This window comes from Pseudomonas sp. MHK4 (assembly GCF_054600775.1).
In genome coordinates this window covers 1-55725 of sequence record NZ_BAAIAK010000014.1, presented here as the reverse complement: position 1 = coordinate 55725, position 55725 = coordinate 1, and the positions used below count along the sequence as shown (strand labels likewise).

Genomic DNA, 55725 nt, shown 5'->3' with positions numbered 1-55725 from the left:
GCTTTCGAAGAGTTCTCTTCGCTGCCGAACAGGTGGAAGAACGGCACGACCTGCCAGGTACCTGGCGCCGGGTTGAACGCCCGCGGAACACTGGTGAACCAGTTCAGCGAGTCACCGTTGCTTTCGATCAGGCGGGTGCCCGGGTCGCCAGCACGGATGTGACCACCGACTTCGTCCTGGAACTTGTTCCAGGCCTGCGGCGAGTTCCAGCCCGGAGACCAGGCGAATGGCACTTGCTGACGCGGCTCGGCGGAACCCGAGTAACCTTCCATGGAGAAGGCGAACGCGGTGTCCTTGTCCTGCGGGGTACGCGGTTCGTGCACGCTGATGTCGGCGCGCATGGCGGTACGACCGGAGTAACGCAGCGGTTCACGGGCCAGTTTCATGCCCTTGATGCGGAACGCGGCGGACGGTGCTGCATCGACGATGCGATTGAGGATCGAGGTGCTGGATGCAACGGCGGCGGTGACGTGGTCCAGTTGGGTCCAGTCGATCGGCTGGTTCAGCAGGGTCGCGCGCAGGGCATGCAGCCAGCGCCAGCCTTCGTGAACCAGGATGCTCGCGTCCATGTACTTCGGATCGAAGACCTGGAAGAAGCGCTGGGCGCGGCCTTCCTGGCTGACCAGGGTGCCGTCGCCTTCAGCGAAGCTGGCGGCTGGCAGGACCAATTGCGCGCGATCGCTGGTAGCGGTCTTCTGATGGTCTGCGACGATCAGCACTTTGGTAGCGCTCAGGGCAGCATCGACACGGGCCTTGTCGGTACGGGTGTACAGATCGTTTTCCAGCACGACGATGGCGTCGGCACGGCCGTCGATTACTGCTTGCAGCGCGGCGTCGACCGATTCGCCACCGAGCATGGCCAGGCCGAGGCTGTTGGCCTCTGGCACGATCAGGCTGATGGAACCGTTCTTCTCGCGCAGCTTCAGGGCTTTGGCGATGTTCGCGGCGGCTTCGATCAAGGCTTTGGAGCCCAGGGAAGTACCGGCGATGATCAGTGGGCGCTTGGCCGCGAGCAGGGCGTCGGCGATGCGCTTGGCCAGTTCGAGGGCTTCAGCGTCCAGGCCTTCAACGGCTGGCGCGCTGGCGTCGAGGGCGTGAGCCACGGCGAAACCGATGCGGGCCAGGTCGTCTGGAGCGGCGTGTACGCACTCTTCAGCGATGTCGTCGAGCTTGGTTTCAGCCAGGCTGGCGATGAACAGCGGGTTCAGCGCGTGCTGGCCGATGTTCTTCACCGCGGCGTCGAGCCAAGGCTGGACGCGCATGGCGTCGGCCATGTCTTCGGCCTTGCCCTTGACCGATTGGCGCAGGGACAGGGCCATGCGGGCAGCGGTCTGGGTCAGGTCTTCACCGAGGACGAACACGGCGTCGTGGTCTTCGATGTCGCGCATATTCGGCACTGGCAGCGGGCTGTCTTTCAGCACTTGCAGAACCAGACGGATACGTTCCAGCTCGGCGGCTTCGATACCGGAGTAGAAGTGCTCGGCGCCGACCAGTTCGCGCAAGGCGTAGTTGCTTTCGAGGCTGGCGCGGGGCGAACCAATACCAACGATGTTGCGACCGCGCAGCAGGTCGGCAGCTTTATCCAGCGCTTCGTCGAGGCTCAGCTTGGTGCCACCCGCCAGCAGTGGCTGACGCGGGCGGTCTTCGCGGTTGACGTAGCCGTAGCCGAAACGGCCACGGTCGCACAGGAAGTACTGGTTTACCGAACCGTTGAAACGGTTTTCGATACGACGCAGTTCACCGTAGCGCTCGCCCGGGGAAATGTTGCAACCGCTGGAGCAGCCATGGCAGATGCTCGGTGAGAACTGCATGTCCCATTTACGGTTGTAGCGTTCGGAGTGAGTCTTGTCGGTGAACACACCGGTCGGGCAGACCTCGGTGAGGTTGCCGGAGAATTCGCTTTCCAGGGTGCCGTCTTCAACGCGACCGAAGTACACGTTGTCGTGGGCGCCGAATACGCCGAGGTCGGTGCCGCCGGCGTAGTCTTTATAGAAGCGCACGCAGCGGTAGCAAGCGATGCAGCGGTTCATCTCGTGGGAAATGAACGGGCCCAGTTGCTGGTTCTGGTGTGTACGCTTGGTGAAGCGGTAACGGCGCTCGTTGTGGCCGGTCATTACCGTCATGTCTTGCAGGTGGCAGTGACCGCCTTCTTCACAGACCGGGCAGTCGTGAGGGTGGTTGGTCATCAGCCATTCGACAACACTGGCGCGAAAGGCCTTGGATTCTTCATCTTCGATGGAGATCCAGGTGTTGTCGGTGGCAGGGGTCATGCAGGACATGACGATACGACCACGGGTGTCGTTCTCGTCGGTGTACTGCTTGACCGCGCACTGGCGGCAAGCGCCAACGCTGCCAAGGGCAGGGTGCCAGCAGAAATACGGAATATCGAGGCCCAGAGACAGACATGCCTGTAACAGGTTGTCTGCCCCATCGACTTCGAGCGCTTTGCCGTCTACGTGGATAGTGGCCATGGTTCAAAGTTCTTCGTTGGCCCGGTGTCAGCGGGCGTGGCTAATGGAATCTTGTTATCCGCGCGAATCAACACAGCCGGTAAAGGCGTCATCGCACGAAAAGCGAAGGGCACGGACCCTTCGCCTTTTTTAAGCGTTTACGCGCCGACTACGATCGGCCGTGCCAGAGGCGGGACGGCGGCGCTGACAGGCGCGATACCGGCTTCGAACTCATGGCGGAAGTATTTGATTGCGCTGCCCAATGGCTCCACGGCGCCCGGTGCGTGAGCACAGAAGGTCTTGCCTGGGCCGAGGAAGCCGACCAGACCCAGCAGGGTCTCGATGTCACCTGGCTGGCCTTCACCGTTCTCGATGGCCATCAGGAGCTTGACGCTCCATGGCAAGCCATCGCGGCACGGGGTGCAGAAACCACAGGATTCGCGGGCGAAGAACTGCTCCATGTTGCGCAGCAGGGACACCATGTTGACGCTGTCGTCCACCGCCATGGCCAGGCCCGTACCCATACGGGTGCCCACCTTGGCGATGCCGCCGGCGTACATTTGTGCGTCCAGGTGTTCCGGCAACAGGAAACCGGTACCGGCGCCGCCTGGCTGCCAGGCCTTGAGCTTGAAGCCGTCGCGCATGCCGCCGGCGTAGTCTTCGAACAGCTCGCGACCGGTAACACCGAATGGCAGTTCCCACAGGCCCGGGTTCTTGACCTTGCCGGAGAAGCCCATGAGCTTGGTGCCCATGTCTTCGCTGCCTTCGCGGGCCAACGATTTGTACCACTCCACGCCGTCGGCAATGATCGCCGGAACGTTGCACAGGGTCTCGACGTTGTTCACGCAGGTCGGTTTGCCCCACACGCCAACGGCGGCAGGGAAGGGTGGCTTGGAGCGCGGGTTGGCGCGGCGGCCTTCGAGGGAGTTGATCAACGCGGTTTCTTCACCGCAGATGTAACGCCCGGCACCGGTGTGGACAAACAGCTCGAAATCAAAGCCGCTGCCCAGGATGTTCTTACCCAAAAGCCCCGCTGCCTTGGCTTCTTCCACGGCACGGTTCAAGTGCTTGGCGGCGGTGGTGTATTCGCCACGCAGGAAGATGTAGCCACGGTAGGTTTTCAGTGCGCGGGCACTGATCAGCATGCCTTCGATCAGCAGATGGGGCAGTTGCTCCATCAGCATGCGGTCTTTCCAGGTGTTGGGCTCCATTTCATCCGCGTTGCACAGCAGGTAGCGGATGTTGATGGATTCGTCTTTTGGCATCAGGCCCCACTTCACGCCCGTGGGGAAGCCTGCACCGCCGCGACCTTTGAGGCCGGAGTCTTTCACGGTCTGGACGATGTCGTCCTGGGCCATGTCGGCGAAGGCCTTGCGCGCAGCGGCGTAACCGTTCTTGGCCTGGTATTCGTCGAGCCAGACGGCTTCGCCGTCGTCACGCAGACGCCAGGTGAGCGGGTGAGTCTCGGCCGAACGCTTGATGCGGTTGGCTGGACCGAAGGAAGTCAGGGTCATACGTAGCCCTCGAGCAATTTGGCAACGCCTGCAGGCTGCACATCCCCGAAAGTGTCGTCGTCGATCATCAACGCCGGCGCCTTGTCGCAGTTGCCGAGGCAGCAGACCGGCAGCAGGGTGAAACGACCATCGGTGGTGGTCTGACCCAGGCCGATGCCGAGCTTGCTCTGGATTTCGCTGACTACCGACTCGTGGCCGCCGATGTAGCAGACCATGCTGTCGCAGACGCGAATGATGTGACGGCCAACCGGCTGGCGGAAGATCTGGCTATAGAACGTCGCCACGCCTTCTACGTCGCTGGCCGGGATGCCGAGGATCTCGCCGATGGCGTACAGGGCGCCATCCGGCACCCAGCCACGTTCCTTCTGGACGATCTTCAGGGCTTCGATCGACGCCGCGCGCGGGTCTTCGTAGTGATGCAACTCGTGCTCGATGGCCGAGCGCTCGGTTTCACTCAAGGTGAAACGGTCTGTCTGGATAAGCGTGCTGTTCATGCTTAGCGGTCCACGTCGGCCATAACGAAATCGATACTACCCAGGTACGCGATCAAGTCCGCGACCATGCTGCCTTTGATCACCGAAGGGATCTGCTGCAGGTGCGGGAAGCTTGGGGTACGAATCCGGGTGCGGTAGCTCATGGTGCCGCCATCGCTCGTCAGGTAATAACTGTTGATGCCCTTGGTCGCTTCGATCATCTGGAAGGATTCGTTGGCCGGCATGACCGGGCCCCACGAAACTTGCAGGAAGTGTGTGATCAAGGTTTCGATGTGCTGCAGCGTGCGCTCTTTCGGTGGCGGCGTGGTCAGCGGGTGATCCGCCTTGTACGGGCCTTCCGGCATGTTGCGCATGCACTGGTCGATGATCCGGATGCTCTGGCGCATCTCCTCGACGCGCACGATGCAACGGTCGTAGGCATCGCCATTGGCCGCCAGCGGCACTTCGAATTCGAAGTTCTCGTAGCCCGAGTACGGGCGCGCCTTACGCAGGTCGAAGTCGCAACCGGTGGCACGCAGGCCGGCACCGGTGACGCCCCATTCCAGGGCTTGCTTGGTGTTGTAGTCGGCGACGCCGATGGTCCGGCCACGCAGGATGCTGTTGTCCAGTGCGGCTTTCTGGTATTCGTCCAGGCGCTTGGGCATCCACTCGACGAAATCCTTGACCAGTTTTTCCCAGCCGCGCGGCAGGTCGTGGGCGACACCACCGATGCGGTACCAGGCCGGGTGCAGGCGGAAACCGGTGATGGCTTCGATCACCGTGTACGCCTTCTGGCGGTCGGTGAAGGTGAAGAACACCGGGGTCATGGCGCCGACGTCCTGGATGTAGGTACCCAGGAACAGCAGGTGGCTGGTGATCCGGAAGAACTCGGCCATCATGATGCGGATGACGTCGACCTTCTCGGGCACCTTGATGCCGGCCAGCTTCTCGACCGAGAGCACGTACGGCAGGTTGTTCATCACGCCGCCGAGGTAGTCGATACGGTCGGTGTACGGGATGAAGCTGTGCCAGGACTGACGCTCGGCCATCTTCTCGGCGCCACGGTGGTGGTAACCGATGTCCGGAACGCAGTCGACGATCTCTTCACCGTCCAGCTGCAGGATGATGCGGAATGCACCGTGCGCCGAAGGGTGGTTAGGACCGAGGTTGAGGAACATGTAGTCCTCGTTCGGTCCGGAGCGCTTCATGCCCCAGTCTTCCGGCTTGAAGCGCGCGGACTCTTCCTCGAGCTGCTGCTTGGCCAGGTTCAGGGTGAACGGGTCGAACTCGGTGGCACGGGCCGGGAAGTCCTTGCGCAGCGGGTGACCTTCCCAGGTCGGCGGCATCATGATGCGCGTCAGGTGCGGGTGGCCTTTGAAGTCGATGCCGTACATGTCCCAGACTTCACGCTCGTACCAGTTGGCGTTCGGCCAGATGCTGGTGACGGTCGGCAGGCTGAGATCGCTTTCGGACAGGGCGACCTTGATCATGACGTCGCTGTTACGCTCGATCGACATCAAGTGGTAGAACACGGTGAAGTCGGCGCCGCTTGGCAGCCCTTGACGCTTGGTGCGCAAACGCTCGTCCACGCCGTGCAGGTCATAGAGCATGACGTACGGCTTGGGCAGGTTGCGCAGGAAGGTCAGGACTTCGACGAGTTTGGCACGGGCAACCCAAAGCACCGGCATGCCGGTGCGGGTTGGCTGGGCGGTGAACGCCTCCGGGCCAAAACGGTTGTTCAGTTCGACGACCACATCCTGGTCGTCTGCCTTGTAAGGCGGGATGTACAGAGCACTGCCTGTAGTCATGGTTATTTTATCGCTTTCGGTCAACGTAAAGAATGAAGCCAGTGTCTCGTTCTATTAAAGAAGCAGATCTGGATCAGACTTCGTCGGGGCTGCGCAGGTTGGTGACTGCGATTCGCTGTTCGCGGCGCTTTTCCTTCTCCGAAGGCATCTCGGCGCGGTATACGCCTTGATCACCAACGACCCAGGAAAGCGGACGACGCTCCTGTCCAATCGACTCCTGCAACAGCATCAGGCCTTGCAGGAAAGCTTCAGGGCGGGGCGGGCAGCCAGGCACGTAGACGTCCACGGGCAGGAACTTGTCCACCCCTTGAACGACGGAGTAGATGTCGTACATGCCACCGGAGTTGGCACACGAACCCATGGAGATGACCCATTTAGGTTCGAGCATTTGCTCGTAGAGACGCTGAATGATCGGCGCCATCTTGATGAAGCAGGTGCCGGCGATAACCATGAAATCCGCCTGGCGCGGCGATGCCCGGATAACCTCGGCGCCAAAGCGCGCGATGTCGTGGGGCGCCGTGAAGGCGGTGGTCATTTCCACGTAGCAGCACGAAAGACCGAAGTTATACGGCCACAGGGAGTTCTTGCGCCCCCAGTTGATCGTGCCGTTAAGCACGTCTTCGAGCTTGCCCATGAAGATGTTTTTGTGGACTTGATCTTCTAACGGATCGGAAACGGTTTCCCGCTGGCCAATCGGATACTGCTCGTTAGGAGCATCGGGGTCGATCCTGGTGAGATTGTATTGCATTGCCAAAGCCTCATTGTTTCAGCTTCGCTTGCCGCTTGCGCCGAGCTTCCGGAGCCCAGTCAAGGGCGCCCACTCGGAATAGGTAGACAAGACCTGCCAACAGAATTGCTATGAAAACGAGAGCTTCGACGAATCCGGTCCAGCCGCTTTCGCGGACGGACACAGACCATGCAAAGAGAAAGAGGGCTTCGATATCGAAGATCACGAACAGCATCGCGACCAGATAGAATTTGGCTGAGAGCCGCAAGCGGGCGCCACCTGTAGGTAGCATGCCGGACTCGAACGGTTCGTTTTTGCTGCGGCCCCAGGCTTTTGACCCGAGTAGGCTGGAGACACCGAGCATGAAGGCACAGAGGCCGCCGACGCCTAGAAGGAAAATGGCAAAGCCCCAGTTGTGGGCCATGAGTCCTGTCGCTTCGGGCATGCTGGTAATCCTTAACAGAGAGCAAAGGTCTCTGAGCTTGAAAAAGTAACAAAGCAGTGACGATATGTCGCAGCAATCAATCCCGCTGATTTTATGGCTAAACACCCAGCAAGTAAAATTCCTATAGCGAAATTATTTATAGGAATAAGGACATAGCTAGCGGCAAAAGCGCCGTAGCCCTTGCGTTGCGGGCATTAGCCGGCTTTTCGGGAAATATGTTTTGTAAGGAATGTAACGAACATAGTTTTCGCTAAATGATAATCAATATTGTTTGTGCTGGTTTTTAAACTGCGTAGTGGGTTTAGGGTGGGGAAGTTGTCTTATTTGCGCATTACTGCATGTAATGCCGGCGCTCCTTTTGGCGGATTTTTTTGACCCCGATGGCGCCCTGGATCAATGTTTTGCCTTGGGCGCCCGCTCCCACAAGGTTTTGTGGTGTTTGGTAGGTCCTGCAAAAAAAACGCCCCGAACCAGTCGGGGCGTCAGAGGTGCAGCGCTGCGGTTAGCTTTCTATAGGGCCCGCGGCGGCTGATGTCTCAAGCGAAGCAGATCAGTGGAACTGTTCTTCTTCGGTCGAACCGGTCAGCGCGGTTACCGAGGACGAGCCACCCTGGATCACGGTGGTCATGTCGTCGAAGTAGCCGGTGCCCACTTCCTGCTGGTGAGCCACGAAGGTGTAACCCTTGGCGGCGTCGGCGAATTCCTGCTCCTGCAGCTTCACGTAGGCGGTCATGTCGTTGCGGGCGTAGTCGTGCGCCAGGTTGAACATGCTGTGCCACATGTTGTGAATGCCGGCCAGGGTGATGAACTGGTGCTTGTAGCCCATGGCGGACAGTTCGCGCTGGAACTTGGCGATGGTCGCGTCGTCCAGGTTTTTCTTCCAGTTGAAGGAAGGCGAGCAGTTGTACGACAGCAGTTGGTCCGGGTATTCCTTCTTGATCGCTTCAGCGAAGCGACGAGCCTCGTCCAGGTCCGGCTTGGCGGTTTCGCACCAGATCAGGTCGGCGTACGGAGCGTAGGCCAGGCCACGGGCGATGGCCTGGTCCAGACCGGCGCGCACTTTGTAGAAGCCTTCCTGGGTACGTTCGCCAGTCACGAATGGCTGGTCGTACGGGTCGCAGTCGGACGTCAGCAGGTCAGCGGCGTTGGCGTCGGTACGGGCCAGGATGATGGTTGGAGTGCCGGCAACGTCGGCTGCCAGACGGGCAGCGGTCAGCTTCTGTACGGCTTCCTGGGTAGGAACCAGTACCTTGCCACCCATGTGGCCGCATTTTTTCACGGAAGCCAGTTGGTCTTCGAAGTGAACGCCGGCGGCGCCTGCTTCGATCATGCTCTTCATCAGCTCGTAGGCGTTCAGTACGCCACCGAAACCGGCTTCGGCGTCAGCCACGATTGGCGCGAAGTAGTCGATGTAGCCAGCGTCGCCCGGGTTCTTGCCGGCTTTCCACTGGATCTGGTCGGCGCGACGGAACGAGTTGTTGATGCGCTTGACCACGGTTGGAACCGAGTCAACCGGGTACAGCGACTGGTCCGGGTACATCGATTCGGCGGAGTTGTTGTCCGCAGCCACTTGCCAGCCCGACAGGTAGATTGCCTGGATACCGGCTTTGACTTGTTGTACAGCCTGGCCGCCGGTCAGGGCGCCCATGCAGTTGACGAAATCTTTCTCAGGACGGAAGGCTGGCTTGGCACCCTGGGTAACCAGGTTCCACAGCTTCTCGGCGCCCATTTTTGCAAAGGTGTGCTCAGGTTGAACCGAGCCACGCAGGCGGACGACGTCAGCAGCGGAGTAAGTGCGTGTCACGCCTTTCCAGCGCGGGTTCTCAGCCCAGTCTTTTTCGAGGGCTGCAATTTGCTGTTCGCGTGTCAGTGCCATGGGAGATAAACCTCGTCGCGTCTTTATGAAAAGTTGTTCTGCGGTGGAAAATTCCTGCGCTCGCTGACCAGAAGCTTAGGTGGTCAAGTCGGATTCGGCGGGGATGGCGACGGGATGAACGATGGGCTCGAGGGGAAGTGAGCAGGTAAGGGCTAACTGGCGGGCGCATTCGGGCGTCGTGGGCCTTGGTGCGAACTTCAGTGTGATGCCGGGTTTACCTAAATACGCTTCCGTCCCTCGGGACAACTTCGTTCCAGTCGGCAACCTCGTCAAACACACCTTGTGGGCGGTACAGACACGAAGCGGTTCGCGGGGTAGGTGCGAACATCGCCTCGAAGGCCCTTGCCAGGGCCCCTGATTAGCGGGAGCGAGGCCATCATGCCTTCGCTTTTTTGCCTCGTCAAACGTTTTGTAGTGCTTTTTTTCAAGCACTACATCTTTGGTCTAATACGACTCGTCAGTCAGTTTTCGAGGCTTTAGTCCAAAGTATCGACTTTCACCCGCAAGGTCATGTCATTGCGACTTTGGGTCGAGTAGCTGCGGGCTACGCCCTGTTTGTCCGCCTGGGTCTGGCCGTTTACCCCGGCCAGGAGGATCCACTCGCCCAGGCGGCCGGTGACGGTTGTGTCGGTGCTTTGCACGTTCACTACATCGGGACGTTCCTGGCTCATCCGGTCACGGTTTGTGCTGATCGACAGGTGAACGATCTCGCCGGTGACGTTGGCGGTGACGTAGAAGCCCTGGGTGACGTTACGGTATTCGGTCTGGCTTCGCAGGTCGCCGTAGGAGTCGGTCTGGCTGCTGGTCAGCGGCACGCTTTGGCCGACCTGGATCAACGCTGGCAGGCCATCCGTGGCCTGGACCTGCTGGATGCCACCGTCACGGCTGTCGGTGCTGTGGCTGATGATGCGGGTCTGGCCCGGTTTTGCGCCGTTGACCGAATAACCCTGATTACCCTGGAAGTTGTTCTCATTGGTATCGACGGTGATCAGCAGGCGTTTTGGTGCGGTGTCGAGTTGGCCGATCAAAGCCTTAAGTTCGTCGATCCTGCGCTGATCGGCGTTGACGATGAGCTGATTGCCATAGGCGCTGACCTGGCCTTCCTTGCCGATGAAATCCTGCGCTACCGGCAACACGTCGGCGCTGGTGTGGTAGTTCAGCGGCACGATTTCGGTGGCGGCCATGAGCGAAAAACTGCAGGTCACCAACAGGGTGGTGAGCAGGGTGCGTAGGGACATATCCGTTATCTCCGCATTCAAAGGCTTGATATTGCCAGTTTGTCGGCCTGGAGTGTCTGTAGGGGCGAGCGTGCTCGCGAAAAACTTGATCGCGACACGTTGCTTCAGGCAGCACGCGTCATCGTTCACCTCCATCGCGAGCAAGCTCGCTCCTACAGATTTGGGTGATAACAGTGTGTCGGCCTGGGAGGGGGCAAATTTAATGCTAGACAGCAAAACGCCCCGGCATCGTGCGATGTCGGGGCGTTTTGTTGTGCGCTTAATGGCCTCTTCACGAGCAGGCCGCGATTCGGTATCAAGCCGAGTGGCGGACCATGTCCACATGCGGAATCCCTGCTTCCAGGAACTCCTCGCTGACCATGTGAAAGCCCAGGCGCTCATAGAACGCCGTGGCTTGCACCTGGGCGCTGAGCATCTGCTGCTTCAGCCCGCGCTCCTCGGCTTCGCCGATCACCGCTTGCATCAGTGCGTCGCCGACTTTCAGGCCGCGCCAGTCCTTGAGTACCGAAACCCGGCCGACGTGACCGTCAGGCAACAGGCGGGCGGTGCCCACCGGAAAGTCGCCTTCGAGGGCAAGGAAATGCACGGCCGTCACATCGTCGGCATCCCATTCCAGCTCGGGCGGAACGGATTGTTCGGCGACGAACACCGCTTCACGAATGCGCCGGATCTCGGCGTTGTCTTTCTGCCAGTCTGCGACACGTACGTGAATCTTATTCATCGGCAAACCCCAGGCTTCCTTGCTTGACCAGTTCGCACAGCAGGCCGCGGCCATCTTCGTCCGCCAGCCAGTCACCCAGGTTGTCGACGTGCAGGGCGTCGGCAGCGCAGATCATCTTCAGTAGCTCGCGCAGTTTGCCCGGCAGGTAACGGCTCTGGCCGCTGGCGAACAGCAGCAGGTCGTCATCGACTTCCGACCAGGCCAGGCGCGCGCTCGGATTGCGGATCAGCACCGCGCCTTGTTCCAGTGCGCCGAGGACGTCGTCTTCTTCGAGGTCTTCCGGGCCAACCACCAGTTCCGGGTAGCGCGGCTCGGTCATGAACTGGCCGAACCAGGTCAGCAGCAGGCGCTCGTCGCTCATGTGCTCGGCCAGCAGGCCTTTGAGGCGATCGAGGGCGTCGTGCTGGATCTGATGCGGATCTGCCACCGGCAAGGCGTCGGCGTCGGTGTAGCGCTCTTCGTCCGGCAGGAACTGGCTGAGGAAGTCGGTGAAGTGGGTCAGCACTTCAGCGGCGCTCGGTGCGCGGAAACCGACCGAGTAGGTCAGGCAGTCGTCGACGGCCACGCCGCAATGGGCCAGGCGCGGCGGCAGGTAAAGCATGTCGCCCGGTTCCAGGACCCACTCATCGGTGGCTTCGAATTCGGCAAGAATGCGCAAGTCCGCGTGTTGCAGCAGCGGGCTTTCGGAGTCGCACATCTGGCCGATTTTCCAGTTGCGCTTGCCGTGGCCTTGCAGCAGGAACACATCGTAGTTGTCGAAGTGCGGACCGACGCTGCCACCAGGGGCGGCGAAGCTGATCATCACGTCGTCGATGCGCCAGCTCGGAAGGAAGCGGAAGTTTTCCAGCAGTTCGCTGACTTCCGGCACGAACTGATCCACGGCCTGCACCAGCAGGGTCCACTCGCGTTCCGGCAATTTGCTGAATTCGTCTTCGGCAAACGGGCCGCGACGCAATTCCCATGGGCGCTCGCCGTTCTCGATCACCAGGCGCGATTCAACTTCTTCTTCCAGCGCCAGGCCGGCCAGTTCGTCTGCGTCAATCGGGCTTTCGAAATCGGGAATCGCCTGACGGATCAGCAACGGTTTTTTCTGCCAGTAGTCGCGCAGGAATTCGCGTGCCGTGATGCCGCCCAGAAGTTGAAGAGGAATGTCAGGATTCATGTGTAACCTATTGAAAAAAAGCACTTTTCATACGGGAATAAAAACGCCCGGCGCGGCCGGGCGTCTTAAACGGTTCGAGCGGTGGATCAGATGCGCTTGGCTTGCGCTACAGCGTTGCCGATGTAGTTGGCCGGGGTGAGCAGTTTCAGCTCGGCCTTGGCCGCGGCTGGCATGTCCAGGCCGTCGATGAAAGTCTGCAACGCTTGCGGGCTGATGCCCTTGCCGCGGGTCAATTCTTTCAGCTTTTCGTACGGGTTTTCGATGTTGTAGCGACGCATCACGGTCTGGATCGGCTCGGCCAACACTTCCCAGCAGGCATCCAGGTCAGCGGCAATCTTCTGCTCGTTGAGCTCCAGCTTGCTGATACCTTTCAGGCTGGCTTCGTACGCGATCACGCTGTGGGCGAAGCCGACACCGAGGTTGCGCAGTACGGTGGAGTCGGTCAGGTCGCGCTGCCAGCGGGAGATCGGCAGCTTGCTCGCCAGGTGCTGGAACAGTGCGTTGGCGATGCCCAGGTTGCCTTCGGAGTTTTCGAAGTCGATCGGGTTGACCTTGTGCGGCATGGTCGACGAGCCGATTTCGCCAGCGATGGTGCGCTGCTTGAAATAACCCAGGGAGATGTAGCCCCAGATGTCGCGGTCGAAGTCGATCAGGATGGTGTTGAAGCGCGCGATCGCGTCGAACAGCTCGGCGATGTAGTCGTGCGGTTCGATCTGCGTGGTGTACGGGTTGAAGCCCAGGCCCAGCTCGTCTTCGATGAAGGCGCGGGCGTTGGCTTCCCAGTCGATCTCAGGGTAGGCCGACAGGTGTGCGTTGTAGTTGCCCACAGCGCCGTTGATCTTGCCCAGCAATGGCACGGCAGCAACTTGAGCGATCTGGCGCTCCAGACGGTAAACCACGTTCGCCAGCTCTTTGCCCAGGGTGGTCGGCGAAGCCGGTTGACCGTGGGTGCGCGACAGCATCGGCACGTCGGCGAAACGGATGGCCAGTTCGCGGATGGCGTTGGCGGTCTGGCGCATCAGCGGCAGCATCACGTCATCACGGCCTTCGCGCAGCATCAGGGCGTGGGACAGGTTGTTGATGTCCTCGCTGGTGCAGGCGAAGTGGATGAATTCGCTGACCTTGGCCAGTTCCGGCAGCTTGGCCGCCTGCTCTTTTAGCAGGTATTCGATGGCTTTGACGTCGTGGTTGGTGGTGCGCTCGATCTCTTTGACACGCTCGGCGTGCTCCAGAGAGAAGTTTTCCGCCAGGGTGTTCAGCACAGCGTTGGCTTCGGCGGAGAACGCCGGCACTTCGCTGATGGCAGGGTGAGCGGCCAGGCGCTGGAGCCAGCGCACTTCAACCAGGACGCGGGCACGGATCAAGCCGTACTCGCTGAAAATTGGGCGCAGGGCCTGGGTTTTGCCGGCGTAGCGGCCGTCAACAGGGGAAACCGCAGTGAGCGAAGAGAGCTGCATGGGGTGTTCTCGGACAGTCGGGCAACGAAATGGGGCGCGTATCATACATGAAAAAATCCGCCGGTCCGTCGCCAACTGACCGGCGTATTACGCGTATTGCTGAGTTCGGTGCTGTCGATGCGGGTTATTCGTTACGCATCAATGGGTAAAGCTCTTTGAGCAATTTGCGGCGGCTGATCACCAGCTGCCAGCGATGACCGCCCAATTGCCGCCACAGGCGTGCCGAACGGATGCCGGCCAGCAGCAGGGCGCGAATTTTCGAGGCGTTGCTCGGTTGCTGCAGGTTGCGCATGTCGCCATGCACCTGGATGCGTTGGCGCAGGGTGCTCAGGGTGTCCTGGTACAGCGCGCCGCAGGCTGCGATCACGTTTTCGTGGGCCGGGCCGAAGTGCTCGACCTGGGACTGAATCTGCGGCAGGCGTTTGCCGATCACGTCCAGCATGTCGCTGCGCTTGGCCAGCTGACGTTCAAGACCGAGCATCGCCAGGGCATAACGCAGCGGCTCGCGCTGCAGGGCGCTCGGGTCGCGTTCGAGGGCGCCGATCAATGCGCGATAGCCTTCGCGCAGGTTGATGTCGTCGCCGCCGTAGACTTCCAGGGTGTCCTTGGGGTCGCGGATCAGCAGGCTGCCGAGCATGCAGGTCAGGCCGGCTTCGTTGGTCTGGCCGGTCTTGGCGATCTTGTCCACCAGCACCGCGGCGAGGAATACCCCGCCGAGGGCTGTCAGTTGCTCCTGAGTGGGGGTCATTGAGCCTGGCCTTTGCTAGTCCAAGGCTCAGCCACTTCGATCACGCCGCCGCCGAGGCAAATCTCGCCATCGTAGAACACCACGGACTGGCCTGGGGTGACCGCGCGTTGCGGGTCATCGAAGGTCGCGCGGTAACCGCTGGCGGTCTTCTCCAGGGTGCAGGGCTGGTCGCTCTGGCGATAGCGGACCTTGGCGGTCAGCTTGCGCGGCTGGCTCAGGTCGATCGGGTTGACCCAATAGATATCAGAGGCGAGCAGGGCGCGGGAGAACAGCCACGGGTGGTCGTTGCCCTGGCCGACGATCAGCTCGTTGTGCTCCAGATCCTTGATCAGCACGTACCACGGCTCGTCGCTGGCGTCTTTCAGGCCGCCGATACCCAGGCCCTGGCGCTGGCCGATGGTGTGGTACATCAAGCCGTGGTGACGGCCGATGATCTCGCCTTCGGTGGTCTTGATCTCGCCCGGTTGTGCCGGCAGGTATTGCTTGAGGAAGTCGCTGAAGCGGCGTTCGCCGATAAAGCAGATACCGGTGGAATCCTTTTTCTTCGCGGTCGCCAGCTCGTATTTCTCGGCAATTGCCCGAACCTGCGGTTTTTCCAGTTCGCCGACCGGGAACAGGGTCTTGGCGATCTGTTCGCCGCCGACGGCGTGCAGGAAGTAGCTCTGGTCCTTGTTCGGGTCCAGGCCCTTGAGCAATTCGGTGCGGCCGTCGATGTCGCGGCGACGCACGTAGTGGCCGGTGGCGATCAGGTCGGCGCCGAGCATCATGGCGTAGTCGAGGAACGCCTTGAACTTGATCTCGCGGTTACACAGGATGTCCGGGTTCGGCGTACGGCCGGCCTTGTATTCGGCCAGGAAGTGTTCGAACACGTTGTCCCAGTACTCGGCGGCGAAGTTGGCGGTGTGCAGCTTGATGCCAATCTTGTCGCACACGGCCTGGGCGTCCGCCAGGTCATCCATGGCGGTGCAGTATTCGGTTCCGTCGTCTTCTTCCCAGTTCTTCATGAACAGGCCTTCCACCTCATAGCCCTGCTCGATCAGCAGGAGGGCGGAAACGGAAGAGTCCACGCCGCCGGACATGCCGACAATGACGCGCTTCTTTTGTGTGTCAGAAGGGGCTGGATCACGCATAGGGATTCAATGAGTGTCTTGAAAAAGGACGCGATTCTAACAGGCCCGGGCCCGCAAGGCTAAAGAGAAGGACGGATCAATTCGAGACCGAAGTGAATCCCGGCCCGATAGTCGTCGATGCAACGCATGATCAGCTCGCTGCGCCAGTTCTCGCGCTGCTCGATTAATTCCTCGCGGGTCAACCACTTGGCGCCGACGATGCCGTCGTCCAGTTGATATTCGGGGTGGTGTTTCAGCGCTTTGGCGATGAAGCAGACCCGCTGGTAGGTCACGCCGTTGCTCGGGGCGGTATATAGATAAATGCCCAGTACGCCGGTGGGTTCGACGTCCCAGCCGGTCTCCTCGAGGGTTTCGCGCACAGCGGCTTCGGTCAGGGTTTCGTCCGGGTCCAGATGACCGGCGGGTTGGTTGAGCACCACGCGTCCGTGCTTGAGTTCTTCGACCATGAGGAAGCGGCCGTTGTCTTCGACGATGGTGGCGACGGTGATGTGGGGTTTCCAGTCCATAAAATGCCCTCAATGTTGAAATGCTGCCCCTGTAGGAGCTGGCTTGCCAGCGATTGCGGTGGGTCAGTCGCCATCAATGTTGAATGGTAGGCCGCCATCGCTGGCAAGCCAGCTCCTACAGGGGATTGTGTGAATTCTGAAAACACAAACCCCGGCACATGGCCGGGGTTTGTGGTGCTTCCCTACAACCTTAAACCAACGCTGCAACCGCTGCGTTGAAAGTTGCGCTAGGACGCATGGCCTTGCTGATCAGCTCGGCGTCGGCGTGGTAGTAGCCGCCGATGTCCACTGGCTTGCCCTGAACGGCGTTGAGCTCGGCAACGATGGTTGCCTCGTTCTCGGTCAGGGTCTTGGCCAGGGTCGCGAACTGCGCTTGCAGTGCAGTGTCTTCGGTCTGGGCAGCCAGGGCCTGGGCCCAGTACAGTGCCAGGTAGAAGTGGCTGCCGCGGTTGTCGATGTTGCCGACTTTGCGCGATGGCGACTTGTTGTTGTCCAGGAACTGGCCGGTGGCCTGGTCCAGGGTCTTGGCCAGAACCAGCGCCTTGGGATTGTTGTAGGTCACGCCCAGGTGTTCCAGGGACGCGGCCAGGGCCAGGAATTCACCCAGCGAATCCCAACGCAGGAAGTTCTCTTCCAGCAGTTGCTGTACGTGCTTCGGAGCCGAACCGCCGGCGCCGGTTTCGAACAGGCCACCGCCGTTCATCAGCGGTACGATCGACAGCATCTTGGCGCTGGTGCCCAGTTCCATGATCGGGAACAGGTCGGTCAGGTAGTCGCGCAGGACGTTGCCGGTCACCGAGATGGTGTCCTTGCCGGCGCGGGTGCGCTGCAGGGTGAACTTCATCGCGTCGACGGGTGCCATGATCTGGATATCCAGGCCGGCAGTGTCGTGATCCTTCAGGTAAGCCTGAACTTTCTCGATCACCACGCCGTCGTGGGCGCGCATCGGGTCCAGCCAGAAGATCGCTGGCGTGCTGCTTGCGCGAGCACGGTTGACGGCCAGCTTGACCCAATCCTGGATCGGCGCATCTTTGGTCTGGCACATGCGGAAGATGTCGCCGGCTTCAACCGACTGTTCCAGCAGCAGGGTGCCGTTGGTGTCGGTCACGCGGACAACACCGTTGGTCTTGATCTGGAAAGTCTTGTCGTGGGAGCCGTACTCTTCGGCTTTCTTCGCCATCAGGCCAACGTTCGGCACGCTGCCCATGGTGGTTGGATCGAACGCGCCATTGGCCTTGCAGTCTTCAATGACCGCCTGGTAGATGGTGGCGTAGCAGCGATCCGGGATCACGGCCTTGGTGTCGTGCAGCTGGCCGTCGGTGCCCCACATCTTGCCGGAGTCACGGATCATGGCCGGCATCGAGGCGTCGACGATGACGTCGCTCGGCACGTGCAGGTTGGTGATGCCTTTGTCGGAATTGACCATCGCCAGGGATGGACGAGCGGCGTAGACCGCCTGGATGTCGGCTTCGATTGCAGCCTGCTGATCGCCAGGCAGGGCCTTGATGCGAGCGTACAGGTCGCCGATGCCGTTGTTCAGGTTGAAGCCGATCTGTGCCAGCACGTCAGCGTGCTTGGCCAGTGCGTCCTTGTAGAACTCGGCAACGATCTGGCCGAACATGATCGGGTCGGAGACCTTCATCATGGTCGCTTTCAGGTGAACCGACAGCAGCACGCCCTGGGCCTTGGCGCTTTCGATTTCAGCGGCGATGAAGGCGCGCAGAGCGTTTTTGCTCATGACGGCGCAGTCGAGGATCTCACCAGCCTGAACGGTGGTTTTTTCCTTCAGGACGGTGGTGGTGCCGTCTTGAGCGATCAGTTCGATCTTCACGGCGCCAGCGGCGTCGATCAGGGCGGCTTTTTCGCTGCCGTAGAAGTCACCGCTGCTCATGTGCGCGACGTGGGACTTGGAGTCCGCAGCCCAGGCGCCCATTTTATGCGGGTGCTTGCGAGCGTAGTTCTTCACCGACAGCGGCGCGCGACGGTCGGAGTTGCCTTCGCGCAGTACCGGGTTCACGGCGCTGCCCTTGACCTTGTCGTAACGGGCCTTGGCTTCCTTGTCGGCGTCGCTGCTTACGGTTTCCGGGTAGTCCGGCAGGGCGTAGCCCTGGGCTTGCAGTTCCTTGATCGCGGCTTGCAGCTGCGGAACCGAGGCGCTGATGTTTGGCAGCTTGATGATGTTGGCTTCAGGCGTAACGGCCAGGGCGCCCAGTTCGGCGAGGTGGTCGGCTACGGCTTTATCACCCAATTGCTCGGGGAAGCTGGCCAGGATGCGCCCTGCAAGAGAGATATCGCGGGTTTCAACGGCGATATCAGCCGAGGCGGTGAAGGCCTCTACGATAGGCAACAGTGAATAGGTGGCGAGGGCGGGAGCTTCGTCGGTGAAGGTATAGATGATCTTCGAGCGGGTGGGCATATTCGGATTAACTCTCTCTTCTTTGCTAAAGCGTGCGCAGAAACTCGAGGGGCGCCGGGTAAGCGCGTTCGTTCAAAGTCATCCATGAGCCGAATATCGAGATTTCGTTGCTGTGATGTTGGGTGCATCAGTAGGGCGTCAAGTAGACGGGCTGCGGTAGCAGACCGTCTCATCGGGTGGAAACACTCGTCGTAGAGCTGTTCAACCTGACGTGACCCTTTAGTCAGCGGCGGCATTATACATAGGTAGCTGGCAATCTGCCGATGGTTCATGCACAACGTTTGTCGTCCATTGGTCTAAAGGTCGCAGGAGCGAGCAGGGCGTAAGGTGATTCGTCGTGCTTGAGTTTGGCGTTTTTCCCTTTGATTTCAGGCCTGTAGGTCACAGCTTGTATGGCTTTGCGGCATATCGATAGAACATAGGGTTTGCGCGCCGATTTAACTGGGTTACGCTCGAACCAAGCCAGATGTTCAATCCAATCAATGGAGTTCAGCATGGGTTACAAGAAGATTCAGGTTCCAGCCGTCGGCGACAAAATCACCGTCAATGCAGACCATTCTCTCAATGTTCCTAATAACCCGATCATTCCCTTCATCGAAGGCGACGGCATTGGTGTCGACATCAGTCCGGTCATGATCAAGGTTGTCGATGCTGCTGTGAAAAAGGCTTACGGCGGCGAGCGCAAGATTTCCTGGATGGAAGTGTACGCCGGGGAAAAAGCGACCCAGGTCTACGATCAGGACACCTGGCTGCCTCAGGAAACCCTGGACGCGGTCAAGGATTACGTGGTTTCCATCAAGGGCCCGCTGACCACGCCGGTTGGTGGCGGTATCCGTTCCCTCAACGTGGCCCTGCGCCAGCAACTCGACCTGTACGTCTGTCTGCGCCCGGTGCGTTGGTTCGAAGGCGTACCTAGCCCGGTCAAGAAGCCAGGCGACGTCGACATGACGATTTTCCGCGAGAACTCCGAAGACATCTATGCCGGCATCGAGTGGAAGGCCGGTACCCCGGAAGCCACCAAGGTCATCAAGTTCCTTAAAGAAGAAATGGGCGTCACCAAGATCCGTTTCGACGAAAACTGCGGTATCGGCGTCAAGCCGGTGTCCCTGCAAGGCACCAAGCGCCTGGCGCGCAAGGCCCTGCAATATGTGGTCGACAACGATCGCGATTCGCTGACCATCGTGCACAAAGGCAACATCATGAAGTTCACCGAAGGTGCCTTCAAGGAATGGGCCTATGAAGTGGCGGCCGAAGAGTTCGGCGCGACCCTGCTCGACGGCGGTCCGTGGATGCAGTTCAAGAACCCGAAAACCGGCAAGAACGTCATCGTCAAGGATGCCATCGCCGACGCCATGCTCCAGCAAATCCTGCTGCGTCCGGCGGAATACGATGTGATCGCGACCTTGAACCTGAACGGCGACTACCTCTCCGACGCCCTGGCGGCGGAAGTGGGCGGTATCGGTATCGCGCCAGGTGCCAACCTGTCCGACACCGTGGCCATGTTCGAAGCCACCCACGGTACGGCGCCGAAGTACGCGGGCAAGGACCAGGTCAACCCGGGTTCGCTGATCCTGTCGGCTGAAATGATGCTGCGCCACATGGGCTGGACCGAGGCGGCCGACCTGATCATCAAGGGCACCAACGGCGCGATTTCCGCCAAGACCGTGACCTATGACTTCGAGCGCCTGATGGAAGGTGCCAAGCTGGTTTCCTCGTCCGGCTTCGGTGATGCGCTGATCTCGCACATGTAATAAAATCCAGGTACGCAAAAACCGCCCGGCTCAAGCGATTGAGCCGGGCGGTTTTTTTTGACTGGATGACGCTGTTGCGTTAAACGGTAACGGTTTGTTGCGTAGCAGGGGTCGCAGGCTTCGTGGTATCGACAGGGTTGCCAATGTTCACGGCGTGCAGCCCCTTGGGCCCCTGGATGATCTCGAAGACGACAGCTTGCCCGGCTTTCAGGGTTTTATAACCCTCCATCTGAATGGCCGAGTAGTGGGCAAACAGGTCTTCCGTCTTGCCGTCCTCGTTGATGAAACCGTAACCCTTGGCGTTGTTGAACCATTTCACCTTGCCACTGACCTTGACACCTGACATACCAACTCCCTCTGCAACAGACTCCATCACTGGAGTATCATCCAGTACATCCGCAGTCACTTCTTAGAAAAAAAGTTGACTCCGCGGACCTTTTTTACCCACTGTGGGCTCTATTGGTTGTAACACCGTTTTGCCGATAGTCAAGGTGACCAGGCAGTCGGAGTTGAAATCACCCAAGACCGCCCCCACCACTGTATTTGCACAACTGACGAACCTTTCTTTCCATGCATGCAATCAGCCAGATTCGACTAACATTCAATCAGGATCGCCCGACTCTCCAGAAAGATCGCCCGGAGGAACACGACGACGATTCCGCAGGCATTGCTGTTCAGGAGGCCAAGCCTGCTTTACAGGCGCCGCCGATGTACAAGGTGGTTTTGTTCAATGATGACTACACACCGATGGATTTCGTCGTCGAAGTGCTCGAGGTGTTTTTTAACCTGAATCGCGAGCTGGCGACCAAGGTCATGCTGGCCGTCCATACAGAAGGACGGGCAGTATGTGGAGTGTTTACCCGCGACATCGCCGAGACAAAGGCCATGCAGGTCAACCAGTACGCCAGGGAAAGCCAGCATCCGCTACTCTGTGAAATCGAGAAGGACGGTTAATCGCCGACCACTTGGGTATGAGGTGAAGCTATGTTAAACCGCGAGCTCGAAGTCACCCTCAATCTTGCCTTCAAGGAGGCTCGTTCGAAGCGTCATGAATTCATGACCGTCGAACACCTGCTGCTGGCCCTATTGGACAATGAGGCTGCCGCCACCGTTTTGCGTGCGTGCGGCGCGAACCTCGACAAACTCAAGCACGACCTGCAGGAGTTCATCGACTCCACCACGCCACTGATCCCCGTGCATGACGAGGATCGTGAGACCCAGCCAACCCTGGGCTTCCAACGTGTCCTGCAACGTGCTGTGTTTCACGTACAGAGCTCGGGCAAACGCGAAGTAACTGGCGCCAACGTGCTGGTTGCGATCTTCAGTGAGCAAGAGAGTCAGGCAGTGTTCCTGCTGAAACAGCAGAGCGTTGCCCGTATCGATGTCGTCAACTACATCGCCCACGGCATTTCCAAGGTGCCAGGGCACGGCGATCACTCCGAGGGCGAGCAAGATATGCAGGACGACGAGGGCGGGGAGTCTTCATCTTCAGGCAATCCACTGGATGCTTATGCCAGTAACCTTAATGAACTCGCGCGCCAGGGTCGAATCGATCCATTGGTAGGTCGAGAGCTGGAAGTCGAGCGCGTCGCCCAGATCCTGGCCCGTCGCCGCAAGAACAATCCGCTGCTGGTGGGCGAGGCGGGCGTGGGTAAAACCGCGATTGCCGAAGGCCTGGCCAAGCGCATTGTCGACAACCAGGTGCCAGACCTGCTGGCCAACAGCGTGGTGTATTCCCTTGATCTGGGTGCTCTGCTGGCCGGGACCAAATACCGCGGCGATTTCGAGAAGCGCTTCAAGGCGTTGCTCAATGAGCTGAAAAAGCGTCCGCAGGCGATCCTGTTCATCGACGAAATCCACACCATCATCGGTGCCGGTGCTGCGTCCGGTGGGGTCATGGATGCCTCTAACCTGCTCAAGCCGCTGCTGTCGTCCGGTGATATCCGTTGCATCGGCTCGACCACCTTCCAGGAATTCCGCGGGATCTTCGAGAAGGACCGTGCCCTGGCACGTCGCTTCCAGAAGGTTGATGTGTCGGAACCTTCGGTGGAAGACACCATCGGTATCCTGCGCGGCCTGAAAGGGCGTTTCGAGTCCCATCACAATATCGAGTACAGTGATGAGGCCCTGCGCGCGGCTGCCGAACTGGCTTCACGCTACATCAATGACCGGCACATGCCGGACAAGGCGATCGATGTGATCGACGAGGCGGGTGCCTACCAGCGCCTGCAACCCATCGAAATGCGCGTCAAGCGCATCGAAGTGCCTCAAGTCGAGGACATCGTCGCGAAGATCGCGCGGATTCCACCAAAACACGTCACCAGTTCCGACAAAGAGCTGCTGCGTAACCTTGAGCGTGACCTGAAGCTGACGGTGTTTGGTCAGGATGCCGCGATCGACTCGCTGGCGACCGCGATCAAGCTGTCCCGCGCCGGCCTCAAGTCGCCTGACAAGCCAGTCGGTTCGTTCCTGTTCGCCGGTCCCACCGGTGTCGGTAAAACCGAAGCGGCGCGTCAGCTGGCCAAGGCGCTGGGTGTCGAGCTGATTCGCTTCGACATGTCCGAGTACATGGAGCGCCACACCGTATCGCGTCTGATCGGTGCCCCTCCAGGCTATGTCGGGTTCGATCAGGGCGGCCTGCTGACCGAAGCCATCACCAAGCAACCACACTGCGTGCTGTTGCTCGATGAAATCGAGAAGGCGCATCCGGAAGTCTTCAACCTGCTGCTGCAGGTCATGGACCACGGGACGCTGACCGATAACAACGGGCGCAAGGCCGACTTCCGTAACGTGATCGTCATCATGACGACCAACGCCGGTGCCGAAACCGCAGCCCGTGCTTCGATCGGTTTCACCCATCAGGACCACTCGTCCGATGCGATGGAAGTGATCAAGAAGAGCTTCACGCCGGAATTCCGTAACCGTCTGGACACCATTATCCAGTTTGGTCGCCTCAGCCATGAGGTTATCAAGAGCGTGGTGGACAAGTTCCTTACCGAGCTTCAGGCGCAGCTGGAAGACAAGCGTGTGCTGCTGGAAGTCACCGATGCGGCCCGCAGCTGGCTGGCGGCTGGCGGTTACGACTCGGCGATGGGTGCTCGCCCGATGGCGCGCCTGATCCAGGACAAGATCAAGCGTCCCCTGGCGGAGGAGATCCTCTTTGGCGAACTGGCCGAACATGGCGGTGTGGTCCACATCGACATCAAGGACGGCGAGCTGACATTCGAGTTCGAGACTACGGCTGAAATGGCCTGACGTTGATCGCAACAAAGCACAAAGGCGCCGATTGGCGCCTTTGTGCTGTCTGGGTATTGACCTTGAAATCGCCTTCGCTGGCAAGCCAGCTCCTACAAGGATCGCATTCCTGCTGTAGGAGCTGGCTTGCCAGCGAAGGCGTCGGTGAAGTTGCCAGCCAAATCGTAGGCAAACAAAAACGCCCGGCATAAGCCGGGCGTCTTGTATTGACCTGATTAGCGAGCGCGGTAAGTGATGCGCCCTTTGCTCAAGTCATAGGGCGTCAGCTCGACGCGCACCTTGTCACCGGTAAGAATACGAATGTAGTTCTTGCGCATCTTGCCGGAAATATGCGCGGTTACGACGTGCCCATTTTCCAACTCCACACGAAACATGGTGTTGGGCAGGGTGTCGACGACAGTGCCTTCCATTTCGAAGCTGTCTTCTTTCGACATGCAGTAAAGCCCTCGGTGTCCAATGAATGGCCCGGTGCAACTGCGCCAGGCAAAAGCGGCGTGCATTGTGCCCGAAAAAGGGTGTTCAAGCCAAGGGGTTTAGGGCCTGCTCTAGTTCAGGACGACCCAGCGCTGGTTTATCAGCAGTTCGATGGGGCGATACTGGGTCTTGTAGCTCATTTTTTTGCAGTTCTTGATCCAGTAGCCCAGGTAAACCGCATCCAGCCCCAGGCGCCGGGCTTCGGCGATTTGCCAGAGGATGGCATAGCGCCCCAGGCTGCGACGCTCTTCGCCAGGCTCATAGAACGTATAGACCGCCGACAGACCGTTTGGCAGAAGGTCGGTGACGGCAATGGCCAGCAACCGGCCCTGGAGGCGGAATTCGTAGAACCGTGAAAAGGGCAGGTCGCGGACCAGGAAGGTGGAAAACTGATCGCGACTGGGCGGGTACATGTCGCCATCGGCATGGCGTTCTTCGATGTAGCGCTGGTAAAGATCGAAATACTCTTCGCTGAAACCTGGCTTGGCGGGGCGCACCTGCAAATCGGCGTTGCGTTTGAAAATGCGTTTCTGCTGACGATTGGGAGTGAATTGCCCGACAGGAATGCGCGCCGGTACGCACGCATTGCAATTCTGGCAATGGGGTCGATACAGATGGTCGCCACTGCGCCGAAAACCCATTTCAGACAGGTCTGCATAGACGTGCACATCCATGGGCTGGCTAGGGTCGAGAAACAGGGTCGTGGCCTGCTCCTCGGGCAGATAACTGCAGGAGTGGGGTTGAGTGGCATAAAACTTCAAACGCGCCAACTCGGTCATGATCAACCCTCGCAAAGCTTTTGAATAAGTGTAAGCCACGCGGGCCAAAGTCGCTCAGCAAACCCAGGTTGCACGATTGGGCTGGTCCAGATGCCGCGCCAGATAATCGGCAAACTCACGGCGTGGAATCGCCCGGGCGCCCAAGCTGTGCAAATGGTCGGTGGGCATCTGGCAGTCGATGAGCACAAAACCCGAGTCTTTCAGATGTTGCACTAGCGTGGCAAAGCCAAATTTCGAGGCGTTGTCGGCAAGGCTGAACATGGATTCGCCGAAAAACAGCTGCCCCATCGCCAGGCCATACAATCCGCCCACCAGTTCGTCCTGGTCCCAGACTTCCACGGAATGCGCATGGCCGCGCCTGTGCAGTTCGATATAGGCGTCCTGCATGGCGTCGGTGATCCAGGTGCCGTCCGCATACTCCCGGGGCGCGGCGCAGGCACGGATGACCGCGGCAAAATCCTCATCGAAGGTCACCTGGTAGCGTTGTTGGCGCAGGAGTTTCTTCAGGCTGCGGGACACGTGCAGTTCATCGGGAAACAGCACGGTGCGAGGATCCGGTGACCACCAGAGAATCGGCTGGCCTTCGGAAAACCACGGGAAACAACCATGGCGGTAAGCCTGGATCAATCGATCGGCGGACAGGTCGCCACCGGCCGCCAGCAATCCATTGGGATCGCGCATGGCCTTTTCCAGCGCCGGGAACGTCAGGGTGTTGCGTTGTAACCAAGTCAGCATGGCATCAAGGCTTGCAGAAGGGGAGGGCGGTGGCGGGCCTTGGGCCCGCCGTGAAGTGTGCCGTTAAACAGCGGGAATGTCGTCGAGGTATTTTTCCGCGTCCAGGGCGGCCATGCAGCCGGCGCCGGCGGAGGTGACGGCCTGGCGATAGACGTGATCGGCGACGTCACCCGCAGCAAACACGCCTGCGATGGCAGTTGCCGTCGCGTTGCCTTCGCTGCCACCGTTGACCAGCAGATAGCCGTCACGCATTTCCAGTTGACCGGCGAACAGGTCGGTATTGGGCTTGTGGCCGATGGCGATGAACACCCCGGTCAGCGGCAACTCGGTGATTGCGCCGGTATGACTGTCGCGAAGACGCGCACCGGTCACGCCGCTGGCGTCGCCCAGTACCTCGTCCAGGTTCTGGTTCCAATGCAGGCGGATATTGCCCTTGGCGGCTTTTTCGAAGAGTTTGTCCTGGAGAATCTTTTCCGAGCGCAACTTGTCGCGACGGTGAATCAGATGGACTTCACTGGCAATGTTCGACAGATAAAGTGCTTCTTCGACGGCGGTATTGCCTCCGCCCACTACCGCGACCACCTGTTTGCGATAGAAAAAACCGTCGCACGTCGCGCAGGCTGAAACCCCTTTGCCCGCGAAAGTCTCTTCCGAGGGCAGTCCCAGATACTGTGCCGAGGCACCCGTGGCAATGATCAGGGCGTCGCAGGTATAAGTACCGCTGTCTCCGATGAGTTCGAAGGGGCGCTGTTGCAACTTGGCGGTATGGATGTGGTCGTAAACGATCTCGGTGGCAAAGCGCTCGGCGTGTTTTTGCATGCGTTCCATCAATACCGGGCCGGTCAGGCCTTCGACATCGCCAGGCCAGTTATCGACTTCTACGGTGGTGGTGAGCTGGCCACCTGCCTGTATGCCGGTAATGACAACGGGTTTGAGGTTGGCGCGAGCGGCATACACGGCTGCGCTGTAGCCCGCGGGACCGGAACCCAGGATGATCAGGCGGGAATGCTTCGCTTCGCTCATAAAAACACCTCATAAGCCTTTGTCACGAAAGAGAATGCGTGCTCAAATTGAGTCGCACCCAATGTGCTGTTGACTATGCTACACCCAAGAGTTGCCAGCATGGCATCGTACGTACAAACCCGTACAATGCCTGGCTGTAACAGTGTTTGTAACAAAATAGGCACCGCGTTTGCTGTTTATGAAAACCAATGCGCAGTGTTAAAAGTAGTCCCGGTTACGCCTGTTAACTTTTTTACCTGCCTGGATTGGGCAGTTTTTTCATAGTCATTAACAGATGGACGCGCCATTGGCGCAGGAAAAGCAGGTTTTGAAGAAATCCACCGCAGCACCCAAAACAGTTGTTCCACTCTGGCGCCAGCACTTGCACTACCGCCTCAAGGAAGGTGCATTGATCGCCATCGGTGCGTTGTGCCTGTTCCTGATGATGGCCTTGCTGACCTATGGCAAGGACGATCCGGGCTGGAGCCATAACAGCAAGATCGACGACGTGCAGAACTTCGGCGGTCCGGCGGGCTCCTACAGCGCCGATATCCTGTTCATGGTGCTGGGTTACTTTGCCTATATCTTCCCGCTGTTGCTGGCGATCAAGGCCTACCAGATCTTCCGACAGCGCCACGAGCCGTGGGAGTGGAGTGGCTGGCTGTTCTCCTGGCGCCTGATCGGCCTGGTGTTCCTGGTGCTGTCCGGTGCTGCGCTGGCGCACATCCATTTCCATGCCGCAACCGGTCTGCCGGCCGGTGCTGGCGGGGCGCTGGGCGAAAGCCTGGGCGACCTGGCGAAGAACGCGCTGAACATCCAGGGCAGCACGCTGCTGTTCATCGCCCTGTTCCTGTTCGGCCTCACGGTGTTCACCGACCTGTCATGGTTCAAGGTGATGGACGTCACCGGCAAGATCACCCTCGATCTGTTCGAGCTGTTCCAGGGCGCCGCCAATCGCTGGTGGGCGGCCCGTGTCGAGCGCAAGCAACTGGTTGCGCAACTGCGTGAAGTCGATGACCGCGTGCACGATGTGGTCGCGCCGACCGTCACTGACAAGCGTGAGCAGGCCAAGGTCAAGGAACGCCTGATCGAACGCGAGCAGGCGCTGAGCAAGCACATGTCCGAGCGCGAGAAGCAGGTGCCGCCGGTGATCGCCCCGGCGCCACCCAAGCCGCCAGCGCCGAGCAAGCGCGTGGAGAAAGAGAAGCAGGCGCCGTTGTTCGTCGACAGCGCCGTGGAAGGCACCTTGCCGCCGATCTCGATTCTCGACCCGGCGGAAAAGAAACAGCTCAATTACTCGCCCGAATCCCTGGCGGCCGTCGGCCACCTGCTGGAAATCAAGCTCAAGGAATTCGGCGTCGAAGTCACCGTGGATTCGATTCACCCGGGCCCCGTGATTACCCGTTACGAGATCCAGCCGGCGGCAGGGGTCAAGGTCAGCCGTATCTCCAACCTGGCGAAAGACCTGGCACGCTCCCTGGCCGTGACTAGTGTGCGTGTGGTGGAAGTGATTCCGGGCAAGACCACGGTCGGTATCGAGATTCCGAACGAAGACCGGCAGATCGTGCGCTTCTCCGAAGTGCTGTCGACGCCCGAGTACGACAACTTCAAGTCCCCGGTGACCCTGGCCCTGGGCCACGACATCGGCGGCAAGCCGGTGATCACGGACCTGGCGAAGATGCCGCACCTGCTGGTGGCCGGTACTACCGGTTCCGGTAAGTCGGTGGGCGTGAACGCGATGATCCTGTCGATCTTGTTCAAGTCCGGCCCGGAAGACGCCAAGCTGATCATGATCGACCCGAAAATGCTCGAGCTGTCGATCTACGAAGGCATTCCGCACCTGCTGTGCCCGGTGGTCACCGACATGAAGGACGCCGCCAACGCCTTGCGCTGGAGCGTCGCCGAGATGGAGCGGCGCTACAAGCTGATGGCGAAGATGGGCGTGCGTAACCTGTCCGGCTTCAACGCCAAGGTCAAGGAAGCGCAGGACGCCGGCGAGCCGTTGAGCGATCCGCTGTACAAGCGCGAAAGCATCCACGACGAAGCGCCGTTGCTGCAGAAACTGCCGACCATCGTGGTGGTGGTCGACGAATTCGCCGACATGATGATGATCGTCGGCAAGAAGGTTGAAGAGCTGATCGCCCGTATCGCCCAGAAGGCGCGGGCGGCGGGTATCCACCTGATCCTCGCGACCCAGCGTCCGTCGGTGGACGTGATCACCGGCCTGATCAAGGCCAACATCCCGACCCGCATGGCGTTCCAGGTGTCGAGCAAGATCGACTCGCGGACCATCATCGACCAGGGCGGCGCCGAACAATTGCTCGGTCACGGTGACATGTTGTACATGCCGCCCGGCACCAGCCTGCCGATCCGGGTTCACGGCGCGTTCGTGTCCGACGATGAAGTTCACCGTGTGGTCGAGGCCTGGAAACTGCGCGGTGCGCCGGAATACAACGACGACATCCTCAACGGTGTCGAAGAGGCGGGCAGCGGCTTTGAAGGCAGCAGCGGTGGCGGCGACGGCGATGATCCCGAGGCCGACGCGCTGTATGACGAAGCGGTGCAGTTCGTCCTGGAAAGCCGTCGCGCCTCCATCTCCGCGGTCCAGCGCAAGCTGAAGATCGGCTACAACCGCGCCGCGCGCATGATCGAAGCCATGGAAATGGCCGGGGTCGTGACCTCCATGAACACCAACGGTTCGCGTGAAGTCCTGGCCCCGGGCCCGGTACGCGACTGACCCGATACTGAAAAGGGGCGGCGTCCCGAGGCGCCGCCCGCACTCCCACGAATGTTATGAGGACTCCCATGCGTCTGATCCGCATGCTGTTGCTGCCGGTACTGGCTTTGAGCACGCTCTCGGCCCACGCCGATGACAAGGACGTGGCACGCCTGACCCAATTGCTGGAAAAATCCCAGACCCTGACCGCGCGTTTCTCCCAGCTGACCCTCGATGGCTCGGGTACCCAGTTGCAGGAAACCGCCGGCGAGATGTCGCTGCAGCGCCCGGGCCTGTTCTATTGGCACACCAATGCGCCTGCCGAGCAGACCATGGTCTCCGACGGCAAGAAAGTCACTCTGTGGGACCCGGACCTGGAACAGGCCACCATCAAGAATCTCGATCAGCGCCTGACCCAGACCCCAGCGCTGCTGCTGTCCGGTGACGTGTCGAAGATCAGCCAGAGCTTCGATATCAGCGCCAAGGAAGCCGGTGGCGTGATCGACTTCACCTTGAAGCCCAAGACCAAGGACACCCTGTTCGACAGTCTGCGCCTGTCGTTCCGCAATGGCCTGGTCAACGACATGCAGATGATTGACAGTGTCGGTCAGCGCACCAATATCCTGTTCACTGGCGTGAAGGCCAACGAGCCGATCCCGGCCTCTAAATTCAAGTTCGACATCCCCAAGGGTGCGGACGTGATCCAGGAATAAACGCAAAATCCTGTAGGAGCGAGCTTGCTCGCGAAAGCGGTGTAACAGTCACATGATTGCTGGATGTGCCGACGCCTTCGCGAGCAAGCTCGCTCCTACAGTGACCTGCGGTGTTCAAATCTTGCAGTGAGGTTTCACCCGTAACCATGGACCTGTTTCGCAGTGCCCCAATCGCCCAGCCCCTGGCCGCCCGCCTGCGCGCGACCAACCTGGACGAGTACGTCGGTCAGGAACACGTGCTCGGTCGCGGCAAGCCCTTGCGCGAAGCCCTGGAGCAGGGAGCCCTGCATTCGATGATTTTCTGGGGACCGCCGGGTGTGGGCAAGACCACCCTGGCGCGGTTGCTGGCGGAAGTCTCCGAGGCGCATTTTGAAACGGTGTCGGCGGTACTGGCCGGGGTCAAGGAAATCCGCCAGGCGGTGGAAATCGCCAAGCAGCAGGCCGCGCAGTACGGCCGGCGCACGATCCTGTTCGTCGACGAAGTGCACCGCTTCAACAAGTCCCAGCAGGATGCGTTCCTGCCCTATGTCGAAGACGGCACGCTGATTTTCATCGGTGCGACCACGGAAAACCCCTCGTTCGAACTCAACAACGCGTTGCTGTCCCGGGCGCGGGTCTATGTGCTCAAGAGCCTCGACGAAACCGCACTGCGCAAACTGGTGCACCGCGCGCTGACCGAAGAGCGCGGCCTGGGCAAGCGCAACCTGACCCTTAGCGATGAAGGCTTCCAGATGCTGCTGTCGGCCGCCGATGGCGATGGCCGGCGCTTGCTCAATCTGCTGGAAAACGCCTCGGACCTGGCCGAAGACAACAGCGAGATCGGCACCGACCCGCTGCAAAGCCTGCTCGGCGATACCCGTCGGCGTTTCGACAAGGGTGGCGAAGCCTTCTACGACCAGATTTCCGCGCTGCACAAGTCGGTGCGCGGCTCCAACCCCGACGGCGCGCTGTACTGGTTCGCGCGCATGATCGATGGCGGCTGCGATCCGCTGTACCTGGCCCGGCGCGTGGTGCGCATGGCCAGCGAAGACATCGGCAATGCCGACCCGCGGGCGCTGAGCCTGTGCCTGGCGGCGTGGGAAGTGCAGGAGCGCCTCGGCAGCCCCGAAGGCGAACTGGCGGTGGCCCAGGCCATCACTTATCTGGCCTGTGCACCGAAAAGCAACGCCGTGTACATGGGCTTCAAGACCGCGCTGCGTGCCGCCGCCGAGCATGGCTCGCTGGAAGTGCCCCTGCATTTGCGCAATGCGCCGACCAAGCTGATGAAGCAGCTCGGTTATGGTGACGAATACCGTTATGCGCACGACGAGCCTGATGCCTACGCCGCCGGGGAAGACTATTTTCCGGAGGAGCTTGAGCCGATCCCCTTCTATCAGCCGGTGCCCCGTGGCCTGGAGCTTAAGATTGGCGAGAAGCTCAATCACCTGGCGAAACTCGATCGTTTAAGCCCCCGGCAGCGGAGAAAATAGTGCTGGCCCTGATCGCTGCAGTTTCCGCCGGCGGGGTGGCCGGCACCTTGCTACGCTTTGCCACGGGCAACTGGATCAACGCTAATTGGCCGCGGCACTTCTATACCGCGACGCTGGCCGTTAATATCGTCGGCTGTTTGCTGATCGGCGTTTTATACGGTCTGTTTTTGCTACGCCCGGAGGTGCCGATCGAGGTGCGTGCCGGGTTGATCGTCGGCTTCCTCGGAGGGCTGACGACTTTTTCATCCTTTTCACTGGATACGGTGCGCCTGCTGGAAAGCGGGCAAGTGCTTCTAGCCCTGGGCTATGCTGGCATCAGCGTATTCGGCGGGCTGCTCGCCACTTGGGCTGGCCTGTCCTTGACCAAACTTTGATAACGAGAGACCGACATGCTCGATTCCAAACTGTTACGTAGCAACCTTCAGGACGTAGCGGACCGCCTGGCATCCCGTGGCTTTGCCCTGGATGTCGCGCGCATCGAAGCGCTGGAAGAACAGCGCAAGACCGTCCAGACCCGCACCGAAGCACTGCAGGCTGAACGTAACGCGCGCTCCAAATCCATCGGTCAGGCCAAGCAGCGCGGCGAAGACATCGCACCGTTGATGGCGGACGTCGAGCGCATGGCGGGCGAGTTGAGTGCCGGTAAAGTCGAGCTGGACGCGATCCAGACCGAACTGGACTCAATCGTGCTCGGCATTCCCAACCTGCCGCACGAATCGGTGCCGATCGGCGAAGACGAGGACGGCAACGTCGAAGTGCGCCGCTGGGGCACACCGACCGCGTTCGATTTCCCGGTGCAGGACCACGTCGCCCTGGGCGAAAAATTCGGCTGGCTCGACTTCGAGACCGCCGCCAAGCTGTCCGGCGCGCGATTCGCCCTGCTGCGCGGCCCGATCGCCCGTCTGCACCGCGCCCTGGCGCAGTTCATGATCAACCTGCACGTCACCGAGCACGGCTACGAAGAGGCCTACACGCCTTATCTGGTCCAGGCCCCGGCGCTGCAAGGCACTGGCCAGCTGCCGAAGTTCGAAGAAGACCTGTTCAAGATCGCCCGCGAAGGCGAAGCCGATCTGTACCTGATCCCGACCGCCGAAGTGTCGCTGACCAACATCGTCGCCGGCGAAATCGTCGATTCGAAACTGTTGCCGATCAAGTTCGTCGCCCACACGCCATGCTTCCGCAGTGAAGCCGGTGCATCGGGTCGCGACACCCGCGGCATGATCCGCCAGCACCAGTTCGACAAGGTCGAGATGGTGCAGATCGTCGAGCCGTCGACTTCGATGGAAGCACTGGAAGGCCTGACCGCCAACGCCGAGAAAGTCCTGCAACTGCTGGAACTGCCATACCGTACGCTGGCGCTGTGCACCGGCGACATGGGCTTCAGTGCGGTCAAGACCTACGACCTGGAAGTGTGGATTCCAAGCCAGGACAAATACCGCGAAATTTCGTCGTGCTCCAACTGCGGCGACTTCCAGGCCCGCCGCATGCAGGCGCGTTTCCGCAACCCGGAAACCGGCAAGCCGGAACTGGTGCACACCCTGAACGGTTCCGGCCTGGCGGTCGGTCGTACCCTGGTTGCGGTGCTGGAGAACTACCAGCAGGCCGACGGTTCGATCCGTATTCCTGAGGTACTCAAGCCGTACATGGGTGGCCTCGAGGTCATCGGCTAAATGAACTATCTGCCGCTGTTCCATAACCTTCGCGGCAGTCGTGTGTTGGTCGTCGGTGGGGGGGAGATTGCCTTGCGCAAATCCCGCCTGCTGGCCGATGCCGGTGCGCTGCTGCGGGTGGTCGCACCTGAAATCGAAACGCAGCTGCGCGAGCTGGTCAGCGCCAGTGCTGGCGAGTGCCTGACGCGCGGTTACGTCGAGGCGGACCTGGACGGTTGCGCGCTGATCATCGCCGCCACCGACGACGAAGCGCTGAACGCGCAAGTCTCCAAGGATGCCCATCGGCGTTGCGTGCCGGTCAACGTGGTGGACGCGCCGGCCCTGTGCAGCGTGATCTTCCCGGCGATCGTCGACCGCTCGCCGTTGATCATTGCCGTGTCCAGCGGTGGCGACGCGCCGGTGCTGGCGCGGTTGATCCGTGCCAAGATCGAAACCTGGATTCCTTCTACCTACGGTCAGCTGGCTGGCCTGGCGGCGGGGTTCCGTCACCAGGTGAAAAAGCTGTTCCCGGATGTGCAGCAACGCCGCGCGTTCTGGGAAGACGTCTTCCAGGGCCCGATTGCCGACCGGCAACTGGCCGGGCAGGGCGGTGAAGCCGAGCGTTTGCTGCAGGCGAAAATCGAAGGTGAAGCACCAGTGGCGACCGGTGAAGTCTATCTCGTGGGCGCAGGGCCAGGTGATCCCGACCTGCTGACGTTCAAGGCATTGCGCCTGATGCAGCAAGCCGACGTGGTGCTATACGACCGCCTGGTGGCGCCGGCGATTCTCGAGCTGTGCCGTCGCGATGCCGAGCGCGTCTACGTCGGCAAGCGCCGTGCCGATCACGCCGTGCCCCAGGACCAGATCAACCAGCAATTGGTCGACCTGGCGAAACAGGGCAAGCGTGTGGTGCGGTTGAAGGGCGGCGATCCGTTCATTTTCGGCCGGGGTGGCGAAGAGATCGAAGAACTGGCGGCCCATGGCATCCCGTTCCAGGTCGTCCCGGGTATCACGGCGGCCAGCGGTTGCGCGGCCTATGCCGGGATACCGTTGACCCATCGCGATTACGCGCAGTCGGTGCGGTTCATCACCGGTCACCTCAAGGACGGCTCCACCGATCTGCCGTGGGCCGATCTGGTCGCGCCGGCGCAAACCCTGGTGTTCTACATGGGGTTGGTGGGCTTGCCGAGCATCTGCGAGCAGTTGATCAAGCATGGTCGCGGGGCGGATACCCCGGCGGCGTTGATCCAGCAGGGCACCACGGTCAATCAGCGGGTGTTCACCGGCACCCTGGCGGACCTGCCACGGCTGGTGGCGGAGCATGAAGTGCATGCGCCGACATTGGTGATCGTGGGAGAAGTGGTGCAACTGCGCGAGAAACTGGCGTGGTTTGAAGGGGCTCAGGCGCAGGTCTGAAAACCGAGTCGCCCCAATCGCCAGCAGGCTGGCTCCCACAGTGAATTGTGAACTACACAGATTCCCTTGTGGGAGCCAGCCTGCTGGCGATTGGGGCCTTCAAAACCTGTACAAATCTCAGGCCTTGCGCCAAACCCCTTTCCCACTCAACCGCTCCCTATCATGCGGGGTGGTAAAATCCTGCTCCGGCCCTTTCGGCACAATCCCCGTCGGATTGATGGTCTTGTGGCTGCCGTAGTAGTGATTCTTGATGTGCTCGAAACTCACCGTCTCGGCAATCCCCGGCCATTGATAAATCTCCCTTAGCCAGTTGGACAGGTTCGGATAATCCGCAATCCGCCGCAGGTTGCATTTGAAGTGGCCGTAATACACGGCGTCGAAACGAATCAACGTGGTGAACAAGCGGATGTCCGCTTCGGTCAGGTACTCACCGGCCAGGTAACGATTGGCACCCAGCAACTGTTCCAGTCGATCCAGTTCGGCAAACACTTCATCGAAGGCTTGTTCATAGGCGCTCTGGGAGGTGGCAAACCCGGCGCGGTACACGCCGTTGTTCACGGCCGGATAGATCCGCTCGTTCAGCGCGTCAATCTCCCCGCGCAATGCTGCCGGGTAGAAATCCAGGTCATTGCCGGTCAATTCATCGAAGGCACCATTGAACATGCGGATGATTTCCGCCGACTCATTGTTGACGATGCGCTTCTGCTGGTTGTCCCACAGCACCGGCACGGTGACGCGGCCGGTGTAGTCGGCGGTGTCGGCGGTGTAGCGCTGGTGCATGAAGTCGAAGTGATCGAGTTTGTCGCCGGTGGAGCCGTGGGACTTGTCGAAGGTCCAGCCGTTCTCCAGCATCAGATAGCTGACCACCGACACATCGATCAGGCTTTCAAGGCCCTTGAGTTTGCGCAGGATCAGTGTGCGATGCGCCCACGGACAGGCCAGTGACACGTAGAGGTGATAACGGCCGGCCTCGGCAGCAAAACCCCCGATACCGGTCGGACCAGGTTGGCCGTCAGCCGTGACCCAGTTGCGACGCTGCGCCTGTTCACGCTGGAACGCGCCGTCCTTGCTGCTTTCGTACCATTTGTCCTGCCAGCGACCTTCAGCTAACAAACCCATGTCCGAGACTCCTCAACCGATAAGCGTTGGAGAGGAGTCTAGACTGATAGGTTCGATAAAAAAGCGCAAAGCTTGATGGGTTATGATCGATTAAATCGATTTGTCCCGTGCATCCCAGTATTGCTGGGCGGTCTCGAACGCTTGCTCGCGGCTCTGGCCGAGGCCACGCAATGCCAAGGCCATGGTCGAGATCAGGGCCATTTGCGGATAGCTGTCCACCACATCGCCGCGCCACACTGCCTTGAGATGCGCAGGTTCCAGGCTGGCGGGTTTGACGTGGCGTTGACTCGACAGTTGTGGCCACTCCTCATCCCAGCTCTCGCCGCCGGTGGTGCCGTACAAGTGGCTGTCGGCGTCGGGGTTGATCTCGATCTCGCCGCCATCGCCCTTGACCACGATCGCGGTGTCGCCGAGCAGGCCGCTGGCATCGCGATGCACCGCCTGGTAGCCGGGGTGGAAGATGCTTTGCAGGCCGCAACGGGCGCCCAGCGGGTTGAGAATTCGCGCCAGCGAATGGATCGGCGAGCGCAGGCCGAGGGTGTTGCGCAGGTCGATCATGCGTTGCAGTTGCGGTGCCCAGTCCACCAGCGGCATGAAGGCCAGGCCGCCGTTGTCCAGCGCCACGCCCACCTGCTGCCAGTCGCGGCACAACGGGATGTCCAGCTCTTCCAGCAGTTGTTCGCTGTAGAGCCGACCCGCGGTGTGCGCACCGCCGCCATGCATGAACACCCGCACGCCGTTCTGCGCCAGGCACTTGGCCGCCAGCAGGTACCACGGCAGGTGACGCTTCTTGCCGGCATAGGTCGGCCAGTCGAGGTCGACCGCCAGGGCCGGCGCCTGCAAGCGTTCACGCAAGGCCTCGGTGAAACCGGCCATTTCCTGCGCGCTTTCTTCCTTGTGGCGCAACAGCATCAGGAATGCACCGAGCTGGGTATCCTCGACCTGGTTGTCGAGCACCATGCCCATGGCGGCGCGGGCTTCTTCACGCGTCAGGTCGCGGGCGCCACGCTTGCCTTTGCCGAGGATCCGCACGAATTGGGCGAACGGGTGCTCGGCAGGCGTTTCGAGGGTCAGCGCTGGGTAGTCGGTCATAGGCAATTCGTCGGTTTGGGCAGGCCCGCCAGTTTCGCGGCGAGTTTGGCAGGGGTGCCTTTGAACAGTCGGTTCAGGTGCAGGCTGTTGCCTTTGTCCGGGCCGAGTTTCAATGCGGTGTACTTGATCAGCGGCCGGGTGGCCGGCGACAGCTGGTATTCGGCGTAGAAGTTGCGCAGCAGCTCGAGGATTTCCCAGTGCTCGGGGCTCAACTCGATGTCTTCGGCGGCGGCCAGGGCGCTGGCGACGTCCGCCGACCAGTCACTGAGTTCCACAAGAAAACCGTCCTTGTCCAGCTCGATGGCGCGCGCGCCGACGGTCAATACATTCATGTCCAGCTGTTGACCTTGTCGTGGTGGATCGACAGTTCGACGAAGGCCGGATAATCGACCGCCGTCGCCCAGCCCGGCACATCGATGGCCCGGGCCTGGGCATCTTCGGCGAGCACGTAGAGTGCCAGGCCGCGGGCATTGAGCGCCGTGAACGGTGCGGTGCCCGGCTGCAGGGCATAGGCCGCGTCACCGCACAGCAGCAGCGCGTCGTTGGTACCGATCAACCGCAGGCAACTGTTCAGGCGGTCGTCGCCGAACGGGGAATGAGACAACACATGCAAAGTCGACATCAGAGGGTGATCACCTGGTCGTAACGGTCAATGAGCGCAGTGATTTCGTGTGCGGCCAACACGCGGGCTTCCGCGAGCGCCAGGGCGCCAGGGTCCAGGCCACGTTCGCCGGCGCTGTCGGCACAGACATACAGTTCTTCGACGCCGAACATCGGCAGCGCCTGCAGGTTGGCGCTCAGGTCTTTGTGTTGCAGGGCCTTGGCGTCCTGTTTCGTGGCGAGCTGGAACACGCCGTCGTCGAGAAACAGCAGGCCGATCGGCAGATCGAAGGCGCCGCCCGCCAGCACGATGTCCAGCGCTTCCCGCGCGCCCGGACCGGACCATGGCGATTGGCGGCTGATGATCAGCAGGGATTTAGCCATCTCACGCACCTCCGAAGCAGATCAGGCGGTCGGCGTCCTGCACCGCATCGTGCAACTGGCCGAGGCCGGACAATTCCCACGGCGCGCCGACGGCGACAGCCTCGCGCTGATAGCGCTGGGCTTCTTCGTCGTTCAACACCCCGCGACGCAGGGCGGCGGCGATGCACACCACGCCATCGAGTTGGTGTTCGCTGACGAAGGCGCGCCATTGTTTGGGCACATCCAGTTCATCCTGAGGCGTGACCACACTGCTGGACGCGTTGTAGACGCCATCCTGATAGAAAAACAGCCGGACAATCTCATGCCCACCGGCCAGCGCGGCCTGGGCGAACAGCAAGGCGCGGCGCGAGGAGGGCGCATGGGCGGCGGAAAATACGGCGATGGCGAACTTCATGACGGACTCGATCAGCGAAACTGCGGCCATGATAATGCTTTATCGGCGCTGGGGCTAAATCGATGTCGCCTGTGCGGGCCTCTTCGCTGGCAAGCCAGCTCCTACAGGAAATGCGTCGATCACAAAGCTGCCGGTCGCCACAGAACCACTGTAGGAGCTGGCTTGCCAGCGATGGCGACCGAACAGGCAACACAAAACTCAGCGCGGCATATAGCCCAACTGCCAACGCCGCGGGATCTTCAGCGACAACAGCCCCAGCACAGCCGCCAGCAACCCGCTGGCAAACAGCGCCTTGAGCCCGAAATGCTGTTCCAGCACCGCACCGAGGACCGCACCGGCGAACATGCCGGTCCAGGGGATCAATTGCACGCGCCAGCCGCTGCGGCGTTCGCCGAGCAGCCAGCGCCCCAGCCCACGGCCGAAGCGCGACAGGGCGCCGGTGACATAGGTCAGGCCGACCGGCAGGCCGTTGACCTCTTCCACGGCGGCATTGAGCATGCCCATGGCGATGATCGCTGCCAGCAGGGCGGGCAGTTGCGAGTCGTAGGGCCAGGCCGCGGCGGTGCACAGCAGGGCGGCGATGCACATCAGCAAGGGCAGTGGTCGACGCCCGGTCAGGCGGCTGACGATAACGCCCAGCGCATTGCCGACAATGAAGGTGGCGATGAGGAGCACCAGGCGCAGGGTCAAGCCCAGGTCGGCGACACTGATGGCGACGGCCATCCGCGTGGTGTTGCCACTCATGAACGAGACGAAATCGCCGCTGGCCATGAAGCCGATCGCATCGGTCATGCCGGCCAGCACCGAGAGCATCGCCACCAGGCTCAGGCCGATGCGCCCGCGCCATTTCTGCGTGTGCAGGTGTCCGGGGCTGGCGTGGGTCCTGGAGGCGGAAGGCAGCATGGGCGATGACGTCCTCGAGCGGTGGTCAGGGGGTTATCCCGTACAGGTCGCAATACTCCAGCCAGTCCATGCCGGCCATTTCCGCGACTTCCTTGTGCACTTCCAGGCGCTGGGCCTCATATTCTTCAGGTGTGGCGGCGGTCAGTTGCAGCGTCAGCTCCCAGGCAAACAAACCCTGGCGCTCGGCTTCGGCTTCAAAGGCCTCATGCAAACGCTCATCGCGAAACTGTGCAAGGGTTTCGCCCTTGGCCTGGGCCAGCAGCGGGTTGAGGTTGTCGAGCTCGACGCGCAGTTCGGGATGCTCGTCGAGAAACCTGTTCAGTGCCTGTTCGTGTTGCTGTTCGGATGCCGCCATGGTCACTCCTTGGGAACGGATTACGAAGACTGTTTCTTGCTGGCCTTGGCCGCTGCCGCCAGGCACTCGAGGGCAAACTGCTCGGTATAGGTCATCTGGATCGGCGTGGTTTCGCCCTTCACGGTTCTTTCGCCGTCGAGGATGTAGCGAATGCGCTTGTCGGTGACGCCGATTCGCTTGGCGATCCACGAGGGCGTCTGACCGATCTGGCTGATCAGCTTGTCGGCATATTCAGTGGTCGGTTTGTAGAATTCGGCATTGGGTGTCATGGGGCTTCCAGTCAAAGGTGCAATACAGCGTTATTGGCGCGACAGGGTGCGCGAATCGTCACGCGCTGTCGCGGTATAAATGAAGTAAAGCAGAACGATACGCAGTGCCACGGTGATACAGTCCGCTTTTTCCTCATGAGTGAATGCAATGCGAATTCTGATGGTGGCGCTGGCCGTTACCTTGCTGGCGGGATGCGCGAGCTCGGCGATGAACGATGCTCGTACCAAGGCCCCGTACAAGACCTTGAACTCGGACAAGCCGGCCAAGGACGTCGCCCAGTGCGTGCAGTTCTCCTGGCAGGACGAGGCGGTGTTCGGAGTCGATGCCGCCGCGTACCTGGAACCGGGAGAGAAGGGTAGCACCACCGTGTACACCCGCTCGGCGGAGTCTTTTGTCGACGTGACCACCGATGCCTCGGGCACCGTGTTGAGTTACTACGCGCAGCAGGATGACTTTGTCGCCAAGCGGCGGTTGGCGGCGTTGGCCACCTGCCTCTGATTTGGCGCAGCACCCCCTGTAGGAGCGAGCCTGCTCGCGATGGTCGTCAACGAAAACGCTGGAAGTCTGACACCCCGCGGCCTGCTCGCGTTTTTCGCGAGCAGGCTCGCTCCTACAGGGTTTAGCGTTATGGTCAGTAGCTCAGGCGCTTCTGGAAGAAAAAGTGCTTATAGCCCGGCGGGTAGTCGGCGATGTGGCCGATCTCGCTAAAGCCGCATTTTTTGTAGAACTCCGGCGCCTGGAACTCAAAGGTGTCGAGCCATATTCCGACGCACTTCCTCTCCCGCGCCAGCTCTTCGGCCATCTGCATCAACCGGGTGCCCATGCCCTGTCCCCGGGCCTGTTCCGGCACCGACAGCAGGTCGATGAACATCCACTGGTAGAACAACCGGGCATAAAGGCCGCCGAGGATCGCATCGTTTTCGTCGCGCACCAGCAGGGCAATATGCTCGGGCACCGCGCCGTCGGCCTTCGAGGCGTTGTAGGCGCGCAGCGGCAGCAGGATGGCCTGGCGCTCTTCTTCCGTGGGGGTGGGCGAAAACTCTATTCGCAGGTTCATGGCTATGTCCTTATGGCAGTGAATCGGCAGCCTATCGTGGTTGCCGCCATTGTTCCATCACCCTCAGCGAGTGGAACCGTCGCCAACGCGCAGATGTCATTTACTGTGACGCGCCATTCCAGAGTGCGACCGATGAGGACATTCCGTGAATATTTTCGAAGCCTTGCGCGAAAGCCACGAGCGCCAGCGTACCTACGCCAAAGCCCTGATCCGCACCAGCGGCGATACGCCTGAACGCGTCGAGGCGTACAAGCAGCTCAAGTCAGAGCTGCAGGCTCACGAAACCGCCGAAGAGCGGCATTTCTACATCCCGCTGATGGAGTTCGACAACGGCGTCGACTTGAGCCGCCACGCGATCGCCGAGCATCACGAGATGGATGAAATGATGGAGGAGCTGGACGGCACCGAGATGTCCAGCCCGGCTTGGCTCGCGACCGCGAAGAAGCTGTCGGAAAAGGTCCATCACCATCTCGAGGAAGAAGAGCAGAAGTTCTTCCAGATGGCCGGCAAGTTGCTCGACGACAAGCAGAAAGAGTCGCTGGCGGGCCAGTACGAGAAGGAATACAAAGCGCAACTGGCTTGAGGTAAACCCTACAAATCAAAAGCCCGGAAGGCGTGCGGTTCCAGGCCAGTGGCCGCCTTCCAGGGTGAGCAATCTTTGCTTCGCTTCCAGTCCCCCGGCAAACCCGGTCAGCTTCCCCGATGCGCCAATCACCCGATGACAGGGCGCGATGATCGATATCGGGTTCCTGCCATTTGCCGCACCCACCGCCCGCACCGCGCTCGGGTGGCCGATCTGCTCGGCGATCTGGCTGTAGCTGCGGGTCTGGCCGAATGGAATGGTCAGCAAGGCCATCCACACCTTCCTCTGGAATTCCGTCCCGGCAAAATCAAGCTCAAGTTCGAAAGACTGGCGTGTGCCGGCGAAGTATTCGCCCAGCTGTTGCGCCGTGCGTTGCAGGACCTCGTTGTCCGGCGCTTCGCTCATCGGACCGAGGCGTACACGGCCCGGCTTGTCGTTTTCCCAGAGGATGGCGACCAGACGTAAACCGTTCGCCACCAGCTTCAACTCGCCGACCGGTGATGCCAGGGTGATAAAGGTGCAAGTCATGCCGCGAGTGTCGCCCAATTGTTGAACAGGCGTTAAGGATACTGCTTCACCGGGGAGGCGCAATACGCAATCGCGACCATACTTGCCTACGGCTTTTGAAGCGTTTCCCCTGGTTGATAACAAAAAGAGAGCGACTCATGAAGTACGAACCTTTTGCCAAATCGCTGATTGCGACCTCGTTGGCGCTCAGCTGCCTGATGGCCCATGCGGCCTCCGTCGCCCCGGTTGCCGCCGAAAACGGCATGGTGGTCACCGCCCAGCACCTGGCCAGCCATGTCGGCGTGGATGCGCTGAAGAACGGTGGCAACGCGGTCGACGCCGCTGTGGCGGTGGGGTATGCGCTGGCGGTGGTCTATCCCGCGGCGGGTAACCTGGGCGGGGGTGGTTTCATGACCATCCAGCTGGCCGACGGGCGCAAGACCTTCCTCGATTTCCGTGAAAAAGCACCGCTGGCCGCCACCGCCGACATGTACCTGGACAAGGCGGGCAACGTCGTCCCTGACCTGAGCACCCGCGGCCACCTGGCCGTTGGCGTGCCGGGCACCGTGTCCGGCATGGAACTGGCGCTCTCCAAATACGGCACCAAACCGCGCAAGGAAGTGATCGCACCGGCCATCAAGCTCGCCGAGGACGGTTTCGTGCTGGAGCAGGGTGACGTCGAGTTGCTGGAGTACGCCACCGACGTGTTCAAGAAGGACATCAAGGATTCCGGCGCGATCTTCCTGAGCAATGGCGAGCCGATGCAGGTCGGGCAGAAGCTGGTGCAGAAAGACCTCGGCAAGACCCTGCGGGAAATCTCCGAGAAAGGCGCCGACGGCTTCTACAAAGGCTGGGTGGCCGACGCCATCGTCACCTCCAGCCAGGCCAACAAGGGCATCATCACCCAGGCCGACCTCGACAAGTACAAGACCCGCGAACTGGCGCCCATCGAGTGCGACTACCGCGGCTACCACGTGGTCTCGGCCCCGCCACCGAGCTCGGGCGGGGTGGTGATTTGCCAGATCATGAACATCCTCGAAGGCTATCCGATGAAGGAGCTGGGCTACCGCTCGGCCCAGGGCATGCACTACCAGATCGAAGCGATGCGCCACGCCTATGTGGACCGCAACAGCTACCTGGGCGACCCGGATTTCGTGAAAAACCCGATTGCGCACCTGCTCGACAAGAACTACGCGACCAAGCTTCGTGAAGCCATCAGCCCGCAAAAGGCCGGTGTGTCCCGCGATCTCAAACCTGGCGTGGCACCCCATGAAGGCAGCAACACCACCCATTACTCCATCGTCGACAAATGGGGCAACGCGGTGTCGGTGACCTACACCCTCAACGACTGGTTCGGTGCCGGGGTCATGGCGAGCAAGACCGGGGTCATCCTCAACGACGAAATGGACGACTTCACCTCGAAAATCGGCGTACCCAACATGTACGGCCTGGTGCAGGGCGAGGCCAACGCCATCGCCCCCGGCAAGGCGCCGCTGTCGTCCATGAGCCCGACCATCGTCACCAAGGACGGCAAAGTGGTGATGGTGGTCGGCACCCCCGGCGGCAGCCGTATCATCACCGCGACCTTGCTGACCATGCTCAACGTCATCGACTACGGCATGAACATCCAGGAAGCGGTCGATGCACCGCGTTTCCACCAGCAATGGCTGCCGGAGGAAACCAACCTGGAGACCTTCACCACCAGCCCGGACACGGTGAAGATCCTCGAAAGCTGGGGCCACAAGTTTGCCGGTCCCCAGGATGCCAACCACCTGGCGGCGATCCTGGTGGGCGCGCCGTCGCTGGAGGGCAAGCCGGTGGGCAAGAACCGTTTCTACGGGGCCAACGATCCAAGGCGTAATACCGGGTTGTCGCTCGGCTACTGAGGCTTGTGTTTGGAGGGGGACGGACTTATGTTCGTCCCCTGATCCACTGACTTCTTCAAGGAAGGAACCATGACCACTGCACTGCTGATCATCGATGTACAGCAAGCCTTGTGCGCAGGCGAGTACGAGTGTTTTCAGATATCGCGTGTCATCAACACCATCAACGATCTCTCTGCCCGGGCGCGAAAGGCCGGCGTGCCGGTGGTGTTCATCCAGCACGAGGAAAAGGGCAGTCCCTTTGCCCATGAAGCGGCTGGCTGGCAACTGGCCGAAGGGTTGGAAACTTCACCCAAGGATGCGCGCGTACGCAAGACCACCCCGGATTCGTTCTACCAGACCAACCTGCAGAAGCTGTTGCCGATAGATGACTTCGAGCGCCTGGTCATCTGCGGGCTGCAAACCGATTATTGCGTCAACGCCACCGTGCGCCAGGCGTTGAAACTGGGCTACGACGTGGTGCTGGCGGCAGACGCGCACTCCACTGTCGACAACGGCAACCTCAGCGCCGAAGACATCATTGCCGAGCACAACAAGGACTTGGCGCACCTGACCGGTTCGGTGGCGCGGATCGACGTGGTCCCGGCCGCAAAAGTCCTGTTTTAAGCTACGCAGTCCCCTTGTAGGAGCCCGGCTTGCCGGCGAAGGCGTCCTTGAATATTGCACTGGTCTTGCGGGCGCCTTCGCCGGCAAGCCGGGCTCCTACAGGGGAATGCAGCGCTCGCCCAGTTCAAGTCGCAAACTTCAAAACCCTGTCTTCCCGCACCACAAACGGCACCACGCCGCCCAGCACCAGCCGGGTAATGGTCGCCGCCGCGTTGTCGTAATCCTCGTCCTGTGGCGTCCCGCGCCCGGTGATATGCGCCATCTGCCATCCCAGGTTGGTGTACGTGCGCGTCGCCGACCAGATGAACAACATCAGATGCTCCGGATCCACCGGCGCCAGAACACCCCGTTCGATCCAGCTGCTCAGGCATTCGACGTTGCGCCGGGCCTCGGCGTACAGCAGGTCTCGACATTCCTCGGGCAGGTGCCTGGCGCCCAACAACAGCTCATCGCTGAACACCTTTGCAATGTGCGGGTGCTCCCGGGCGATACGAATCCGCGCCTCGATGTAGGCCGGCAGGCTCACCAACGGGTCGTCGCTCTCACGCAGCACCGCAGAGGCTTCCAGCAGCGGCTCGACAAACCCGAGCAGCACCTTGGCGTAGAGGTTTTCTTTGCTCTGGAAGTAGTAATACAGGTTGGCTTTCGGCACCCCGGCGCGGGCCGCAATGTCGCGGGTCTGGGTGGCGTCGAAGCCCCTGGCGGCAAATTCCGCGCTGGCGGCCTCCAGGATCAGCTGCTGGTTGTGTTGGCGAATACGGCTCATGGGGACTTCTTGGCGATTTGAGTTTCGCAATATACAAAACTATATAGCGATAGAGCCAGTCTCATCCCCAAATCCGCCGGTGGACGCCATCGCGGCGCCTGTGGCATGGTCCCGGCGACAAACCATGCAGCGAACAGGATCGGCACGATGAAGCAGGGTAATCAGGGTGGCAACACCCTGCAGGCGTTCAACCGTTGCGTGTTGCACCTGGGGCGACTGGCGCGGGAGCGCGGTGCCGCCGAATTCATCGCCGACGGCTTGCAGGCGTTCCGTCAACTGGTGCCCTTCGCTTCGGCATGGTGGGGCGAGATGTCCGTTTCGCTCGGCAGCGCAGTGCCGCAAAGCTGGATGCACGGGCGCATCGACCTGCCTGGTTCGTTTGCCGGCGAATGGCAACAGACTGCCGGCAGCGACCGATTTTCCCATGACACCTTGAGCCGTCCTGGCGAGGTCATCCGCGACAGCGGCTTCAACGACCCCCACGCCGAAGTCGATGCATTCGCCCGGCGCCACGATCTCTATCACCTGATGTGCATCACCTTCGAGCTGCCGGAAAGCGGCTTGATGTTTTTCGTTTGCCTCTACCGTGGCGCCGATGCAATGGCCTTCAGCGACGACGAGGCCGATCTGTTTTCGGCGTTCTGCGATCACCTGTTGCAGCTGTGGCGATTCCAGGTGCAGGACATGATCCGCGTCGACACCGGCAACGGCGCCAGCGATTTCGGGGTCGCGCGGCGTGACGGTGGCTTGCTCTACATCGGCGCCGGGTTGTGCGCGGTCATTCAACGGGAGTTGCCCGGTTGGAACGGCTCGACGCTGCCCGAAAAGATCATCGCGCAACTGCCCTCAGCGCCCTGCGTGATGCGCCTGGGCCGCTCGGCACTGACCCTCAATCCGAACGCGGAGCACGTCATCCTGTCGCTGCAAACCCAGCTACGGGGTGCCGAGCTGGCACCTCGGGAGCGGACGGTGGCGATGCTGTTTGCGGCGGGCCACTCCTACAAGGAAATCGCCAGGATCCTCTCCCTCAGCCCGGCCACGGTGCGCACCTACCTGCGCAATTGCTACTTGCAGCTGGGCGTGAAGAGCAAGGTGGAACTGGGATCGGTGCTGCGCTCCGTCTGACCGCAACGCCGGGTTATTTGCCTTACCCTCCTCATTTGCAGAGGTCCACTGGAGTGCCTTGCCCTATAGGGTATGCCCTGCATATCAAGGGCTTGCGCGGCAGTCTGCGGACCCTTGCAAAACTATAAAAACAGAGGTGAGGCCATTGAAATTCTCCAGGCTATTTATCGCCGTTGCCGGTGCGACGGCCGTGTCCTGCGTGGCGCTGGTGGGGTGCCAGAGCCAGGGTTCGACCAGCGCCGACATGGTCATGCGCAACGGTTACGTGTACACCGTCGACGGCAAGGATTCGGTGCAACAGGCGGTTGCCGTCAAGGACGGGAAGATTGTGTATGTGGGCAGCGATGAGGGGGTCGCCGGGTACATCGGCCAGCAGACGCAACTGATCGACCTGGCCGGACGCATGCTGATGCCGGGCTTCATCGATGCGCACATGCATCCGGGGGACGGCGGTCGCGCCATGACCTTGTGCGATCTGAAGTACCAGACGATGACCCGCAAGGTGTTCCAGGAAAGCATCCAGGCCTGTCTGGATGCGGACAAGGACAAGGGCCCCGATGTCTGGCTCGAAGTCGGCAGCTGGGATCGCATGGGCATGACCGGCCTCGACGGCGATGCCGACAAATCGACCCTCGATGCGCTCAAGACCCGGCGCCCGATCCAGGTACGCTCCACCGACTTCCACACCGTGCTGGTCAACTCCCGCGGCCTCGCGGTGGCGGGCATCGACAAGCGCACGGCCAACCCCGGCGATGGCAAGTACGTGCGCGACAGCGCCGGCAATCCCACCGGAATCTGCGAGGACGGCGCGGCGGATGCCATGGCCGCCGTGGTACCGCCGGCCACCGACGCCGAGAAGCTGAATCAAAGCCGCGCAGCCCTTGACGCCATGCGCCAGCAGGGCATCACCAGTTTCTTCGATGCCATGTCGGGACCTGAGAATGCCAAGGCGTTCACCGCCCTCGCGCAGTCCGGCGAACTGACCGCCCGGGCGTTGCTGGCGATCAAGCTCGACCCGGCCGCCGCCAGCGCCGACCCGGATAAAACCATCGCCGAGGCCAAGGCCCTGGCCAGCACCTACGACCAGGGCGAAGCCAAAGTCGCGCCGGGCGTGAGCATGCGTCACGTCAAGTTGTTCATGGACGGCATCATCAACGCACCGGCCGACACCGGGGCCATGTTGACACCGTACCTGCACAACGCCGGAACCGAGAAGGCGCCGAAATGGACGCCAGGCAATAACCAGGGCGAGCTGTATTTCCCGCCCAAGGTACTCGATCCGCTGCTGCTCAAGGCCGTCCAGGCCGGTTTCGATCCGCACCTGCACGCCACCGGCGACCGCGCGGTACGCGACTCGCTCAACGGCATCGAATACGTGCGTCAACAATTGCCCGGCAATCCATTCCGCCCGGCCATTACCCACGCCGAATCGGTGGACCCCGCCGATTATGGGCGCTTCAAGGCGCTGGACGTGACCGCCAACATGTCTTTCCAGTGGGCGCAGCAGGCACCGTCCACGGTGGACGGTACCCATGAACACCTGGGTGCCGAGCGGTTTTCCCGCATGGAGCCGTCGGGCAGCATCGCCCGCGCCGGTGGCCGGGTGGCGTATGGCAGCGACTGGCCGGTCGACCCGCTCGACGAGTTCCTCGCGCTGAAGATCGGTGTCACCCGCGCGGGCGATCCACAGAACCCGCACAGCTACGGTGCGAAATACGCGGGCAGGCTCAACGGTGATCCGGCGCTGTCCCGCGCCGAGGTGCTGCGCACCATCACCCTGAATGCCGCCGAGCAGCTCAGGCTGGAGAAAGTGACGGGCTCGGTGGAGGTGGGCAAGTTTGCCGACCTGATCGTCCTGGACAAGAACTTCATGCAGGTGCCTGAAGAGGAGTTGGGGCGCAATCAGGTGTTGCTGACGCTGGTGGGCGGCAAGGTGGTGTGGGCGAAGGCGCCGTTTGTGGGGCAGGTGGCCATGACCGAACCGCAAAAATAAATGCATTCCCCCCCTGTGGGAGAATTGCGTGCATGCCTTCTATTTTCGAAGAGAACAAGAATAATGACCGATAGTCAGCAACGAAGTCCCCTGGTCGAGACCCGCTCGATCGATTACATCCCCGAAGCCGAACGCCATGGCAGCCTGTACAGCCAGTTCACCCTGTGGCTCGGCGCCAACCTGCAGATCACCGCAATCGTCACCGGGGCGTTGGCCGTGGTGTTGGGCGGTGACGTGTTCTGGTCACTCATCGGCTTGCTGATCGGCCAGGTCCTGGGCGGTGCCGTGGTAGCGCTGCACGCGGCCCAAGGGCCGAAGCTCGGGCTGCCGCAGATGATCTCCAGCCGCGTGCAGTTCGGGGTGTACGGCGCGGCAATCCCGATCGTGCTGGTGTGCCTGATGTACCTTGGCTTCAGCGCCACCGGCGCGGTGTTGTCGGGGCAGGCGATTGCCCAGTTGATCAGCGTCAGCGACAGCGTCGGCATCCTGATTTTCGCCGCGTGCATCGCGCTGCTGACGATGTTTGGTTACCGGGTGATTCACTTGGTCGGGCGGGTGGCCAGCGTACTGGGCGTGATCGCGTTCGTCTACCTGTTCAGCCGCTTGATCAGCCTCAACGACATCGGCCTGTTACTGGAAAATCGCCACTTCAGCTGGAGCACTTTCCTGCTGGCGGTGTCGCTGTCGGCTTCCTGGCAGATCGCCTTTGGCCCCTACGTGGCGGACTATTCGCGCTACTTGCCGAGCAACACCTCGTCCTGGAAAACCTTCACCGCCGTCGGCCTCGGCACCGTGCTGGGCGCCCAGGCATCGATGGTGCTGGGCGTGTTTGCCGCGGCGTTGGCGGGGGCGAACTTTCGCGGGCATGAAGTGGCGACCATCGTCGGCCTGGGCAGCACCGGGATGATGGCCTCCCTGCTGTACCTGAGCGTGGTGTTCGGCAAGGTCACGGTCTCGACCCTCAATGCCTATGGCAGCTTCATGTGCGTGGCCACCATCATCAGCGGCTTTCGTCGTCGCCTGGAAATCAGCGCCGGCCAGCGCATGGTGTTCGTGCTGGTGATTGTCGCGGCGTCCACCACTCTCGCACTGTTGGGCCAGTACTCGTTCCTCAACTCGTTCAAGTACTTCATCCTGTTCCTGCTGACGTTTTTTACCCCCTGGAGCGCGATCAACCTGGTGGATTACTACTTCATCAACAAGGAGCGTTATGACATCCCCGCGTTGTCCGACCCGGCAGGCCGCTATGGCCGCTGGAACCTGCTGGGGATCAGCGTGTACGTGATCGGCGTGTTGATCCAGCTGCCTTTCGTCGACACCCATTTCTATTCAGGACCCATGGTCGCGCAACTCGGCGGCGTGGATATTTCCTGGATCGTCGGGCTGGTGGTGCCGGGGATCCTGTATGTCCTGCTGGCCAAGTCATCAGCATCGGTTGCGCCAGTTGCCGAAATCCCAAGACCTGAATAAGATACATCCGCAATAACATTCTGTAGGAGCCGGCTTATCGGCGAAGGCGTCCTCAAGGACGTCTGCGCTGGCAAGCCGTGCTCCAGCAAACAGGGCTTGTTCGAACCAACACACAACGCTCTACTTCAGCAGGGGGCAGCCTTTCATGGATGTTCTCGCACCGCTCGACCACTACCTGCACCGGTGGCTGGTCGCGCCTGTCAGCGACCAGTTCCTGGGGCTCTTCGACCTCAATGGTCGTCTCTGTGTGGCCTTTCTTTTCACCTCCTACGCCGTGGCCTACGGCTTGTTCCGCTGGCGCAGATCCCGCGGGCTGACCGACGCGTCCACCTTCTGGCAGTTCATCGGCGGCAACCGCGTGCATTTTCATCCCTCGGCGCTGCTCGACTACCGCTATTACTTTGTGCGCGCCATCCTCAAAGTCATGCTGGTGGTACCCATCGTCGGCCTGGTGGACCCGTACGTCTTGCGTTCCGGGGACTACATGCGCTTTTTCACTCAGCTGTGGGGCGCACGGGTGCAGGTCGAGGAGCACCTGGCCCTGTCCCTGCTCTATGGCTTGGGCGTGTTCCTGCTGCAGGACTTCATCCATTACTGGGCCCACCGTGCTTACCACACGCGCTACCTGTGGGCGTTCCACAAGGTCCATCATTCGGCGACGGTGCTGGTCCCAGTGACGGCGAGCCGGGTGCATTTCCTCGAGAAGGTGGTCGAGCGGTTGATCGACCTGGTGTTCGTCAGCGCCTTTGCCGGCCTCTTCTGGTACGCCTGCGGCGGGGAGATCAGCCGTTACACGCTGTTCGGCGTGACCTACATGGTGTTCATCCTCAACGCCCTGGCGGCGAACCTGCGCCACAGCCATGTCTGGCTGTCCTTCGGGCCGCGGGTCGAGCATGTGCTGAACAGCCCGGCGCAACACCAGATTCACCACAGCGACGCACCGCGGCACTTCAACAAGAATTTCGGGATCAACCTGTCACTCTGGGACTGGATGTTCGGCACGCTCTACGTCACCCAGGCGCAACCGGAGCCCATCCGTTTCGGCACCGGCGAGGCGGATCATGGCCGTTACCTGAGCCTCTACAGCCTGATCGTCACGCCCTTTGTCGAAACGGCGGGCAAGCTCCGCCTGGCCAGGCGCCCGCTTGGGGTCAGCGCGGTGGCAGGTGCCAGCGTTCCCGCAACTGCTCGTACTGCGCCTCGGGCAGTTGCACCAGTAGCGGGGACTGGCGTGGGTCGAGCCAGCTGAACAGGCGAGCGATATCCGAGGGGTCCATGGCAGTGCAACCCCGTGTCGGCGCCGTCGGCCCACGCCAGATGTGGAAGAAGATGCACGAGCCGGCCGCCGGGGATGCCGGGGTGTTGTGTTCGATGAAAATGCCCCGGCGATACAAGTCATCCTCGCGGCGCATCCGTTCGGCGCTGTTCCAGTCTTTGGCAACCGTGGCGCCGTCGACCAGTTCGTTGTAATGAGTGGACTGACTGTCATCCACGCATTCGATGGCCTTGGTCAGTGCGAGGTAGGGCAGGCGAGTTTCGACGCAAGCGTCGTAGCCAAAAGCGCTGCCCAGTTCGAAAACCCCGGCGGGTGCCTTTCCATCGCCTTCCTGTTTCACCGGCCCCTGAAGTGGCCGGGTGTCGAGCAGCCCCTTGCCCCAGCCCATGCCGTGTTTGCCAAGAACCACCGCAAACGGCGCTTCGACTTTTTCGAAGGTGCTACCGTGGCGTTCATAACGCTGGGCAATGCCCTGGATGGCATCCCAGTCCTTGCTGGTGACCACGATCAACTGACCACTACTGTCGAGCCCTTGCGCCATTGCGGTACAGGGCAGCAGCAGGATCAGCCACGCGCAGATTTTGCCGAGACTGTTCATGGCGCCAAGGGGGTAACGGGGAAGTCCATGACGGTCTTCAACGCCGCATCCCGGGTATAAGTGAAGTGCCACCACTCGGCGGAGTAACCGGTGAATCCCTCCTGCGCCATGGCGCGGGTCAGGCGCTGGCGATTTTCCATGGCCGCCTCCGTGATCGACGTCGAATCGGTGTGGGCGCGCTCATCGAAGCAATCGAACCCGGTGCCCATGTCGACTGCGCCGTCGTGCCAACGCTGACCATAGGGCGCCGTGCAATCGATAGGCGTGGCTGACGGCGTCCAGGTGTCGGCGGGCAGGGCACCCGGCCCTGTCATGCTGAGGTCGACGGTGCCGCCTTTGGAGTGGTTGGACACCCGCGCCACATAGCCCAGGCGCCAGAAATCCTGCTTGTCCACCCGTGGATAGAATTCGGCCTTGCGCGGGTCGCCCGGCTCCGTGGCGAAGCGCCCCATGTCCGTGACCGCGCGGCTGGGGCGATAGCAATCGAAGACCTTCAAGCCGTAGCCTTGCGCCTGCAGTGCCGTTTGCACCCGGGCGAGGGCCTTGGCAGCCTCCCGGGACAACAGGCACTCAGCTGCTTCGTAACCATCGAGCGGATGCCCGGTGAAGTTGTGGGCGCTGGCGTAGCGGATGTCCTGCTCGATGCCCGGATCGATGGTGCGCAAGTACACCATGTGCTCGGGCTTGGGCTCGGCACCGGCGACAGCCGACAAGGCGAGAGTGAGGAATGGGAGCAATGTTCTAGCAACAAATGGCATCGGGCCGGGCCTGCGAAATGGCATGACAAGTCACTTCATCATGGCTTGAAACCGGCGGCACCTCCATGAAGTTGTTGATCGGCATGATAGGACGAGCGCACCAGCGGCCCTGAAGCGACGTTCTTGAAGCCCATCCTGGCGCCTTCCTCGGCGAACCAGGCAAACACGTCCGGGTGCACGAAGCGCTGGACCGGCAAGTGGCTGCGCGACGGTTGCAGGTACTGGCCGAGGGTGAGCATGTCGACATCGTGCTCGCGCAGGCGCCGCATGACTTCGATCACTTCCTCGTCGGTTTCCCCAAGACCCAGCATCAGCCCGGATTTGGTCGGGACGTGCGGGACCCGTTGCTTGAAGTTTTGCAGCAGGTCCAGCGACCATTCGAAATCCGAGCCCGGCCGTGCGGCCTTGTACAGGCGCGGTACGGTTTCCAGGTTGTGGTTGAATACATCGGGCGGCTCAAGGGCGGTAATCGCCAGGGCGACGTCCATCCGTCCGCGATAGTCCGGCACCAACGTTTCCAGCTGGATACCCGGCGACAGCTTGCGGATCTCACGCAGGCAATCGACAAAGTGTTGGGCGCCCCCGTCGCGCAAATCGTCGCGGTCCACCGAGGTGATCACCACGTATTTGAGGCGCAGTTCGGCGATGGCCACGGCAAGGTTGGTCGGCTCATCGACGTCCAGCGGTTTCGGCCGGCCGTGGCCGACATCGCAGAACGGGCAGCGCCGGGTGCAGATGTCGCCCATGATCATGAAGGTCGCGGTACCCCCGGAGAAACACTCGCCCAGGTTCGGGCACGAGGCTTCCTCGCAGACACTGTGCAGCTTGTGTTTGCGCAGCAGTTGCTTGATCCGGTCGACCTCGGGGGAGGTCGGCATGCGTACCCGGATCCAGTCGGGTTTACGCGGGAATTCATCGGTGGGGATGATCTTGACCGGAATCCGCGCGACTTTTTCCGCACCGCGCAGTTTGGTGCCGACTTGCACTTTGTTCATAGGTTTTCCCAAGGACTGTCAGACAAAAACCGGACCTGTGTAGGAGCAAGCTTGCTCGCGATGGTCGCTAACGATGACGCGGTCTTCCTGACGAAAACGCGTCAGCTTTACGTCCATCGCGAGCGAGCTCGCTCCTACAGGGGTTTTGTGGTGTGTGCTTAGTCGCGGTACACCGGGAAGTCGCTGCACATCGCAGCTGCCTGCCGCGCGACCTGGGCCTCGACATCGGCATCGCCGAGGTGATCGAGGATGTCGCAGATCCACCCGGCCAGCTCGATGCTCTGGGCTTCCTTGAACCCGCGGCTGGTGATCGCCGGGGTACCGATGCGCAGGCCTGAGGTCACGAAGGGCGACTGCGGATCGTTGGGCACGGCGTTCTTGTTCACAGTGATGCCGGCACGGCCCAGGGCGGCGTCGGCGTCCTTGCCGGTCAGGCCCTGGCGGATCAGGCTGACGAGGAACAGGTGATTGTCGGTGCCACCGGACACCACGTCATAGCCGCGATCGATAAACACCTGGGCCATCGCCTGGGCGTTGCGGATCACTTGCGCCTGATAGGTCTTGAACGCCGGCTCCAGCGCTTCCTTGAAGCACACGGCCTTGGCGGCGATCACATGCATCAGCGGGCCGCCCTGGCCACCGGGGAATACGGCGGCGTTGAGTTTTTTCTCCAGCTCCGGATTGGACTTGGCCAGGATCAGTCCACCGCGCGGACCGCGCAGGGTCTTGTGGGTCGTGGTGGTGACCACGTCGGCGTAGGGCAGCGGGTTCGGGTACAGGCCGGTGGCCACCAGCCCGGCGACGTGGGCCATGTCGACGAACAGATAGGCGCCGACCTTGTCAGCGATCTCACGGAAGCGCGGGAAGTCCAGGGTCTTCGAGTATGCCGAGAAACCGGCGATGATCATTTTCGGCTGGTGCTCGACGGCCAGGCGTTCGACTTCGTCGTAGTCGATCAAGCCGGTCGCGGTGTCGATGCCGTATTGCACGGCGTTGTAGAGCTTGCCGGAAAAGCTCACCTTGGCCCCGTGGGTCAGGTGACCGCCGTGGGCCAGGCTCATGCCCAGCACGGTGTCGCCAGCCTGCAGCAACGCCAGGTAAACCGCGGCGTTGGCCTGGCTGCCGGAGTGCGGTTGGACGTTGGCATAGTCGGCGCCGAACAGCTGTTTGGCGCGGTCGATGGCCAGTTGTTCGACCACGTCGACGTGTTCGCAGCCGCCGTAGTAGCGCTTGCCAGGATAGCCTTCGGCGTACTTGTTGGTCAGGCCGCTGCCTTGTGCCTCCATGACTCGTTGGCTGGTGTAGTTCTCCGAAGCGATCAGCTCGATGTGGTGTTCCTGCCGCGCGTCTTCGGCGTTCATCGCCGCCAGCAGTTGGTCGTCGTAGCCTTTGATCTGGTCGTGTTTGCTGAACATGGTGAAAGTCCTCTGTTGTTCTCGAAATGGGGTCCACCTGTAGGAGCGAGCTTGCTCGCGATGGTCGCTAACGATAACGAGGGCTTCCTGACGAAAACGCGTCAGCTTCACGTCCATCGCGAGCAAGCTCGCTCCTACAGGGTTATGCGGTGTTTTCAGGCGTAGTCGGCGATGGATGGGCACGCGCAGATCAGGTTGCGGTCGCCAAACACGTTGTCGACGCGGCCTACGGGCGGCCAGTATTTGCCGTCGATCAAGGTGTCCAGTGGGTAAACCGCCTGCTCGCGGCTGTACGGATGCGACCACTCGCCGACGATTTCCGCTGCGGTATGCGGGGCGTTCTTCAGCGGGTTGTCGTCCTTGTCCAGCGTGCCGTTTTCCACCGCGCGGATTTCTTCGCGGATGCGGATCATGGCGTCGCAGAAGCGGTCCAGTTCTTCCCTGGATTCGCTTTCGGTCGGCTCGATCATCAAGGTGCCGGCCACCGGGAAGGACATGGTCGGGGCGTGGAAGCCGAAGTCGATCAGGCGCTTGGCGACGTCATCGACGCTGATGCCGCTGCTGTCTTTCAGTGGGCGCAGGTCGAGGATGCATTCGTGGGCGACCAGGCCGTTGCTGCCGGTGTACAGCACCGGGTAGTGCTCTTCCAGGCGACGGGAGATGTAGTTGGCGTTGAGGATCGCCAGCTGCGAAGCGCGCTTCAAGCCCGCGCCGCCCATCATGCGGATGTACATCCAGGTGATCGGCAAAATGCTCGCGCTGCCGAACGGTGCGGCGCAGACCGCGCCTTCCTTGCGTGCCATGTGCGCGTGGCCCGGCAGGAACGGGGTCAGGTGCGATTTCACGCCAATCGGGCCGACGCCCGGGCCGCCACCGCCGTGGGGGATGCAGAAGGTCTTGTGCAGGTTCAGGTGCGACACGTCGCCGCCGAACTTGCCCGGGGCGC

54 protein-coding genes and 1 pseudogene (1 of these 55 only partly in view) are annotated in these 55725 nt (G+C 61.1%); 17 read left to right on the top strand and 38 right to left on the bottom strand.

Annotation, left to right across the window (positions count from 1 at the left end):
- The 16 genes from nuoG to ACYP2Q_RS26575 form a co-directional block, all read right to left on the bottom strand.
- Positions 1–2471 carry the 5' portion of an NADH-quinone oxidoreductase subunit NuoG gene (gene nuoG, locus ACYP2Q_RS26650; RefSeq protein ID WP_459733204.1) on the bottom strand. It extends 244 nt beyond the left edge of the window, so the window shows 2471 of its 2715 coding nt (coding positions 1–2471); the start codon lies at positions 2469–2471; its stop codon lies off the left edge, out of view.
- A gap of 137 nt (positions 2472–2608) precedes the next feature.
- A complete protein-coding gene (gene nuoF, locus ACYP2Q_RS26645) occupies positions 2609–3964 on the bottom strand; it encodes an NADH-quinone oxidoreductase subunit NuoF (protein ID WP_459733203.1) in 1356 nt (451 codons plus the stop codon).
- Positions 3961–4458, bottom strand: a complete 498-nt coding sequence (nuoE, locus tag ACYP2Q_RS26640; RefSeq protein ID WP_008053447.1) for an NADH-quinone oxidoreductase subunit NuoE — start codon at positions 4456–4458, stop codon at positions 3961–3963. The genes nuoF and nuoE overlap by 4 nt, the downstream gene beginning before the upstream one ends.
- A 2-nt stretch (positions 4459–4460) precedes the next feature.
- Positions 4461–6245: an NADH-quinone oxidoreductase subunit C/D gene (nuoC, locus tag ACYP2Q_RS26635; protein WP_459733202.1), complete on the bottom strand. Its 1785-nt coding sequence runs from the start codon at positions 6243–6245 to the stop codon at positions 4461–4463.
- 73 nt (positions 6246–6318) lie between these two features.
- A complete protein-coding gene (locus tag ACYP2Q_RS26630) occupies positions 6319–6993 on the bottom strand; it encodes a NuoB/complex I 20 kDa subunit family protein (protein WP_046037844.1) in 675 nt (224 codons plus the stop codon).
- 10 nt (positions 6994–7003) lie between these two features.
- Entirely contained in the window at positions 7004–7417 is a 414-nt protein-coding gene (locus ACYP2Q_RS26625) for an NADH-quinone oxidoreductase subunit A (RefSeq protein ID WP_007905050.1), read from the bottom strand.
- 550 nt (positions 7418–7967) lie between these two features.
- The gene (gene aceA, locus ACYP2Q_RS26620; protein WP_007970439.1) at positions 7968–9293 is read right to left on the bottom strand and encodes an isocitrate lyase; all 1326 of its coding nucleotides are present in this window, start codon (positions 9291–9293) and stop codon (positions 7968–7970) included.
- 476 nt (positions 9294–9769) lie between these two features.
- Positions 9770–10531, bottom strand: coding sequence for a secretin N-terminal domain-containing protein (locus ACYP2Q_RS26615; protein ID WP_459733201.1), 762 nt, complete (start codon positions 10529–10531; stop codon positions 9770–9772).
- 295 nt (positions 10532–10826) lie between these two features.
- Positions 10827–11252, bottom strand: a complete 426-nt coding sequence (locus ACYP2Q_RS26610) for a GNAT family N-acetyltransferase (RefSeq protein ID WP_459733200.1) — start codon at positions 11250–11252, stop codon at positions 10827–10829.
- Positions 11245–12414 (bottom strand): ribosomal protein uL16 3-hydroxylase, encoded by a 1170-nt coding sequence (locus tag ACYP2Q_RS26605; protein WP_046817167.1) that lies wholly within the window; start codon positions 12412–12414, stop codon positions 11245–11247. The genes ACYP2Q_RS26610 and ACYP2Q_RS26605 overlap by 8 nt, the downstream gene beginning before the upstream one ends.
- An 86-nt stretch (positions 12415–12500) precedes the next feature.
- Complete coding sequence (gene purB / locus ACYP2Q_RS26600) at positions 12501–13871, bottom strand: adenylosuccinate lyase (RefSeq protein ID WP_110662578.1); 1371 nt, start codon at positions 13869–13871, stop codon at positions 12501–12503.
- Positions 13872–13995: 124 nt separating this feature from the next.
- Positions 13996–14619 (bottom strand): high frequency lysogenization protein HflD, encoded by a 624-nt coding sequence (hflD, locus tag ACYP2Q_RS26595; RefSeq protein WP_046817168.1) that lies wholly within the window; start codon positions 14617–14619, stop codon positions 13996–13998.
- A complete protein-coding gene (gene mnmA, locus ACYP2Q_RS26590) occupies positions 14616–15749 on the bottom strand; it encodes a tRNA 2-thiouridine(34) synthase MnmA (protein WP_459733198.1) in 1134 nt (377 codons plus the stop codon). The genes hflD and mnmA overlap by 4 nt, the downstream gene beginning before the upstream one ends.
- Positions 15750–15808: 59 nt before the next feature.
- Positions 15809–16255 (bottom strand): NUDIX hydrolase, encoded by a 447-nt coding sequence (locus ACYP2Q_RS26585; protein ID WP_459733197.1) that lies wholly within the window; start codon positions 16253–16255, stop codon positions 15809–15811.
- Positions 16256–16445: 190 nt separating this feature from the next.
- Positions 16446–18671, bottom strand: a complete 2226-nt coding sequence (locus ACYP2Q_RS26580; protein WP_459733196.1) for an NADP-dependent isocitrate dehydrogenase — start codon at positions 18669–18671, stop codon at positions 16446–16448.
- A gap of 268 nt (positions 18672–18939) precedes the next feature.
- On the bottom strand, positions 18940–19167 hold the full coding sequence (locus tag ACYP2Q_RS26575) for a hypothetical protein (protein WP_459733195.1): 228 nt from the start codon (positions 19165–19167) through the stop codon (positions 18940–18942).
- On the opposite strand from ACYP2Q_RS26575, the gene icd reads away from it, so the two are divergent.
- Entirely contained in the window at positions 19166–20422 is a 1257-nt protein-coding gene (gene icd, locus ACYP2Q_RS26570; protein ID WP_007972065.1) for an NADP-dependent isocitrate dehydrogenase, read from the top strand. The genes ACYP2Q_RS26575 and icd overlap by 2 nt on opposite strands.
- Positions 20423–20501: 79 nt before the next feature.
- Here icd and cspD read toward each other — a convergent pair whose 3' ends face one another.
- Positions 20502–20768, bottom strand: a complete 267-nt coding sequence (cspD, locus tag ACYP2Q_RS26565; RefSeq protein WP_459733194.1) for a cold shock domain-containing protein CspD — start codon at positions 20766–20768, stop codon at positions 20502–20504.
- A gap of 224 nt (positions 20769–20992) precedes the next feature.
- Between cspD and clpS the strand changes: the two genes are divergently transcribed.
- Complete coding sequence (gene clpS, locus ACYP2Q_RS26560; protein ID WP_020799529.1) at positions 20993–21376, top strand: ATP-dependent Clp protease adapter ClpS; 384 nt, start codon at positions 20993–20995, stop codon at positions 21374–21376.
- Between the two features lie 30 nt (positions 21377–21406).
- Positions 21407–23677 carry an ATP-dependent Clp protease ATP-binding subunit ClpA gene (clpA, locus tag ACYP2Q_RS26555; RefSeq protein WP_046817173.1) on the top strand — a complete coding sequence of 757 codons (2271 nt, stop codon included), beginning with the start codon at positions 21407–21409 and terminating at the stop codon, positions 23675–23677.
- Between the two features lie 215 nt (positions 23678–23892).
- Here clpA and infA read toward each other — a convergent pair whose 3' ends face one another.
- From infA to trxB, 4 genes are all read right to left on the bottom strand, one after another.
- Positions 23893–24111: a translation initiation factor IF-1 gene (gene infA, locus ACYP2Q_RS26550; protein WP_002553999.1), complete on the bottom strand. Its 219-nt coding sequence runs from the start codon at positions 24109–24111 to the stop codon at positions 23893–23895.
- Positions 24112–24222: 111 nt separating this feature from the next.
- A complete protein-coding gene (locus ACYP2Q_RS26545; RefSeq protein WP_020799527.1) occupies positions 24223–24930 on the bottom strand; it encodes an arginyltransferase in 708 nt (235 codons plus the stop codon).
- 54 nt (positions 24931–24984) lie between these two features.
- Positions 24985–25665, bottom strand: coding sequence for a leucyl/phenylalanyl-tRNA--protein transferase (gene aat / locus ACYP2Q_RS26540; protein WP_459733193.1), 681 nt, complete (start codon positions 25663–25665; stop codon positions 24985–24987).
- Positions 25666–25728: 63 nt separating this feature from the next.
- Positions 25729–26688 (bottom strand): thioredoxin-disulfide reductase, encoded by a 960-nt coding sequence (gene trxB, locus ACYP2Q_RS26535; RefSeq protein ID WP_459733192.1) that lies wholly within the window; start codon positions 26686–26688, stop codon positions 25729–25731.
- Positions 26689–26995: 307 nt separating this feature from the next.
- On the opposite strand from trxB, the gene ACYP2Q_RS26530 reads away from it, so the two are divergent.
- From ACYP2Q_RS26530 to cysG, 6 genes are all read left to right on the top strand, one after another.
- Entirely contained in the window at positions 26996–29404 is a 2409-nt protein-coding gene (locus ACYP2Q_RS26530; protein WP_459733191.1) for a DNA translocase FtsK, read from the top strand.
- 68 nt (positions 29405–29472) lie between these two features.
- On the top strand, positions 29473–30096 hold the full coding sequence (gene lolA, locus ACYP2Q_RS26525) for an outer membrane lipoprotein chaperone LolA (protein WP_459733189.1): 624 nt from the start codon (positions 29473–29475) through the stop codon (positions 30094–30096).
- Positions 30097–30242: 146 nt separating this feature from the next.
- Positions 30243–31565 (top strand): replication-associated recombination protein A, encoded by a 1323-nt coding sequence (locus ACYP2Q_RS26520; RefSeq protein WP_459733188.1) that lies wholly within the window; start codon positions 30243–30245, stop codon positions 31563–31565.
- Entirely contained in the window at positions 31565–31939 is a 375-nt protein-coding gene (gene crcB / locus ACYP2Q_RS26515; RefSeq protein ID WP_459733187.1) for a fluoride efflux transporter CrcB, read from the top strand. The genes ACYP2Q_RS26520 and crcB overlap by 1 nt, the downstream gene beginning before the upstream one ends.
- Positions 31940–31954: 15 nt before the next feature.
- Positions 31955–33235: a serine--tRNA ligase gene (gene serS, locus ACYP2Q_RS26510; RefSeq protein ID WP_459733186.1), complete on the top strand. Its 1281-nt coding sequence runs from the start codon at positions 31955–31957 to the stop codon at positions 33233–33235.
- Entirely contained in the window at positions 33236–34630 is a 1395-nt protein-coding gene (cysG, locus tag ACYP2Q_RS26505; RefSeq protein WP_459733185.1) for a siroheme synthase CysG, read from the top strand.
- A gap of 117 nt (positions 34631–34747) precedes the next feature.
- On the opposite strand, the gene ACYP2Q_RS26500 is transcribed toward cysG, so the two are convergent.
- The 9 genes from ACYP2Q_RS26500 to ACYP2Q_RS26460 form a co-directional block, all read right to left on the bottom strand.
- Positions 34748–35749, bottom strand: coding sequence for a glutathione S-transferase family protein (locus ACYP2Q_RS26500; RefSeq protein WP_459733184.1), 1002 nt, complete (start codon positions 35747–35749; stop codon positions 34748–34750).
- A gap of 90 nt (positions 35750–35839) precedes the next feature.
- On the bottom strand, positions 35840–36841 hold the full coding sequence (locus ACYP2Q_RS26495; protein WP_459733183.1) for a glycosyl transferase family protein: 1002 nt from the start codon (positions 36839–36841) through the stop codon (positions 35840–35842).
- Positions 36838–37173, bottom strand: a complete 336-nt coding sequence (locus ACYP2Q_RS26490; RefSeq protein WP_459733181.1) for a TusE/DsrC/DsvC family sulfur relay protein — start codon at positions 37171–37173, stop codon at positions 36838–36840. Before ACYP2Q_RS26490 ends, ACYP2Q_RS26495 begins: the two co-directional genes overlap by 4 nt.
- Positions 37170–37463, bottom strand: a complete 294-nt coding sequence (tusB, locus tag ACYP2Q_RS26485; RefSeq protein ID WP_459733180.1) for a sulfurtransferase complex subunit TusB — start codon at positions 37461–37463, stop codon at positions 37170–37172. Before tusB ends, ACYP2Q_RS26490 begins: the two co-directional genes overlap by 4 nt.
- On the bottom strand, positions 37463–37825 hold the full coding sequence (gene tusC, locus ACYP2Q_RS26480; RefSeq protein ID WP_459733178.1) for a sulfurtransferase complex subunit TusC: 363 nt from the start codon (positions 37823–37825) through the stop codon (positions 37463–37465). Before tusC ends, tusB begins: the two co-directional genes overlap by 1 nt.
- A gap of 1 nt (position 37826) precedes the next feature.
- Complete coding sequence (tusD, locus tag ACYP2Q_RS26475) at positions 37827–38219, bottom strand: sulfurtransferase complex subunit TusD (RefSeq protein WP_459733274.1); 393 nt, start codon at positions 38217–38219, stop codon at positions 37827–37829.
- Positions 38220–38417: 198 nt separating this feature from the next.
- Positions 38418–39122, bottom strand: coding sequence for a YoaK family protein (locus ACYP2Q_RS26470; RefSeq protein WP_459733177.1), 705 nt, complete (start codon positions 39120–39122; stop codon positions 38418–38420).
- Between the two features lie 25 nt (positions 39123–39147).
- The gene (locus tag ACYP2Q_RS26465) at positions 39148–39477 is read right to left on the bottom strand and encodes a DUF6388 family protein (RefSeq protein WP_459733176.1); all 330 of its coding nucleotides are present in this window, start codon (positions 39475–39477) and stop codon (positions 39148–39150) included.
- Positions 39478–39497: 20 nt separating this feature from the next.
- Positions 39498–39746, bottom strand: a complete 249-nt coding sequence (locus ACYP2Q_RS26460) for a hypothetical protein (protein WP_034146936.1) — start codon at positions 39744–39746, stop codon at positions 39498–39500.
- A gap of 148 nt (positions 39747–39894) precedes the next feature.
- On the opposite strand from ACYP2Q_RS26460, the gene ACYP2Q_RS26455 reads away from it, so the two are divergent.
- On the top strand, positions 39895–40245 hold the full coding sequence (locus ACYP2Q_RS26455) for a hypothetical protein (protein ID WP_046817189.1): 351 nt from the start codon (positions 39895–39897) through the stop codon (positions 40243–40245).
- 133 nt (positions 40246–40378) lie between these two features.
- On the opposite strand, the gene ACYP2Q_RS26450 is transcribed toward ACYP2Q_RS26455, so the two are convergent.
- Positions 40379–40804: a GNAT family N-acetyltransferase gene (locus ACYP2Q_RS26450; RefSeq protein WP_459733175.1), complete on the bottom strand. Its 426-nt coding sequence runs from the start codon at positions 40802–40804 to the stop codon at positions 40379–40381.
- Between the two features lie 145 nt (positions 40805–40949).
- Here ACYP2Q_RS26450 and ACYP2Q_RS26445 point away from each other — a divergent pair, with 145 nt between their 5' ends.
- Positions 40950–41387, top strand: coding sequence for a hemerythrin domain-containing protein (locus ACYP2Q_RS26445; RefSeq protein ID WP_459733174.1), 438 nt, complete (start codon positions 40950–40952; stop codon positions 41385–41387).
- 15 nt (positions 41388–41402) lie between these two features.
- Here the strand turns inward: ACYP2Q_RS26445 and ACYP2Q_RS26440 are convergent, their stop codons facing one another.
- The gene (locus tag ACYP2Q_RS26440) at positions 41403–41915 is read right to left on the bottom strand and encodes a methylated-DNA--[protein]-cysteine S-methyltransferase (RefSeq protein ID WP_459733173.1); all 513 of its coding nucleotides are present in this window, start codon (positions 41913–41915) and stop codon (positions 41403–41405) included.
- A 137-nt stretch (positions 41916–42052) separates the two neighbouring features.
- Between ACYP2Q_RS26440 and ggt the strand changes: the two genes are divergently transcribed.
- A complete protein-coding gene (gene ggt / locus ACYP2Q_RS26435) occupies positions 42053–43780 on the top strand; it encodes a gamma-glutamyltransferase (RefSeq protein ID WP_459733172.1) in 1728 nt (575 codons plus the stop codon).
- A gap of 69 nt (positions 43781–43849) precedes the next feature.
- Positions 43850–44383: a cysteine hydrolase family protein gene (locus ACYP2Q_RS26430; RefSeq protein ID WP_459733171.1), complete on the top strand. Its 534-nt coding sequence runs from the start codon at positions 43850–43852 to the stop codon at positions 44381–44383.
- 124 nt (positions 44384–44507) lie between these two features.
- Here ACYP2Q_RS26430 and ACYP2Q_RS26425 read toward each other — a convergent pair whose 3' ends face one another.
- Positions 44508–45149 (bottom strand): TetR family transcriptional regulator C-terminal domain-containing protein, encoded by a 642-nt coding sequence (locus tag ACYP2Q_RS26425; RefSeq protein WP_459733170.1) that lies wholly within the window; start codon positions 45147–45149, stop codon positions 44508–44510.
- A 147-nt stretch (positions 45150–45296) separates the two neighbouring features.
- Here ACYP2Q_RS26425 and ACYP2Q_RS26420 point away from each other — a divergent pair, with 147 nt between their 5' ends.
- The 4 genes from ACYP2Q_RS26420 (at position 45297) to ACYP2Q_RS26405 (ending at position 50986) form a co-directional block, all read left to right on the top strand.
- Positions 45297–46274 (top strand): helix-turn-helix transcriptional regulator, encoded by a 978-nt coding sequence (locus ACYP2Q_RS26420; RefSeq protein WP_459733169.1) that lies wholly within the window; start codon positions 45297–45299, stop codon positions 46272–46274.
- Between the two features lie 145 nt (positions 46275–46419).
- Positions 46420–48267, top strand: a complete 1848-nt coding sequence (locus tag ACYP2Q_RS26415) for an amidohydrolase (RefSeq protein ID WP_459733168.1) — start codon at positions 46420–46422, stop codon at positions 48265–48267.
- 63 nt (positions 48268–48330) lie between these two features.
- A complete protein-coding gene (locus ACYP2Q_RS26410) occupies positions 48331–49737 on the top strand; it encodes a purine-cytosine permease family protein (RefSeq protein ID WP_459733166.1) in 1407 nt (468 codons plus the stop codon).
- 145 nt (positions 49738–49882) lie between these two features.
- A complete protein-coding gene (locus ACYP2Q_RS26405) occupies positions 49883–50986 on the top strand; it encodes a sterol desaturase family protein (protein WP_459733165.1) in 1104 nt (367 codons plus the stop codon).
- Here the strand turns inward: ACYP2Q_RS26405 and ACYP2Q_RS26400 are convergent.
- From ACYP2Q_RS26400 to ACYP2Q_RS26380, 5 genes and pseudogenes are all read right to left on the bottom strand, one after another.
- Positions 50889–51611 carry a L,D-transpeptidase family protein gene (locus ACYP2Q_RS26400; protein WP_459733164.1) on the bottom strand — a complete coding sequence of 241 codons (723 nt, stop codon included), beginning with the start codon at positions 51609–51611 and terminating at the stop codon, positions 50889–50891. The genes ACYP2Q_RS26405 and ACYP2Q_RS26400 overlap by 98 nt on opposite strands.
- On the bottom strand, positions 51608–52369 hold the full coding sequence (locus ACYP2Q_RS26395; protein ID WP_459733163.1) for a M15 family metallopeptidase: 762 nt from the start codon (positions 52367–52369) through the stop codon (positions 51608–51610). Before ACYP2Q_RS26395 ends, ACYP2Q_RS26400 begins: the two co-directional genes overlap by 4 nt.
- Positions 52370–52407: 38 nt before the next feature.
- A complete protein-coding gene (gene lipA, locus ACYP2Q_RS26390; protein ID WP_459733162.1) occupies positions 52408–53364 on the bottom strand; it encodes a lipoyl synthase in 957 nt (318 codons plus the stop codon).
- A 158-nt stretch (positions 53365–53522) separates the two neighbouring features.
- Positions 53523–54779 (bottom strand): serine hydroxymethyltransferase, encoded by a 1257-nt coding sequence (gene glyA, locus ACYP2Q_RS26385; RefSeq protein ID WP_459733161.1) that lies wholly within the window; start codon positions 54777–54779, stop codon positions 53523–53525.
- Positions 54780–54934: 155 nt separating this feature from the next.
- Positions 54935–55725: pseudogene (locus tag ACYP2Q_RS26380) on the bottom strand (glycine dehydrogenase (aminomethyl-transferring)); the annotation flags it as partial.

Excerpts from the sequence above, each read along its gene's own strand:
- ACYP2Q_RS26410 (WP_459733166.1), top strand. The coding sequence starts at position 48,331 with ATGACCGATAGTCAGCAACGAAGTCCCCTGGTCGAGACCCGCTCGATC.
- ACYP2Q_RS26440 (WP_459733173.1), bottom strand. The coding sequence starts at position 41,915 with ATGACTTGCACCTTTATCACCCTGGCATCACCGGTCGGCGAGTTGAAG.
- trxB (WP_459733192.1), bottom strand. The coding sequence starts at position 26,688 with ATGAGCGAAGCGAAGCATTCCCGCCTGATCATCCTGGGTTCCGGTCCC.
- lolA (WP_459733189.1), top strand. The coding sequence starts at position 29,473 with ATGCGTCTGATCCGCATGCTGTTGCTGCCGGTACTGGCTTTGAGCACG.
- mnmA (WP_459733198.1), bottom strand. The coding sequence starts at position 15,749 with ATGCGTGATCCAGCCCCTTCTGACACACAAAAGAAGCGCGTCATTGTC.
- tusD (WP_459733274.1), bottom strand. The coding sequence starts at position 38,219 with ATGAAGTTCGCCATCGCCGTATTTTCCGCCGCCCATGCGCCCTCCTCG.
- ACYP2Q_RS26460 (WP_034146936.1), bottom strand. The coding sequence starts at position 39,746 with ATGACACCCAATGCCGAATTCTACAAACCGACCACTGAATATGCCGAC.
- ACYP2Q_RS26470 (WP_459733177.1), bottom strand. The coding sequence starts at position 39,122 with ATGCTGCCTTCCGCCTCCAGGACCCACGCCAGCCCCGGACACCTGCAC.
- tusC (WP_459733178.1), bottom strand. The coding sequence starts at position 37,825 with ATGGCTAAATCCCTGCTGATCATCAGCCGCCAATCGCCATGGTCCGGT.
- ACYP2Q_RS26545 (WP_020799527.1), bottom strand. The coding sequence starts at position 24,930 with ATGACCGAGTTGGCGCGTTTGAAGTTTTATGCCACTCAACCCCACTCC.
- ACYP2Q_RS26580 (WP_459733196.1), bottom strand. The coding sequence starts at position 18,671 with ATGCCCACCCGCTCGAAGATCATCTATACCTTCACCGACGAAGCTCCC.
- nuoF (WP_459733203.1), bottom strand. The coding sequence starts at position 3,964 with ATGACCCTGACTTCCTTCGGTCCAGCCAACCGCATCAAGCGTTCGGCC.
- aat (WP_459733193.1), bottom strand. The coding sequence starts at position 25,665 with ATGCTGACTTGGTTACAACGCAACACCCTGACGTTCCCGGCGCTGGAA.
- ACYP2Q_RS26585 (WP_459733197.1), bottom strand. The coding sequence starts at position 16,255 with ATGGACTGGAAACCCCACATCACCGTCGCCACCATCGTCGAAGACAAC.
- infA (WP_002553999.1), bottom strand. The coding sequence starts at position 24,111 with ATGTCGAAAGAAGACAGCTTCGAAATGGAAGGCACTGTCGTCGACACC.
- ACYP2Q_RS26490 (WP_459733181.1), bottom strand. The coding sequence starts at position 37,173 with ATGAATGTATTGACCGTCGGCGCGCGCGCCATCGAGCTGGACAAGGAC.
- ACYP2Q_RS26465 (WP_459733176.1), bottom strand. The coding sequence starts at position 39,477 with ATGGCGGCATCCGAACAGCAACACGAACAGGCACTGAACAGGTTTCTC.
- ACYP2Q_RS26450 (WP_459733175.1), bottom strand. The coding sequence starts at position 40,804 with ATGAACCTGCGAATAGAGTTTTCGCCCACCCCCACGGAAGAAGAGCGC.
- cspD (WP_459733194.1), bottom strand. The coding sequence starts at position 20,768 with ATGTCAGGTGTCAAGGTCAGTGGCAAGGTGAAATGGTTCAACAACGCC.
- ACYP2Q_RS26430 (WP_459733171.1), top strand. The coding sequence starts at position 43,850 with ATGACCACTGCACTGCTGATCATCGATGTACAGCAAGCCTTGTGCGCA.
- ACYP2Q_RS26420 (WP_459733169.1), top strand. The coding sequence starts at position 45,297 with ATGAAGCAGGGTAATCAGGGTGGCAACACCCTGCAGGCGTTCAACCGT.
- purB (WP_110662578.1), bottom strand. The coding sequence starts at position 13,871 with ATGCAGCTCTCTTCGCTCACTGCGGTTTCCCCTGTTGACGGCCGCTAC.
- nuoE (WP_008053447.1), bottom strand. The coding sequence starts at position 4,458 with ATGAACAGCACGCTTATCCAGACAGACCGTTTCACCTTGAGTGAAACC.
- cysG (WP_459733185.1), top strand. The coding sequence starts at position 33,236 with ATGAACTATCTGCCGCTGTTCCATAACCTTCGCGGCAGTCGTGTGTTG.
- ACYP2Q_RS26495 (WP_459733183.1), bottom strand. The coding sequence starts at position 36,841 with ATGACCGACTACCCAGCGCTGACCCTCGAAACGCCTGCCGAGCACCCG.
- ACYP2Q_RS26625 (WP_007905050.1), bottom strand. The coding sequence starts at position 7,417 with ATGCCCGAAGCGACAGGACTCATGGCCCACAACTGGGGCTTTGCCATT.
- ggt (WP_459733172.1), top strand. The coding sequence starts at position 42,053 with ATGAAGTACGAACCTTTTGCCAAATCGCTGATTGCGACCTCGTTGGCG.
- lipA (WP_459733162.1), bottom strand. The coding sequence starts at position 53,364 with ATGAACAAAGTGCAAGTCGGCACCAAACTGCGCGGTGCGGAAAAAGTC.
- ACYP2Q_RS26455 (WP_046817189.1), top strand. The coding sequence starts at position 39,895 with ATGCGAATTCTGATGGTGGCGCTGGCCGTTACCTTGCTGGCGGGATGC.
- ACYP2Q_RS26610 (WP_459733200.1), bottom strand. The coding sequence starts at position 11,252 with ATGAATAAGATTCACGTACGTGTCGCAGACTGGCAGAAAGACAACGCC.
- ACYP2Q_RS26425 (WP_459733170.1), bottom strand. The coding sequence starts at position 45,149 with ATGAGCCGTATTCGCCAACACAACCAGCAGCTGATCCTGGAGGCCGCC.
- serS (WP_459733186.1), top strand. The coding sequence starts at position 31,955 with ATGCTCGATTCCAAACTGTTACGTAGCAACCTTCAGGACGTAGCGGAC.
- ACYP2Q_RS26615 (WP_459733201.1), bottom strand. The coding sequence starts at position 10,531 with ATGTCCCTACGCACCCTGCTCACCACCCTGTTGGTGACCTGCAGTTTT.
- ACYP2Q_RS26400 (WP_459733164.1), bottom strand. The coding sequence starts at position 51,611 with ATGAACAGTCTCGGCAAAATCTGCGCGTGGCTGATCCTGCTGCTGCCC.
- icd (WP_007972065.1), top strand. The coding sequence starts at position 19,166 with ATGGGTTACAAGAAGATTCAGGTTCCAGCCGTCGGCGACAAAATCACC.
- ACYP2Q_RS26520 (WP_459733188.1), top strand. The coding sequence starts at position 30,243 with ATGGACCTGTTTCGCAGTGCCCCAATCGCCCAGCCCCTGGCCGCCCGC.
- ACYP2Q_RS26500 (WP_459733184.1), bottom strand. The coding sequence starts at position 35,749 with ATGGGTTTGTTAGCTGAAGGTCGCTGGCAGGACAAATGGTACGAAAGC.
- aceA (WP_007970439.1), bottom strand. The coding sequence starts at position 9,293 with ATGGCACTGACACGCGAACAGCAAATTGCAGCCCTCGAAAAAGACTGG.
- glyA (WP_459733161.1), bottom strand. The coding sequence starts at position 54,779 with ATGTTCAGCAAACACGACCAGATCAAAGGCTACGACGACCAACTGCTG.
- ACYP2Q_RS26405 (WP_459733165.1), top strand. The coding sequence starts at position 49,883 with ATGGATGTTCTCGCACCGCTCGACCACTACCTGCACCGGTGGCTGGTC.
- clpA (WP_046817173.1), top strand. The coding sequence starts at position 21,407 with ATGTTAAACCGCGAGCTCGAAGTCACCCTCAATCTTGCCTTCAAGGAG.
- clpS (WP_020799529.1), top strand. The coding sequence starts at position 20,993 with ATGCATGCAATCAGCCAGATTCGACTAACATTCAATCAGGATCGCCCG.
- nuoC (WP_459733202.1), bottom strand. The coding sequence starts at position 6,245 with ATGACTACAGGCAGTGCTCTGTACATCCCGCCTTACAAGGCAGACGAC.
- tusB (WP_459733180.1), bottom strand. The coding sequence starts at position 37,463 with ATGTCGACTTTGCATGTGTTGTCTCATTCCCCGTTCGGCGACGACCGC.
- ACYP2Q_RS26630 (WP_046037844.1), bottom strand. The coding sequence starts at position 6,993 with ATGCAATACAATCTCACCAGGATCGACCCCGATGCTCCTAACGAGCAG.
- ACYP2Q_RS26395 (WP_459733163.1), bottom strand. The coding sequence starts at position 52,369 with ATGCCATTTGTTGCTAGAACATTGCTCCCATTCCTCACTCTCGCCTTG.
- hflD (WP_046817168.1), bottom strand. The coding sequence starts at position 14,619 with ATGACCCCCACTCAGGAGCAACTGACAGCCCTCGGCGGGGTATTCCTC.
- ACYP2Q_RS26575 (WP_459733195.1), bottom strand. The coding sequence starts at position 19,167 with ATGCTGAACTCCATTGATTGGATTGAACATCTGGCTTGGTTCGAGCGT.
- ACYP2Q_RS26605 (WP_046817167.1), bottom strand. The coding sequence starts at position 12,414 with ATGAATCCTGACATTCCTCTTCAACTTCTGGGCGGCATCACGGCACGC.